Below are 57671 nucleotides of genomic sequence, written 5' to 3' on the forward strand. Positions count from 1 at the left end.
CCCCGGCCCCGGCCCCGCAGGCCGCCGCGCCCGCACCCGCGCCCGTACAGGCGGCGCCGCAGGCCCCGGCACCGGCGCCCGTGCAGCCGCAGCCGCCGGTGCGGCAGGCGCCCGCCCCGGTCCACACGCCGCAGGCGCCGCCCCCGGTCGCGCCCGAGGACGACGTGCCCGAGGAGGACGACCCGGACCTCGTGGACTCCGCGTTGTCCGGGCACGAGCTGATCGTGCGCGAGCTCGGCGCCACCGTCCTGGAGGAATACACGAACGAGTAGGGGCGTCCCGCTCAGTGGCCCGCACAAAGATCACGGGCGCCCGCGGGCTACCCTGGCTGGCGTGAAGGTCCTCGTCATCGGCGGCGGCGCCCGCGAACACGCCCTGTGCCGCTCCCTCTCCCTCGATCCCGACGTCACCGCTCTGCACTGCGCGCCCGGCAACGCCGGAATCGCCGAGGTCGCCGAGCTCCACCCCGTCGACCAGCTCGACGGCGCCGCCGTCGCCTCGCTCGCGACCGAGCTCGGCGCCGAGCTCGTCGTCGTCGGCCCGGAGGCCCCGCTCGTCGCGGGTGTCGCCGACGCCGTCCGCGCGGCCGGCATCCCGGTCTTCGGCCCCTCCCAGGAGGCCGCGCAGCTGGAGGGCTCCAAGGCCTTCGCCAAGGACGTCATGGCCGCGGCCGGCGTGCCGACCGCCCGCAGCTACGTCTGCACCACTCCCGAGGAGATCGACGAGGCGCTCGACGCCTTCGGCGCTCCGTACGTCGTCAAGGACGACGGTCTCGCGGCCGGCAAGGGCGTCGTGGTGACCGAGGACCTGGAGCAGGCCCGGGCGCACGCCCTCGCCTGCGACCGCGTCGTGATCGAGGAGTACCTGGACGGCCCCGAGGTCTCCCTCTTCGCCATCACCGACGGCGTCACCGTCCTCCCGCTGCAGCCCGCGCAGGACTTCAAGCGCGCGCTCGACGGCGACGAGGGCCCGAACACCGGCGGCATGGGCGCCTACTCGCCGCTGCCGTGGGCCGACCCCAAGCTGGTCGACGAGGTCATGGAGACCGTCCTGCTGCCGACGGTCGACGAGCTGCGCCGCCGGGGCACCCCGTTCTCCGGCCTGCTGTACGCGGGTCTCGCGCTCACCAGCCGCGGCGTCCGGGTCATCGAGTTCAACGCGCGCTTCGGCGACCCGGAGACCCAGGTCGTCCTGGCCCGCCTCAGGACCCCGCTGGGCGGCGTCCTCCTGAACGCCGCCAACGGCACCCTCGCCGACCAGGCCCCGCTCGCCTGGCGCGACGAGGCCGCCGTCACCGTGGTCGTCGCCTCCCACAACTACCCGGGCACCCCGCGCACCGGCGACCCGATCGAAGGCTTGGCCGAGGTCGCGGAGCAGGACGCGCCGCACGCGTACGTGCTCCACGCCGGTACGAAGCGGGACGGCGACACCGTCCTGAGCGCGGGCGGCCGGGTCCTCTCGGTCACCGCCACCGGAACGGACCTGGCCGAGGCCCGCGAGCGTGCCTACGCGGCGGTCGGCCGCATCCGTCTTGACGGCTCGCAGCACCGTACGGACATCGCACTGAAGGCCGCCGGGGCCTGAGCGCGGCGGAAAGAGGCGCGGCCGCGCAGTGAACCGCACGGCCGCGCCACCGTCATCACCTTTGCCCAAAGCCATTCCATCGGGTGACGACTCGCCCATCTGGATGACGCCCGCCGAAGCCCCAACTAGGGTGCGGCGAAAGCGTTCCGGCACTTGGCCCACCGACATTGCGATGTCAGTGGCGGGTGCCACAGTGGGGGAGTGAGCAACACCGCCACGGGCAGTCCCGACCAGGGCAGGAGGGGGTGATGTACGGCGTGACCGGTACGGGTTCAGCGGCCGGCGACGAGCTCGGCGCGCGCGCCGCGCGCGCCCGGGCCCTCGCGGTGCTCCGCGTGCGCGGCAGGGCGCTCGGCCTCGCGGTGCTTCCCGCCGCCGTCGCCGTCGTCCTGTACGCGGGCGGGATCACCGGCCACATGACCGGCCCCGGCTGGGACGCCGCCCGCTGGGTGGTGACCGTCCTCGCCGTGGTCGTGCTGCTCGTCGCGGCGGCCGTCGCGGCGGTCGTCGCCCGCTCCGAGCCGGCCGTGACGCCGACGGTCGAGCTCGCCGAGAGCGCGGCCCCCGACCTCTACCGGCTGGTGCGCGACCTCGCCGACCGGCTCGGCGTCCCCGCGCCCTCCGCGATAGCCCTGACGCCCGACTGCGACAGCTGGCTCGAGGACCGCTCCCACCCCACGCACCGCCGGCACGCCGCCGGCGAGGCGCCCGTCCTCGTCATCGGCTCGCCCTTCCTTTGGTGGATGCGGGTCGGCGAGCTGCGCGCGGTCCTCGCCCCGGTCGTCGCCGGCACGGGACCGGCGGCGCACCCCGACATAGCGGCCGCCCGCCGCTTCGTCCGCGGCCTCGACGCGGCCGTCGCCGTGCCCCGGCGCCCCGGCCTCGACCCGGTCCGCAGGCTCGGCGCGCTGGGCGTCGGCCGGCTGGCCGGGATCATGCTGAAGGGCTGCCGCGGCCATGCCGCCGAAATGGAGCGCGGCGTCGCCGCGGCCGGCTCCGAGCGTGCCCAGGCCGTGGACTACGGGGTGCGGATCGTCGCCCAGGAGCAGGTCGGTCTGGCGTACGCGGGCTGGGACCGGCTGCTCACCCGCGTGGCACTGCCCGCCTGGCGGATGGGCCGCTGGCCCGCGCGCCTCGACGCGGGCGTGGTCTCGGCGCTCACCGAGCTGTCCCGTCGCGACCGGCTCGCCGACGGCTTCGCCTCGCGGCTCGGCGAGCGGCCCGCCTGCGACCTCCTGGAGGAGCCGGGCGCGGTCGACGAGGCGGCCTCGCTGCTCGCCGCCCGGCTCTTCCACGGCGCTCCGGCCGGGCCGAGCCCGGACTGGGCCCCGGTGGAGTGGAGCGAGTACGCGGAGGAGGTCGTCGACCGCAAGTGGCGCGCCGACGCGGCCCGCCTCCACCAGGTCCTGGACCGGCTGGGCCTGAGCACCCCGCCGAGCCCGGCACCGTCGGGCGCGGCCGCCGACGCCCCGACCCTTGCCCGGATCATGGCCCACCTCACGACGGGCCCCACAGACACGAACACGAGCGCGGACACGAGCGCGGACGGGAGCGAGGGCGAGAGGGAAGGCGGGGGCGAGAGGGAAGGCGGGGGCGAGAGGGAGAGCGAGGGCGAGGGCGCGTCCGCGCCCTGGACGACCCGGCCGTCGGCGGAAGCCGCCACGGAAGCGCCGACGGAAGCCGCCTCCGAGGCACCGACGCAAGCCGCCCCCGACGCACCGGCGCAAGCCGCCACGGAAGCACCGACGAAGGTCGCCTCTGAGGCACCGACCGAAGCCGCCGACGCCCTCGCCGCCGCGCTCACCGCGCAGACGGCGCGCGAGGAAGGGCTGCGACCGGCCGCGCCGGCCGCCGAGGGGCCCGACGGGCCGCTGCCGCTGTTCCCGCTCCAGCCGCCCCGTACCGGGCGCGACCTGCTCGCCGACCACGTCGCCGCGATGGTCTGCTGCGCCGCCGTGGACTCGGCGGACGCGGCTCCGGGCCTCGACTGGCTGGACGGCCCGGCCCTGTTCGTACGGGGCGAGCGGAGCACCGATCTCGCCCCCGCCGTGCTGTGCCTGGTCGAGGACGGCGATCCGCGGCCGCTGCGCGCCTGGCTGACGAGGACCGGGGTCCGCCCGGAGAAGCCGGTCCGCCTGGTGTGACGGCGTGCCCCGGGCCCGTCCCGGTGTGCCGCCGCCGGGCTCTCCACCCGGAGGGCCGTCTTCCACTCTCGTCAATTCACGACGAACGGTGACGGAGTGGGTGCGTTATGTGATGTGCTGGAGACCGGCACTGACAGAGGCACCATCAGCAGGCAGACACCAGAGGCACAGCCGAACACCCGGGGGAGTCGAGGGAGGGCGCGACATGGGGGCGGAGCAGATCAGGCGGTGGGAGTCGGGCGCGCTCGCCCACGCCGTCTCGGATCCCTTCGGCCAGGGCCCGCTGCCCTGGCTGCGCGGCTCCGAGAACTATTTCGACGACACCGGCCAGATGGTGCCGTGGTACGCCGACGAGACCCTGGCCCGCGGCGGTGGCGGCGGCCCCCGCACCGCTGACGACGTGCGCGGCCAGATCAAGGGCTTCGCGTCCGACGGGGCGGTGGCGCCCGGTGAGGCGATCGACTTCCACATCACCGTGGACCCGCCGCAGCAGTTCTCGGTCGACGTCTACCGCATCGGGCACTACGGCGGGGACGGCGCCGCCAAGATCACCACGAGTCCGCGGCTGTCCGGGATCGTCCAGCCGGCGCCGCTGGCCGTCGACCGGACCGTCTCCTGCCACCACTGGTGGCAGTCCTGGCGGCTGCAGATCCCCACGTACTGGTCGATCGGGGCGTACGTCGCCGTGCTCACCACGGCCGGCGGCTACCGCTCCCACATCCCCTTCACCGTGCGCGACAGCCATCCGGCGGACCTGCTGCTCGTCCTGCCGGACGTGACCTGGCAGGCGTACAACCTCTATCCGGAGGACGGCCGCACCGGCGCCAGCCTCTACCACGCGTGGGACGAGGAGGGCCGGCTGCTCGGCGAGGAGGAGGCGGCCGTCACCGTCTCCTTCGACCGCCCGTACGCGGGCGCGGGCCTGCCGCTGCACGTCGGGCACGCCTACGACTTCATCCGCTGGGCCGAGCGCTACGGCTACGACCTGGCGTACGCGGAGACCCGTGACCTGCACGCGGGCCGGGTGGATCCCAGCCGCTACCGCGGTCTGGTCTTCCCCGGCCACGACGAGTACTGGTCGGTCCCCATGCGCCGGACCGCCGAGCTCGCCCGCGACCAGGGCACCTCGCTGGTCTTCCTGTCGGCCAACACCATGTACTGGCAGGTGGACCTGGCGCCCTCGCCGTCCGGCGCCCCGGACCGGCTCCTGACCTGCCGCAAGCGCCGTGGCCCGGGCCGCCCGGCGCTCTGGCGCGAGGTCGACCGGCCCGAGCAGCAGCTGCTGGGCATCCAGTACGCGGGCCGGGTGCCCGAACCGCACCCGCTGGTCGTACGGAACGCGGACCACTGGCTCTGGGAGGCCACCGGCGCGGGCGAGGGCGACGAGATCCCGGGCCTGGTCGCGGGCGAGGCCGACCGCTACTTCCCGCGCACCGCGCTGCCCGAGCACCAGGGCCGCATCCTGCTCGCCCACTCGCCCTACCGGGACAGCGAGGGCGTGCGGCGGCACCAGGAGACGAGCCTCTACCGGGCTCCGTCCGGCGCCTGGGTCTTCGCCTCCGGCACCTTCGCCTGGTCGCCGGCGCTCGACCGGCCGGGCCATGTCGACGCCCGTGTCCAGCGCGCCACCGCGAACCTCCTCGACCGCATCTGCAAGAGGGACTGAGCGAGGGCCCGGCCGGAGGTCCGGCGGAGAGCCGGGAGGCGGACTGAGCGGGGCGTCACAGGGCCCGGCGGCCGGATGCCGGCCCGGGTGAGGGAGAATCGGACACGCTCCTGGATCAACCTACGCGGAGGAACCGTGTCCGGATTCGTAGAAAAGCCCGAACCCGTCCAGGTCCCGGGCCTCACCCATCTCCACACGGGCAAGGTCCGCGACCTGTACCGCAACGAGGCGGGCGACCTCGTCATGGTGGCGAGCGACCGCATGTCCGCGTACGACTGGGTGCTGCCCACCGAGATCCCCGACAAGGGCCGGGTGCTCACCCAGCTCTCGCTCTGGTGGTTCGACCGGCTCGCCGACCTGGCCCCGAACCACGTCCTGTCGACCGAACTCCCGGTCGGCGCGCCCGCCGACTGGGCTGGCCGCACGCTGATCTGCAAGTCCCTGAACATGGTCCCGGTCGAGTGCGTGGCCCGCGGCTACCTCACCGGTTCCGGCCTGGTCGAGTACGAGGAGTCCCGCACCGTCTGCGGTCTCGCGCTGCCCGAGGGCCTGACCGACGGCTCCGAGCTGCCCGCGCCGATCTTCACCCCGGCGACGAAAGCCGCCGTCGGCGACCACGACGAGAACGTCGCGTACGAGGAGGTGGCCCGCCAGGTCGGCGCGGAGACGGCCGCCATGCTGCGCCAGACGACCCTCGCCGTCTACAGCCGGGCCCGGGACATCGCCCGCGAGCGCGGGATCATCCTGGCCGACACCAAGTTCGAGTTCGGCTTCGAGTCCACCCCGGAGGGCGAGCACCTGGTCCTCGCCGACGAGGTCCTCACCCCGGACTCCTCCCGCTTCTGGCCGGCCGACCAGTGGCAGCCGGGCCGCGCCCAGCCCTCGTACGACAAGCAGTTCGTGCGCGACTGGCTGACCTCGCCGGCGTCCGGCTGGGACCGCAAGAGCGAGCAGCCGCCGCCGGCGCTGCCGCAGGAGGTCGTGGAGCGGACCCGCGCCAAGTACGTGGAGGCGTACGAGCTGCTCACCGGCAACCGCTGGTCCTGAGGGAACGAGAAAGCCCCCGGTCGGATCGACCGGGGGCTTCTTCATGGAGCGGACGACGAGATTCGAACTCGCGACCCTCACCTTGGCAAGGTGATGCTCTACCAACTGAGCCACGTCCGCCTGCGCCGTAGCGCGCTGCTAACTATACACAGGATTGCGGGGGCGAATCACACGGTTTCCCGGCCCTCGCCCTGTGGCTGTCGCCACATCGGTCGACAGGGAACGACGAAGGCCCCGGTTCCTGAGAACCGGGGCCTTCGCTCCCTGAGCGGACGACGAGATTCGAACTCGCGACCCTCACCTTGGCAAGGTGATGCTCTACCAACTGAGCCACGTCCGCATGCCTCCGACCGGCTTTCACCGGGCGGTGCGAGCACCACTCTACCTGATCCACCGGAGTGGTCCGACATCGTGATGCAGAGCGGGTGACAGGGATCGCACACTGCGCCTTCCCCCTGGAAGGGGGCTGTTCTGCTACTGAACTACACCCGCACGCTGCGTGGGACTCGGCTTTGCGGCCTCGCCCCTCGGCGTGATCCAGACTCTAGCGGATCATGGGGGGTGCATGGCAAATCGGCTCAGCCGGCGGCGCGGAAGGCCTCGTAGACCCGCTTGGGGATGCGGCCGCGGGCCGGCACGTCGAGCTTGTTGGACTGGGCCCAGGCGCGTACGGCGGCCGGGTCGGGCTCGAGGGTGGTGTGCTTGTAGCCGCCGTCGACCGGCTTGCCGCCCTTTCTGTGACCTGCCGCACTCACCTTGCGGCCCGCGGCCAGGTACGGGGCGAGGACCTTGCGCAGTTTCTTTGCGTTGGCGGGATTCAGGTCGATCTCGTACATCTTCCCGTCCAGGCCGAACGCGACCGTTTCCGCCGCTTCTCCGCCGTCGATGTCGTCGAAGAGGGTGACCACTACTCGCTGAGCCACGGATATCGGTCCTTTCCTGCGGATCGCCGTGTCGTCGGAGGGGTTGGCACCGCCCTGACGTGCAGCGATGCCGATACGACGGCCACCCGGGGGCAATATTGCGTTCCTCTGTATTCCTTTGTACAGCGGTGGGTGTCGCATTGTGAAGCCCAGGCAATTGTTTCCGCGTGTCACGGTCGGCGGGCGGTGGCGGGCAGTATTCCGCTTGAATTAACCGGCGTGGTGTTTCGGGGCGCTTTGTAGGATCCTTCAGACTTCTACTCGCGTAGATTTTGGAGGCAGGTACGCTGAGGGAACCGCCCACGCAACACACCACCGGGAGTGCCAGTGGCACGCGTCGTAGTCGACGTCATGCTCAAGCCGGAGATCCTCGACCCGCAGGGACAGGCGGTGCAGCGTGCACTGCCCCGCCTCGGGTTCGACGGGATCGCCGACGTCCGCCAGGGGAAGCGCTTCGAGCTGGAGGTGGAGGGGCCGGTCGACGAGGCCGCCCTCGCCCGCATCCATGAGATGGCCGAAACCTTCCTTGCCAACACCGTGATCGAAGACTTCATCGTGAAGGTGGAGTCGTGACCGCACGCATCGGCGTCGTCACGTTCCCCGGAACGCTCGACGACCGGGACGCGCTGCGTGCCGCCCGCCTCGCGGGGGCCGAGCCCGTCTCGCTGTGGCACCGCGACAAGGACCTCAAGCAGGTCGACGCGGTGGTCCTCGCGGGCGGCTTCTCCTACGGCGACTACCTGCGGGCCGGAGCCATCTCCCGCTTCTCGCCGGTGATGGAGACGATCATCGAGCAGGCGAAGGCGGGCATGCCCGTCCTCGGCATCTGCAACGGCTTCCAGATCCTCACCGAAGCCCACCTGCTGCCGGGCGCCATGCTGCGCAACAACCACCTCCACTTCATCTGCCGCGACCAGAAGCTGCGGGTGGAGAACGCGGAGACCGCCTGGACCTCGGACTACCACCAGGGTCAGGAGATCGAGGTCCCGCTCAAGAACATGGACGGCCGGTACGTCGCCGACGAGCGCACGCTCGACGAGCTGGAGGCCGAGGGGCGGGTGGCCTTCCGCTACCTGGACATGAACCCCAACGGCTCGCTGCGCGACATCGCGGGCATCACCAACGCCGCGGGCAACGTCGTGGGCCTCATGCCGCACCCCGAGCACGCCGTCGAGCCGCTGATCGGCACCGGCAAGACGGACGGACTCGGTTTCTTCACCTCGATCCTCAAGAAGCTGGTCAACGCCTGATGAGCCTCGACACCGTCAAGCACGCGAGCGAGACGCCGGACAGCGAGCAGCCCTGGAAGGAGCTCGGCCTCAAGGAGGACGAGTACGCGCGCATCCGCGAGATCCTCGGCCGCCGTCCCACCGGCGCCGAGCTCGCCATGTACTCCGTCATGTGGTCCGAGCACTGCTCCTACAAGAGCAGCAAGGTCCACCTGAAGCAGTTCGGCGAGAAGGCCCCCGAGAACGACGCCATGCTCGTCGGCATCGGCGAGAACGCGGGCGTCGTCGACGTCGGCCAGGGCTACGCGGTCACCTTCAAGGTCGAGTCGCACAACCACCCGAGCTACATCGAGCCCTACCAGGGCGCGGCCACCGGCGTCGGCGGCATCGTCCGCGACATCCTCGCCATGGGTGCCCGCCCGGTCGCCGTGGTCGACCCGCTGCGCTTCGGTGCCGCCGACCACCCCGACACCAAGCGCGTGCTGCCCGGTGTCGTCGCCGGCATCGGCGGCTACGGCAACTGCCTGGGCTTGCCCAACATCGGCGGCGAGGTCGTCTTCGACTCCTGCTACCAGGGCAACCCGCTGGTCAACGCCGGCTGCATCGGCGTCATGAAGCACGAGGACATCCACCTCGCCAAGGCCTCCGGCCCCGGCAACAAGGTCATCCTCTACGGCGCCCGCACCGGCGGCGACGGCATCGGCGGCGTCTCGGTCCTCGCGTCCGAGACCTTCGACGACACCAAGCCCACCAAGCGCCCCGCCGTCCAGGTCGGCGACCCGTTCCAGGAGAAGCTCCTCATCGAGTGCACCCTGGAGATCTTCAAGGAGAAGCTGGTCGCGGGCATCCAGGACCTCGGCGGCGCCGGCCTGTCCTGCGCCACCTCCGAGCTGGCCTCGGCCGGCTCCGGCGGCATGCGGGTCGAGCTCGACACCGTGCCGCTGCGCGACGCGACGCTCTCGCCGGAGGAGATCCTCATGAGCGAGTCGCAGGAGCGCATGTGCGCGATCGTCGAGCCGCAGCACGTCGACCGCTTCATGGAGATCTGCGAGAAGTGGGACGTCACCGCCACCGTCATCGGTGAGGTCACGGACGGCGACCACCTCGAGATCTACTGGCACGGCGAGCTGATCGTGGACGTGCCCCCGGGCACCGTCGCCCACGAGGGCCCGACCTACCACCGGCCGTACGAGCGCCCGGTGTGGCAGGACGCCCTCCAGGCCGACGACGCCGGCAAGCTGGCCCGCCCGCAGGACGGCGCCGAGCTGAAGGACCAGGTCCTCAAGCTGGTCGGCTCCCCGAACCAGGCCTCCAAGGCGTGGATCACCGACCAGTACGACCGCTTCGTGCAGGGCAACACCGTGCTCGCCCAGCCCGAGGACGCCGGCATGGTCCGGATCGACGAGGAGTCGAACCTGGGCGTGGCCATGGCGACCGACGGCAACGGCCGGTACGCCAAGCTCGACCCGTACACCGGTGCGCAGCTCGCGCTGGCGGAGGCGTACCGCAACGTCGCCGCCTCCGGCGCCAAGCCGCTGGCGGTCTCGGACTGCCTGAACTTCGGTTCGCCCGAGGACCCGGCGGTCATGTGGCAGTTCGCCGAGGCCACCCGTGGTCTCGCGGACGGCTGCCTCGCGCTCGGCACCCCGGTCACCGGCGGCAACGTGTCGCTGTACAACCAGACCGGTGACGTGGCCATCCACCCGACGCCCGTCGTGGCCGTCCTCGGTGTGATCGACGACGTCAACCGCCGCACCCCGATCGCCTTCGCGGAGGAGGGCCAGCTCCTCTACCTGCTCGGCGACACCAAGGAGGAGTTCGGCGGCTCGGCCTGGTCCGAGGTGATCCACCAGCACCTCGGCGGCATGCCGCCGGCCGTGGACCTCGACCGGGAGAAGCTGCTCGGCGAGATCCTGATCGCGGCCTCGCGCGACGGCATGATCGACGCGGCCCACGACCTGTCCGACGGCGGACTCGTCCAGGCGGTCGTCGAGTCCTGCCTGCGCGGCGGCAACGGCGCGCGCCTGGTCGTCCCGGAGGGCCTGGACGCGTTCACCTTCCTCTTCAGCGAGTCGGCCGGCCGGGCGGTCGTGTCCGTCCCGCGCAGCGAGGAGCTCCGCTTCACCGACATGTGCGGTGCGCGGGGTCTGCCGGCGACCCGGATCGGTGTCGTCGACGGGGACGCGGTCGAGGTGCAGGGCGAGTTCAGCGCCTCCCTGGAGGAGCTGCGCGCCGTGCACGAGGCGACGATCCCGGGCCTGCTGGCCTGACGTCCTGCCGTACGGATACCGCCGTACGGAGACGAGCCCCCGCCCTTCCCGGGCGGGGGCTCCGTCGCGTGCGGCGTCAGTCGGCCGAGCCCCAGAAGGCGTCGGACTCGACGATGTCCGCGACGCACTCGTCGATGTCGGAGACCTTGTCGCCGATGATCGTGAAGAAGAGGCCGCCCTCCATCTCGATGCCCCGGTCACCCCGGTCGCCGTGCCACTTGTGGACGGACATGACGTGGCCCCTGCCGTCCGGGTAGACGCCCTTCAGCTCGACGCGGAAGGTGCCGTCCGTCAGCTCCATGAGCTTGCCGTAGTGGGCGAGGACGTTGTCCCTGCCCTTGAAGTGCCCGGACATCTGGCTCTCGCCGGGCGAGTGATGGGTGCAGTCGCCGGTCAGGAGGGAGGCGAGCGTCTCCATGTCACCGGTGCTGAACGCTTCGTAGCCCCGGCGCACCAGAGCCGCGTCGGGGTGCTCGTGATGGGTCATGGCCCCGCCACTGCCTTTCGTGAGCGGACGTCCCCCTCCCTCAAGTCTCGGGGCTAGCCTCTGCCCATGCCACCTGCCAAGAAGCGCGCCCGAAACTACGACTCCGCCAAGATCCGCGCCGCCGTGTCCGCCCAGTTCCGGCACGTCGCCGACGCCGTGACCGGGCTGGCGCCCGACCAGCTGGACCGTCCGACGGGTCTGGGGGCGTGGACGGTGGCCGACCTCGCCGCGCACGTCGCGTGGATCGCGGACTCGCTGGCCGGCTCGCTCGACCGCCCGCCGGCCGCCAAGGGCGAACTCCTGCCGCACCAGTGGCCCTTCACCACCGTCGCGCTGTCCGGGAGGATCGCCGACGCGGCCCGCGAGACGCTCACCGGAGCGCCGCTGCCCGAGCTGTACGAGCGGGCCGGAAGCCGGCTCGCGGAGGCGCTCGCCGCGCACGACGACGACCGGGTGCTCGACCTGTGGATCGGGCCCATGCGGCTCGGTGACTTCCTGGTCACCCGCACCGTCGAACTCGTCGTCCACACCGACGACCTGAACCGGGCCGCGGGCCTCGACGTTCCCCTCGACCGGCAGGCGCTCGCCGCCTGCACGCGGCTGCTCGCGGACGCCCTCGCCGCGAAGGCCCCCGGCGGGGCGGTGGAGATGCGGGTGCCGCCGTTCGCCGTGGTGCAGTGCGTCGAGGGCCCGCGGCACACCCGCGGCACCCCGCCCAACGTGGTCGAGACGGACCCGCTGACGTGGATCCGGCTCGCGACCGGGCGTACCGACTGGGCGACGGAGCTGGACGCGGCGCGGGTCAGCGCCAGCGGGGAGCGGGCCGACCTGTCCGCACTGCTGCCGCTGATGGCCTGACGGGCCACGGGCAGGGGCGACGGCCTGGGGCCACGGCCGGTGGGCGGCGCGACCCGGCGGAACCGTCTCGCCGGGCGGCCCGTCCCATCGGCATGCTGCAGAAGCCGCGCGTACTCGCCGCCGCCGCCGTCACCGCTCTGGTCGCCCTGCTCGCCGCGTGCGGCGCGGAGGGCGGCACCGGCCCAGGAGCCGGTGCCGACACGGACACCCCCGACCTGCCCCTGGCCGGCAGTCACTGGACGATCGCCGCGGTCACGGTCGACGGCACCCGGTCCGTCGCGCCGCCCGGCGCGCGCCTGGAGATCGAGGAGAACGGCCGCGCCCGGGGCCACAGCGGCTGCAACAGTTTCGGCGCCGCCGTCGCCGTGAACGGCGACACGCTGACCGTCTCCACGCACGAGGTCACCCTGATCGGCTGTCCCGCCGACCGCGACCGCTTCGAGCGGGCGCTGCTGAAGACCTTCACCGGCAGGCTGACCGGACGGCTCCAGGAGAAGGGCCTCACGCTGGCCTCGTCCGACGGCCGCAGGACCATGGAGCTGGTCGCCGAGTCGGGTTCCCCGCTGGTCGGCACGACCTGGACGGTGGACGCGCTGCTCAGCGGGGACACGTCCGGTTCGCTGCCGGCGGGCTCGGAGGGCAAGGCGAAGCTGACCTTCGGCAAGGACGGCAGGCTCACCGGCCGCCTGGGCTGCAACCGGGTCTCCGCTCCCGCGAAGATCACGGAGAAGACGATCACCCTCGGGGCGATCGCGACGACCCGGATGATCTGCACGGGCCCGGAGATGGACCTGGAGACCAAGCTGTACGACGCCCTCGACGGCCCCCTCACCTACCGTCTTGACCACCGCACCCTGACCGTCACGGACGTGGACGGCCAGGGCTTCACGGCCCGCGCGGAAACGGTCGAGGGCTAGGCCGCCTCTTCCGGATCAGGGCCGGGCAGCGGCCGACTCTGCCCGGAAAGGCCGGGCAGCTCCAGCCCGGGCAGGCGCTAGCCGCCGTAGGGGAGGAGTCCGGCGTCCGTGCGTTCCCAGGAGGCCTTCAGCTCGGCGAGCCGCGCCTGCTCGTACGGGGCCCGGTCGGCCTGCTCACGGGCGTCCTCAGCGAGGTTGAACAGCTGGTCGCGGCCGCTCTTGCCCCGGTAGTACTTCCAGTCGCCGCGGCGCAGCGCCCGCTCGCCCCGCACCCGCCAGAACAGGTCGCGCTCGGGCACGTCCTCGCCGCGCAGGAGGTGTCCGGCCAGGCTGGTGCCGTCGAGCGGGTAGGCGGGGTGGGGGCGGGCGCCGCCCAGTTCGAGGAGGGTGGCGGTCCAGTCGGGCGAGAAGACGGGCAGGTCGCTGACCTGGCCGCCGTCGATCCGGGCGGGCCAGCGCAGTATGGACGGGACGCGGATGCCGCCCTCCTGGAGGGAGCCCTTGTTGCCGGCGAGCGGCCAGTTGTAGGAGAAGCGTTCGCCGCCGTTGTCGCTGCCGAAGAAGACGAGGGTGTCGCGCTCGCGGCCCGCCCGCTTCAGCGCGGCGAGGACCGTCCCGACGGAGCGGTCGAGGTCCTCGACCATCTCCTTGTACTTCTCTACGGAGCCGCCGTCCTGGTGCCACAGGGCGGAGCGGTCGCCGGCCTTGATCCGACGGACGATCTCGGCGCTCGCCTCCTCGTCGCCGTCGGCGATCCACGGCCAGTGGGGGGTGGTGAAGTTCAGGTTGAGGAGGAAGGGCCGGTCGTGGTCGCGGCTCACGTACTCGCTCGCCCGCTCGGTGAGGATGCGCGTGTAGTAGCGGAGGTCCTTGTACGCGGCGTCGCCCTCGTAGAGGTCGTACTCGCCGCCGAGGCCGAGCTTGGAGTAGTACTCCAGGGCGCCGCCGAAGTTGCCGAAGAACTCGTCCCAGCCGGAGGCGGTGGGGGAGTAGTCGGGCAGGTAGCCGCAGTGCCACTTGCCGATGAGGGCGGTGCTGTAGCCGGCGTCGCGCAGCCGGGAGGCGAGCGTGGGGTGGGTGGGCTCCAGGCCGACGGACTTGTCGGCGATGGGTTCGGCGAGTCCGCCCTTGGTGCGGCCCGGGTAGCGGCCGGTGTAGAGGCTGAACCGGGTGGGGGAGCAGGTGGCGGAGCCGGAGTAGGCGTTCGTGAAGCGGAGTCCCTGGCGCGCGAGCCGGTCGAGGTGCGGGGTGCGGATGTGCGGGGAGCCGTAGGAGGAGAGATCGGCCCAGCCGAGGTCGTCGCCGAGGATGAAGAGGATGTGGGGCCGCTTGGAGTGGCGTCCGGGCGCGGCGCGGAACGGCCGCTCCTCGACAGAGGCGGAGGGAGAGGCAGAGCCGGCGGCAGCGGGAGAGGGAGCGGCGGAAGCGGTGGGTGCCGAGGCGCCGAGGGCGACTCCTGCGGCGGCGCCGACGGCGGCACCGCCGAGGGCACGCCGGGACAGGGGCGTGGACATACGGGTCTCCTGGTGGGAATGCAGCGTGGGACGCCGGAAGAAGCCGGCGTGTGATGCCTGCGCGAGGGCGGCGGGAACGGCCCGGGGCCGAAGGAGCCGGGGGCCGGGCGGGAAGAAGGTTCAGGCGCGGCGACAGATCGCGCTCGCGACACGGGCCAGGTCCACGTGCCGGCGCGCCACAAGGGTGACCGAGAGGTCGACGTCGCTGACGGGCTGCATGATCGGCAAGCCTGGCGGAGGGCAACGGGAGGTGTCAACGACCGTTCCGCACCGTGGACTCCGTCACATCCCGACCGTTCGCCCCGCACCGTACGAGCGTCCGCTCGGTACGGCTCCGATCTTGGCTACCGCCCGGTAACCCTTGTGGCCCTTGCTTTGTGGGCTCCGACAAGGATTCAAGGATCAGTTTGTGGGATCCTACGGGCGGACGGAAGGGCCTATCACGCCCCGTCCGCGAATTCGGACCGATGGTCGATCTCGCCTACACTCGGTGGCGTGCCACGCGGAGACGGTCGACTCAATCACGATCTGCTCCCCGGTGAGAAAGGCCCCCAGGACGCTTGTGGCGTCTTCGGTGTCTGGGCTCCGGGTGAAGAGGTCGCAAAGCTCTCGTACTTCGGGCTCTACGCCCTCCAGCATCGGGGCCAGGAATCCGCGGGAATCGCGGTAAGCAACGGCTCCCAGATCCTCGTCTTCAAGGACATGGGCCTCGTGTCCCAGGTCTTCGACGAGACTTCTCTCGGTTCCCTCCAGGGTCATATCGCGGTCGGTCACGCCCGCTACTCGACCACCGGAGCCTCCGTGTGGGAGAACGCGCAGCCGACGTTCCGGGCGACCGCCCACGGCTCCATCGCGCTCGGCCACAACGGCAACCTGGTGAACACGGCGCAGCTGGCCGAGATGGTCGCCGACCTCCCCAAGAAGGAGGGCCGCACCAACCGGGTCGCCGCCACCAACGACACCGACCTGGTCACCGCGCTGCTCGCGGGCCAGGTGGCCGAGGACGGCACGCCGCTCACCATCGAGCAGGCCGCCACGAAGATCCTCCCCGACGTCAAGGGCGCCTTCTCCCTCGTCTTCATGGACGAGCACACCCTCTACGCGGCCCGTGACCCGCAGGGCATCCGCCCGCTGGTGCTCGGCCGTCTCGAGCGCGGCTGGGTCGTCGCCTCCGAGAGCGCCGCCCTCGACATCTGCGGTGCGACCTTCGTCCGCGAGGTCGAGCCGGGCGAGCTGATCGCCATCGACGAGAACGGCATCCGCACCTCGCGATTCGCGGAAGCGAAGCCCAAGGGCTGTGTCTTCGAGTACGTGTACCTGGCCCGCCCCGACACCGACATCGCCGGCCGGAACGTGTACCTCTCCCGCGTGGAGATGGGCCGCCGGCTCGCCAAGGAGGCCCCCGTCGAGGCCGACCTGGTGATAGCGACGCCGGAGTCCGGCACCCCGGCGGCGATCGGCTACGCGGAGGCCTCCGGCATCCCGTTCGGCGCCGGCCTGGTCAAGAACGCCTACGTCGGCCGGACCTTCATCCAGCCCTCGCAGACCATCCGCCAGCTGGGCATCCGGCTGAAGCTGAACCCCCTCAGGGAAGTCATCAAGGGCAAGCGCCTGGTGGTCGTCGACGACTCGATCGTCCGCGGCAACACCCAGCGCGCGCTGGTCCGGATGCTCCGCGAGGCCGGCGCCGCCGAGGTCCACATCCGGATCTCCTCGCCGCCGGTGAAGTGGCCCTGCTTCTTCGGCATCGACTTCGCCACCCGCGCGGAGCTGATCGCCAATGGCATGTCGGTCGAGGAGATCGGCAGGTCGCTCGGTGCCGACTCGCTCTCGTACATCTCGCTCGACGGGATGATCGAGGCGACCACCATCCAGAAGCCCAACCTGTGCCGCGCCTGCTTCGACGGCGAGTACCCGATGGAGCTTCCGGACCCGGAGCTGCTGGGCAAGCAGCTCCTGGAGACCGAGCTGGCCGCCGGTCCCGCCGCCACCGCGGCCGCCGACGCCCTGCGCCGCCCGTAAGACCCCCGTCGCTCGCGCCGCGACCCGCGGCGCGAGCGGTACGAGCAGCACGACGACACGAAAGCTCTGAAGCCATGTCTCAGCACCCCCCTGCCGAGGGCGGCGCCAGCTACGCCTCCGCGGGCGTCGACATCGAAGCGGGCGACCGCGCCGTCGAGCTCATGAAGGAGTGGGTGAAGAAGACCCGGCGCCCCGAGGTCCTCGGCGGCCTCGGCGGCTTCGCCGGCCTCTTCGACGCCTCCGCCCTCAAGCGCTACGAGCGTCCGCTGCTCGCCTCGGCCACCGACGGCGTCGGCACGAAGGTCGACATCGCCCGCCAGATGGGCGTGTACGACACCATCGGCCACGACCTGGTCGCCATGGTCATGGACGACATCGTCGTCTGCGGTGCCGAGCCGCTCTTCATGACCGACTACATCTGCGTCGGCAAGGTCCACCCCGAGCGGGTCGCCGCCATCGTCAAGGGCATCGCCGAGGGCTGCGTCCTGGCCGGCTGCGCCCTGGTCGGCGGCGAGACCGCCGAGCACCCCGGCCTGCTCGGCCCGGACGACTTCGACGTCGCCGGCGCGGGCACCGGTGTCGTGGAGCACGACCGCCTGCTCGGCGCGGATCGCATCCGTACGGGTGACGCCGTCATCGCCATGGCGTCCTCGGGTCTTCACTCCAACGGGTACTCGCTCGTCCGCCACGTGGTGTTCGACCGGGCCGGCATGACCCTCGACCAGCAGGTCGAGGAGTTCGGCCGGACCCTGGGCGAGGAGCTCCTGGAGCCCACCAAGATCTACTCGCTGGACTGCCTGGCGCTCACCCGGACGACCGAGGTGCACGCCTTCAGCCACATCACGGGCGGCGGCCTCGCCGCCAACCTGGCCCGGGTGATCCCGGACGGTCTGCACGCCGTCGTGGACCGCTCGACCTGGGCGCCCGGCGCCGTCTTCGACCTCGTCGGCAAGGCCGGCCGGGTCGAGCGCCTGGAGCTGGAGAAGACGCTGAACATGGGCGTCGGCATGATGGCCGTGGTCCCCGCCGACTCCGTGGACGCGGCCCTCACCACCCTGGCCGACCGCGGCGTCGAGTCCTGGGTCGCCGGTGAGATCACCGAGCGCGGCGACAAGGAGACCGGCGCGGAGCTGGTCGGCGACTACGCGAGCTAGGAAGCCGCAGAACCTACGAAGGAGCGCCTCTCGGAGGGGCGCTCCTTCGGCGTTTCCGCCAAGGGACCGCTACGACCGCCCCTCCGCACCCGGACAGCGCAGAAACCCGGTCCGGGTACCCCGGACCGGGTTTCGACGTTCAGAAGGTCAAGCGCGACGCTGGGAGGACGCCGGACCGGACTCGTCGTCCTCGTCCTCGTCGTCCGTGTTGTAGAGATCCGCGTACTGCGCGTACGGGTCGTCTTCCTCGTCGTCGTCCTCGAACGGCTCGCCATTCGGCGGCTGGCTCGAAGTCGATGCGCCCAGCTCGCTGGCCAGACGCGACAGGTCAGTCCCGCCGCTGCTGTACTTCAGCTGGCGGGCGACCTTGGTCTGCTTGGCCTTTGCCCGGCCGCGCCCCATGGCTCGACCCCCTCGGTGACGGGGCTCTCTGGCCCCAGAGTCTTGACACGCGTTCATGATCCGGAACGGACTCTCTGAGAGAGACCGGTCCGTAGGGCTTCAACGGTACCTGTTTCCGTCGGTCTACGGTACGCCGTGCGCATCACATACCCCGGTACAGAACCATGGAGGTGCCCTGTCCTCGCTGGTCAATCGCGATTTTAACCTCTTCTTGAGGTCCGACCCGCCGATCGGCGTGAGCGAAGTCTCGCGAATCGCTCGCCGAGCGGCGGACCGTCCCTGTCAAGCTCAGGCCCCGCGCGCTTCCGCCATGCGCTGCTCGGCGATCCGGTCGGCCGCGGCGGCCGGCGGAATGCCGTCGGACTTCGCACGTGCGAAGATCTCCAGGGTGGTGTCGAAGATCTTCGTGGCCTTGGCCTTGCAGCGGTCGAAGTCGAAGCCGTGGAGCTCGTCGGCGACCTGGATCACGCCACCGGCGTTGACCACGTAGTCGGGCGCGTAGAGGATGCCGCGCTCCACGAGGTCCTTCTCGATGCCGGGGTGGGCCAGCTGGTTGTTGGCCGCGCCGCAGACGATGGCCGCGGTGAGGAACGGCACGGTCTCCTCGCTCAGTGCGCCGCCCAGGGCGCACGGGGCGTAGACGTCCAGGCCCTCGGTGCGGATCAGGGCGTCGGTGTCGGCGGCGACGGTGACCTGCGGGAACTTCTCGGTGATCCGGCGCACCGACTCCTCGCGGACGTCGGTGATCACGACCTCGGCGCCGTCGGCGACCAGGTGCTCGACCAGGTAGTGGCCGACCTTGCCGACGCCCGCGACGCCGACCTTGCGGCCGCGCAGCGTGGGGTCGCCCCACAGGTGCTGCGCGGAGGCGCGCATGCCCTGGAAGACGCCGAAGGCGGTGAGGACGGAGGAGTCGCCGGCGCCGCCGTTCTCGGGCGAGCGGCCGGTGGTCCACCGGTTGGTCCGGGCGACGACGTCCATGTCGGCGACGTAGGTGCCGACGTCGCACGCGGTGACGTAGCGGCCGCCGAGGGAGGCGACGAAGCGTCCGTAGGCGAGGAGCAGTTCCTCGGTCTTGATCTTCTCGGGGTCGCCGATGATGACGGCCTTGCCGCCGCCGTGGTCCAGGCCGGCCATGGCGTTCTTGTACGACATGCCGCGGGAGAGGTTCAGCGCGTCGGCGATCGCCTCGGCCTCGGTGGCGTACGGGTAGAAACGGGTGCCGCCGAGGGCCGGGCCCAGGGCGGTGTTGTGGAGAGCGATGACGGCCTTGAGGCCGGTGGCGCGGTCCTGGCACAGCACGATCTGCTCGTGGCCGCCCTGCTCCGAGTGGAACAGGGTGTGCAGTACATCAGGAACGCCGGTCACATCGGTCACGGTGGTGACTCCCAAAACGAAGCGGCGGAAGGTCCCCCCTGCGGGTGGGGGTGGGACCAGGTCGGGAGCAGGGTAAGTCCTACCTGGCCGTAGCAGGGAAGCAGTGCCGAGGATCACCCCCTCGCGGAGTACGGGCGTGGAAGGATTTGCGACATGTCGGTCCCCTCCTCGGTGCTCGTCCCCTATGCCGCCTATCTGCGGGTGTACGAGCCGCTGGCCGCGTTCCCGGAGCCGGAGCGGGGCCACTGGGCCCGCTACGCGCGCCGCGCGGACATCCCGGGCGCGCAGGACGAACTGCGGCGCTCCCTGGCCGACCTGGTGCCGGTGCCGCCGGTACCGGTGCCCGTGCACGAGAGCGCCGACGCGTTCGTGGCGACGGTCGACGGGGAGGTCCTGGTCTGTCCCTGGCGGACCCGGCTGCGCGCCTGGCTGGCGATGGAGGAGCTGGTGGGCGGGACGCTGCCGGCGCCGGTCCTGGACGCGATGGTGCCGCCGGTGGTGCGGGACCAGGCCGTGGCGGACCACGAGCGGTGGCGGGAGCGGAATCCGGACGCGCGGCCGTGGATCCGCGGCGCGGTGTGGCGGGTGCCGCTGAGCTGGTTCACGGTGTTCTCGGACGAGGAGCGGGAGTACGCGCCGGGGGACCGGGCGGCGGGGGACGCGCCGGTGCTGCGCTACCGGACGCCGATGGCGCAGGCGCGGCGGCGGCTGGCGCGGGCCCTGAAGACGCTAAGGGGCGCCATCGCGGAGGGGCCGATGACGGAGAGCCTGGTCGGGGTGGGGCGCTGGCTCGAGGACTTCCATCCGCGGGCGCTGGTGGAGCTGGACTACGGCGGTCTGGTGCACGCGGTCGGCGCGGAGACGCTGGCGGCGGACCGGTCGGCGGCGGACGTGGCCGAGGGGATCGCCGCGCTGCGGGACGGCGACGGGGCGGGCGCGGAGGAGGCCTACGGGCGGCTCGCGGAGCGGTGGCGGGCGATCCGCAACCTGCAGTTCGCCAACTGACCATCGACAGGACATGTCCACCTGATGTAAATGATCTTCATCGATGGACACCAGTTCGGGTCTTTGGTGTGCTCTCGTGGGGCCATTGGGGCGTGTGGTGCAGGACGTAGGTCCCGATCCGGGCCTTTGGCTCAAGCGTGACGGACAGCACTTAACGCACCCTTGCGCCCATCGCCCACCCTCGTGCCAAAATAGGACAAGGAGTCCGGGGAGGGTTCCTTCCGTCCAAGTAAGGACGGAAAGCTCGACATTGCACTCTATGGGGGGTCTGAGGACTCCTGATCGCTCTGTGACTGATCGTCACAGTGGCGTGACTGTCCGTTATGGCATGGTCCATCGACTTCCGCCGCTGATGAACACCTGCGAGGGCAATTCCATCGGTTTGGCCGACGTGGCTGGACGGATGGTGTAGTTGTAGTGCCGAGGACAAGCCGTTCGTCCTATAACCGACTCGACCCGCTTCTGCCATTTCGGGCAAGGCGGGTCAAGGTGCAGAATTTAGAGGAAAGAACCGAGAAGGTTCGGTTCTCCCGAGGAGGCCGCTCATGACCGCTCGCACCCCTGATGCCGAGCCGCTGCTGACCCCTGCCGAGGTTGCCACGATGTTCCGCGTGGACCCGAAGACGGTGACCCGTTGGGCCAAGGCCGGCAAACTCACGTCCATCCGCACCCTGGGTGGACACCGCCGGTACCGCGAGGCCGAGGTCCGCGCCCTGCTGGCGGGCATTCCGCAGCAGCGCAGCGAGGCCTGAGGCGCCCGCGACACACGCGACACCCCGTAACACCGGGCACTTTCCGGGTCCCCCAACCCGGTCCGCCCCACCCCAAAGCTCTGCCGACGCGTGACCTGCCCCAACAGGTTCCCCGTCTTCGATCGCGCTGGACTCCGCCGGGTCCAGCGCGATCTTTTTGTGCCTCCCCGCTCCCGCGAAGCACCCGCCATGCGCCCGTCGCGCGCCCACCGCGCACCCGCCACGCCTCCGCCGCGTACCCGCGTAGACCTGGTGCAATTGCACATATTAAATCGGGGCCATGTAGGAAGGGTGTAAGTGAGACAGTTTCTGAAACTGATTCAGTGACACCCGTCACATCGCGCGACTCTTGCCACCGAACAGCCTTCCACTTCCGGAGAGTTCACCAACCCGGCGTTGGTCACCCGTTGGTGGGACCTTGGTCCCTCGTCGGAGGGAACGCAAGAAGGCCCGCACCGAACGGTGCGGGCCTTCTTCGCCGGCGATCCTGACGGGACTTGAACCCGCGACCTCCACCTTGACAGGGTGGCGAGCTAACCAACTGCTCCACAGGACCTTCGCAGCCTCTGTTGCGTGGCTGCGAGGAAAACTGTACAGCAGGTCAGCGGTCTGGTCGAACCGGGGTCCGCTACCGGGCCGGCTGCGGCACCGCCGCGTCGATCGCCTTCACGATCCGCTTGTCCGAGACCGGGTACGCCGTGCCCAGCGCGTGCGCGAAGTAGCTGACGCGCAGCTCCTCCACCATCCACCGGATGTCCGTGACCGAGGACGGCACCGGGCGGCCCTTCGGGAGCTGTTCGAGCAGCCACGCGTACTCGTCCAGCATCTCGTGGACCTTCTCCATCCGGGTGGTGTCCCGCTGCACGCCCGTCGGCATCTGCTGCAGCCGCCGGTCCACCGCCACCAGGTAGCGCATCAGGTCCGGCAGCCGCTTCAGACCGGTACGGGTGACGAAGCCGGCCGGCACCAGCCAGGACAGCTGCTCCCGCACGTCCTGGAGGTTCGGCAGCAGCGCCGGGCTGCTCGTCGCCTTCAGGCGCCGCTCGCAGGCCTGCCAGGCCGCCAGGACCTGCTGGACCTGGCTCACCGTCCGTACGGTCAGCTCCACGAGGTCGGCGCGCACCTTGTCGTACAGCCTGCGGAACGACTCCTCGTCCCACGCCGGGCCGCCGTGGTCCGCGATCAGCTTGTCGGCCGCGGCCGTCGCGCAGTCCTCGAACAGGGCCTGGACGGAGCCGTGCGGGTTCGCCGACAGGGCGAGCTTCTGCTGGTTGGTGAGCCGGTCCGAGGCGAACTTCGCCGGGTTCACCGGGACGCCCAGCATGATCAGCTTCCGGGTGCCCCGCCACATCGCCTGCGCCTGCTCGGCCTCCGAGTCGAAGAGCCGCACGGCGACGCTGTCGCCCTCGTCCACCAGCGCCGGGTACGCCTTGACCGGCTGGCCGGCCCGCTTGGTCTCGAAGACCTTCGTGAGCGTGCCGATCGTCCAGTCCTTCAGCCCCGTGCGCTCCAGGGACGGCCCGGAGCCGTCCGGGCCCGCCGTGGCCGCCTTGGCGGCCTTGGAGAGGGCCTGGCGGGCCTTGGGGCGCAGACGGAGCCTGAGCGTCTCCAGGTCCTTGTCCTCGGCCAGCTTGCGGCGCCGCTCGTCGACGATCCGGAAGGTGATCTTGAGGTGCTCGGGCACCTTCGCCCAGTCGAAGTCCTCGGCCGTCAGCGGGACACCGACCATCCGCTGGAGCTCGCGGGCCAGCGCGGTGGTCAGCGGCTCCTGCACGGGCACGACCGAGTCCAGGAAGCGGCTCGCGAAGTTCGGCGCGGGCACGTAGTGGCGGCGGATCGGCTTGGGGAGCGACCGGATCAGCTCCGTGACGACCTCCTCGCGCAGACCCGGGATCTGCCAGTCGAAGCCCTCGTCGGTGACCTGGTTGAGCACCTGGAGCGGCACGTGGACGGTCACGCCGTCCGCGTCCGCGCCGGGCTCGAACTGGTACGTCACCCGGAACTTCAGCGCGCCCTGCCGCCACGAGTCCGGGTAGTCGGCCTTGGTGACCGCGCCCGCCTTCTCGTTGATCAGCATCTCGCGCTCGAAGTCGAGGAACTCCGGCTCCTCGCGCCGCTTGTGCTTCCACCACGAGTCGAAGTGGGCCCCCGACACGACGTGTTCGGGCACCCGCTTGTCGTAGAAGTCGAACAGCGTCTCGTCGTCCACGAGGATGTCGCGGCGCCGGGCGCGGTGCTCCAACTCCTCGACCTCGGTGAGGAGTTTGCGGTTGTCGGCGAAGAACTTGTGGTGGGTGCGCCAGTCGCCCTCGACGAGCGCGTTGCGGATGAACAGGTCGCGGGAGACCTCGGGGTCGATCCGCCCGTAGTTCACCTTGCGGTCGGCGACGATCGGCACGCCGTACAGCGTCACCTTCTCGAAGGCCATCACGGCCGCCTGGTCCTTCTCCCAGTGCGGCTCGCTGTACGTCTTCTTCACCAGGTGCTGCGCCAGCGGCTCGATCCACTCGGGCTCGATCCGCGCGTTGACCCGCGCCCACAGCCGGGAGGTCTCCACCAGCTCGGCGGACATGACCATGCGCGGCGGCTTCCTGAAGAGCGCGGAGCCCGGGAAGATCGCGAACTTGGCGTTGCGGGCGCCCAGGTACTCGTTCCGGGTGCCCTCGCGCCGGCCGTCCTTCGCGCCGCCGTCCTTGGCGTCCTTCACGTCCTTGAGGCCGATGTGGGACAGCAGGCCGGACAGGAGGGAGACGTGGATCGACTGCTCCGGGGCGTCCTCTTCGTTGAGGTGTATCCCCATCTGCTTCGCGACCGTGCGCAGCTGCGCGTAGATGTCCTGCCACTCGCGGATCCGCAGGAAGTTCAGGTACTCCTGCTTGCACATCCGGCGGAAGGAGCTGGAACCGCGCTCCTTCTGCTGCTCGCGGACGTAGCGCCACAGGTTGAGGAAGGCGAGGAAGTCGCTCGTCTCGTCCTTGAAGCGGGCGTGCATCTGGTCGGCCTGTGCCTGCTTCTCGGCCGGCCGCTCGCGCGGGTCCTGGATGGACAGCGCCGCCGCGATGACCATGACCTCCCGCACGCAGCCGTTCTTGTCGGCCTCCAGGACCATGCGGGCCAGGCGCGGGTCGACGGGCAGCTGGGACAGCTTCCGGCCCTGCTCGGTGAGCCGCTTCTTCGGGTCCTTCTGGGCGGGGTCCAGCGCGCCCAGCTCCTGGAGGAGCTGCACGCCGTCCCGGATGTTGCGGTGGTCCGGCGGGTCGATGAACGGGAACTTCTCGATGTCGCCGAGACCGGCCGCGGTCATCTGGAGGATGACGGACGCCAGGTTGGTCCGGAGGATCTCCGCGTCCGTGAACTCGGGACGCGTGAGGAAGTCGTCCTCCGAGTACAGCCGGATGCAGATGCCGTCCGACGTACGGCCGCAGCGGCCCTTGCGCTGGTTGGCGCTCGCCTGGCTGATCGGTTCGATCGGCAGGCGCTGCACCTTGGTGCGGTGCGAGTAGCGCGAGATGCGGGCGGTGCCCGGGTCGATCACGTACTTGATGCCGGGGACGGTGAGGGAGGTCTCGGCGACGTTCGTGGCGAGGACGATCCGGCGGCCGGAGTGGGCCTGGAAGACCCGGTGCTGCTCGGCGTGCGACAGCCGCGCGTACAGCGGCAGGATCTCCGTGCTGCTCCATCCATCAGCGGCTCCGCCGCGGGGCTTCTTCTTCGTCAGCGCGTCCGCCGTGTCGCGGATCTCGCGCTCGCCGGAGAGGAAGACCAGGATGTCGCCCGGTCCCTCCTTCTGGAGCTCGTCGACCGCGTCGCAGATCGCGGTGATCTGGTCCCGGTCGGCCTCGTCGGAATCCTCCTCCAGGAGCGGCCGGTACCGGACCTCGACGGGATACGTACGCCCGCTGACCTCGACGATGGGCGCGTCGCCGAAGTGGCGGGAGAAGCGCTCCGGGTCGATGGTCGCCGAGGTGATCACGACCTTGAGGTCGGGGCGCTTCGGCAGCAGCTGGGCCAGGTAGCCGAGCAGGAAGTCGATGTTGAGGGACCGCTCGTGGGCCTCGTCGATGATGATCGTGTCGTACGCGCGAAGCTCGCGGTCCGTCTGGATCTCGGCGAGCAGGATGCCGTCCGTCATCAGCTTGACGAAGGTCTCGTCCTGGTTGACCTGGTCGGTGAACCGGACCTTCCAGCCGACCGCCTCGCCCAGGGGCGTCTTCAGCTCCTCGGCCACGCGCTCGGCGACCGTGCGGGCGGCGATCCGGCGCGGCTGGGTGTGCCCGATCATGCCCCGGACGCCCCGGCCCAGCTCCAGACAGATCTTGGGGATCTGCGTGGTCTTTCCGGAACCGGTCTCACCGGCGACGATCACGACCTGGTGGTCGCGTATCGCCTCGGCGATCTCGTCCTTCTTCTGGGAGACGGGCAGCTGCTCGGGGTACGTGACCGCGGGCACGCGTGCGGCGCGCGCGTCGACCCGCTCCTTGGCCTTTCCGGCCTCGGCTGCGATCTCGTCCAGGACGGCCTCGCGGGCCTCGGGCTTGCGGATGCGGCGGGCGCCTTCGAGACGGCGGCCGAGCCGGTGGGAGTCCCGCAGCGAGACCTCGGCCAGGACGGACTGGAGGGCGGCGAAGGAAGTAGACATACGGAATCCAGGATCGCACCTGCGGCCGAGAAGCGGCGAACCGATTTACGAGCGGTTCGAGGGGCGGGCGCGGTGCCGCTGCGTAGTATTTCGGGCACACCGACCGACACCGCCCCGAAAGGTTTCCGCATGGCCTCCGGCACCCCGCGCGCGACGGCGGCGCTCGCCGCGCTCGTGGGTCTCGTGCTGGGCCTGCTGGTCTGTGGGGCGGCCGCCGGCGCTCCCGCGGGTGCTTCTGCCGGCGCTCCCGCGGTGCGGGCGGTGCAGGCGGGGCACGAGGTGCGGGCGGGGGATGTGCCGCTCGCCGCGACGGCGCCCGCCGGGCCGGGCTGCGGCCAGGGCCACGGCGGAGAGGAGGGGGCCGCGACCCCCGCCGTACCGCCGCGCCCGCACGGCTTCGGCGAGCTGCTGCCCGCGCTGGCGGGGGAGCGCACGCCGTGCGGCGGCTGGGGCGCGGACCAGGACGTGGCAGACGCGGTGCCGGGCCCCGAGCCTCCGGAGCTCGTACCGCCGTCACCGGTGGAGCTCTCGGTCCTGAGGGTCTAGACGCGCGCCTGCTCCCGCCGCCCGCCCTCTTCTCCTCCGTCCTCAGGAGCGCTTCCGCATGCCCACGTCCAAGCCCACCTCCACGTCCAAGCCCGCGGCCAGTCCTAGGTCCAAGCCCGTCGTCATCGTCGCCGGTGTGGCCCTGGCGGCCACGCTGCTCGGCCTCGTCTCGTACGCGGCCACCAAGCCGTCCTCGCCCTCCGGGACCTCCGGGAACTCCGTGGCCGAGGTCTCTGTGGACCCGTCCGCCGGCGTCTATCCCGAGCTGGAGGCCTACGCCCGCCGCGACGCCTCCGACAAGCTGGCCCTCGGCCGGGCGGACGCGCCCGTGGTCCTGATCGAGTACGCCGACTTCAAGTGCGGCTACTGCGGCAAGTTCGCCCGGGACACCGAGCCCGAGCTGGTGAAGAAGTACGTGGACGCCGGCACCCTGCGCATCGAGTGGCGCAACTTCCCGATCTTCGGCGAGGAGTCGGAGGCGGCGGCCCGGGCCTCGTGGGCGGCCGGGCAGCAGGGCCGTTTCTGGGAGTTCCACAAGGCCGCGTACGCGCCGGGCGCCAAGGAGAAGGGCTTCGGCAAGGAACGCCTGGCCGCGCTCGCGAAGGAGGCGGGCGTCGCCGACCTCGCGCGCTTCGCGCGGGACGCGGACAGCGCGGCCGCCCGCGAGGCGGTGAGCAAGGACCAGGAGCAGGGCTACTCGCTCGGTGCGACGTCCACCCCGTCCTTCCTGGTCAACGGCCGGCCGATCGCGGGAGCCCAGCCGATGGAGGCCTTCACGGAGGCCATCGAGGCGGCGGCGAGGACGGCGAAGTCGAAGCCCTCGGAGCCCTCGGCCCCCTCGGCGTCGGAGACCGGCGGGGCCGGGCGGTGACCTCGGGCATCGGCTACTTCGCGGCCTTCCTCGGCGGGCTGCTCGCCCTGCTCAGCCCGTGCAGCGCCCTGCTGCTGCCCGCCTTCTTCGCGTACTCGATGGAGACGCGAGCGAAGCTGGTGGCCAGGACCGGGATCTTCTACGCGGGCCTGGCGACCACCCTCGTCCCGCTGGGCGCGGCCGGCTCCTTCGCCGGGCGGCTCTTCTACGGCCACCGGGACCTGCTGGTCGCCCTCGGCGGCTGGACGATCGTGGTCCTCGGCGTGCTGCAGATCCTCGGTCTCGGCTTCGCGTCCCGCCGGATGAGCGAGGCCAGTGGCCGGATCCGGCCTACGACCGCGCTCTCCGTCTACGCCCTGGGCCTGGTCTACGGCCTGGCCGGCTTCTGCGCGGGCCCCATCCTCGGCAGCGTCCTCACGGTGGCCGCGCTCAGCGGCAGCCCGGCCTACGGGGGCCTGCTCCTCGCGGTGTACGCGCTCGGCATGGCCGTGCCGCTGTTCGTCCTCGCGTTGCTCTGGGAGCGTTACGAGCTGGGGCGCAGGCGCTGGCTGCGCGGCCGCCCGGTCCGCGTCGGGCGCTTCGAGGCCCACTCGACCTCGCTGCTCTCGGGCTTCTTCTTCGTCCTCCTCGGCACTCTCTTCCTGGTCTTCGACGGCACGACGGCCCTGCCGGGCCTGCTGTCGGTCGACGACTCCTTCGCGGTGGAGGAGCGGGTGGCCGCCCTGGGACGGTCCGTCCCGGACTGGGCGCTGCTCGTGGCCGTCGTCGCGGCGGTGGGCGCGGTCCTCGCGTGGCGCGCCCGGCGGGGCGGCCGGGCCGGGGACCGGGAGGAGGAGGTCTAGGGGCTGCGCTCTCCCCCGTACGGAGAACCCGCACGGGGGAGCCGTACGGGGGATCCGTACGGGAGGAGACCAGGGGGCCGGGGAAGGAACGAAGAAGGCCCCGTTCTTTCGAACGGGGCCTTCTCTTTGTGGCTGGGGCCGGGGTCGAACCGGCGACCTATCGCTTTTCAGGCGATCGCTCGTACCAACTGAGCTACCCAGCCACGAGGTCGTTTCCGACCTCAGCGATCCTGACGGGACTTGAACCCGCGACCTCCACCTTGACAGGGTGGCGAGCTAACCAACTGCTCCACAGGACCATGCAGCGTGCGAGAACTAGTCTCGCACACGGTTGTGCGTGCCCCCAACGGGATTCGAACCCGTGCTACCGCCTTGAAAGGGCGGCGTCCTGGGCCACTAGACGATGAGGGCTAAGGGCCCACCTGGGCGCTTCTCAGCGCGTCGGGGACGTGAGAAGCATATGGGATGGCAGGCGGTATCGCCAAAACGGTTTCCTGCGGAGGGAGAATGGGCGGCGTGCTGGAGATGACGCGCGAGGAGTTCGAGGAGCTCGTCGCCGAAGCCCTGGACCGCATCCCGCCGGAACTGACCCGGCTGATGGACAACGTCGCCGTGTTCGTCGAGGACGAGCCGACCGCCGACGACCCCGAGCTGCTGGGCCTCTACGAGGGGACGCCGCTGACCGACCGGGGCGAGTGGTACGCCGGGGTGCTCCCGGACCGGATCACCGTCTACCGGGGGCCGACGCTGCGGATGTGCGAGTCGCGCGAGGACGTGGTCGCGGAGACCGAGATCACCGTGGTCCACGAGATCGCCCACCACTTCGGCATCGACGACGAACGGCTGCACGCCCTCGGATACGGCTGAGCACTGTCGGCAGCGGTTGGGCGGGACGGTCACGCGGCGGCCGCGCGACGGCCAGGCCACGACCACGCGGCGGCATCGCGACAGCCAGGCCCCGGCCACGCGGCGGCCAGGCGGCGGCATTGCGGGCGTGTCTCTTGTGGCGTCAGGGGAGTTGGGCAGGGCAACGCGTTCGAACCGGGTCCGCGTCCGTTTCCTGTTCCTGCCTGTCGTGTCCTGGAGGTGCCTCCGTGCGCCATTTGCCCACCCCCGTGAGATGGGCCGCCACCGCGTTGGCGGTCGCCGCCTGCGCGGGCCTGAGCGGCTGTATGAGTGTGAGCGACGACGGGGCGAAGCCGGCGCCCAGCAGCTCGGCGGGCAAGCGCGGCGCGGCGGCCGGTGCCGGCGATGACGGCGGGCTCACCGGCGGGCACGGCGGGAGCGGCTACGACCGCACGGGCCGCAGCGGGCCCGACCCCGACGGCGAGGGCACCGAGACGCCCGTGCCGAGCGGCTCGCCGTCCGTCTCGGCCAAGCCGTCCGGCGCGGCCGGTCCCGGGGGCCCCGGCGGCTCGCCGAAGCCGCAGGAGCCGCCGGGCGGCGAGCCCGGCGACGGGAGCGGCACGGACGGCGGTTCCGGAGCGCCGGGTGGCGAGACCACGCCACCGGTGGACCCGACGCCCTCGCCGAGCCAGGAGCCGAGCCCCACGCAGGAGCCGACGCCCGAACCGACGGTCTCGGAGACGCCCACGACGACGCCCGGCGCGGACACCCACATGGGGGCCATGCGGGCCGCCGACGGGCCCGGCGGGCGGGCCGAGCCGGACGCATCACCGCAGGCCGGGCCGATGTGACGCGGCGCGGTTTGCCTTGGGCGGGGGAGAGTGCGTATGGTGGTAGATCGTTTGATCCCATTTGCCCGGCGCCAAGACCGAAGAGCGCCGTGACTGGCGCGTACTCTCCCTTGCCGTGGCTGACCGCATTGAGGCGGTCATAGTGCGAACACGGAGTTGACGGGCGCGTGCCGAGACTCCGGAAGGTTTCGCATTTCGCATGTCCATTTTCAGTTCTGATCACGCCGTCCTGCCCGAGAACGACGAGATCCTCGACGTCGTCGAGGTCGTCGAGGCGGACGTCGTGACGACCAGCGTCGAGCCCTTCGAGGCCGACGCGTCGTCCGCCGACGAGACGTCCGCCGACGAGGCCCCCGAGACCCCCGAGCTCACCTTCGGTGACCTGGGCCTCCCCGAGGGCGTCGTGCGCAAGCTCGCCCAGAACGGCGTGACCACGCCCTTCCCGATCCAGGCCGCGACCATCCCGGACGCCCTGGCCGGCAAGGACATCCTCGGCCGTGGCCGTACCGGCTCCGGCAAGACCCTCTCCTTCGGCCTCCCGCTGCTCGCCACCCTGGCCGGCGGCGAGACCGAGAAGAAGAAGCCCCGCGGCGTCATCCTCACCCCGACCCGTGAGCTCGCGATGCAGGTCGCGGACGCCCTCCAGCCGTACGGCGACGTGCTCGGCCTCCGTATGAAGGTCGTCTGCGGCGGTACGTCCATGGGCAACCAGATCTACGCCCTGGAGCGCGGCGTCGACATCCTCGTCGCCACCCCGGGCCGACTGCGCGACATCATCAACCGCGGCGCCTGCTCCCTGGAGCAGGTCCAGGTCGCCGTCCTCGACGAGGCCGACCAGATGGCCGACCTGGGCTTCCTGCCCGAGGTCACCGAGCTCCTCGACCAGGTCCCGACGGGCGGCCAGCGCCTGCTCTTCTCGGCCACCCTCGAGGACGAGATCGACACCCTGGTCAAGCGCTACCTGGTGAACCCGATCACGCACGAGGTCGACCCGTCCGCCGGTGCCGTCACGACGATGACCCACCACGTCCTGGTCGTGAAGCCCAAGGACAAGGCCCCGGTCACCGCCGCGATCGCCGCCCGCAAGGGCCGCACCATCATCTTCGTCCGCACCCAGCTGGGCGCCGACCGCGTCGCCGAGCAGCTGCGCGACGCCGGCGTGAAGGCCGACGCGCTGCACGGCGGCATGACCCAGGGCGCCCGTACGCGCACCCTGGCCGACTTCAAGGACGGTTACGTCAACGTCCTCGTCGCCACCGACGTCGCCGCCCGCGGCATCCACGTCGACGGCATCGACCTGGTCCTCAACGTGGACCCGGCCGGCGACCACAAGGACTACCTGCACCGCTCGGGCCGTACCGCCCGCGCCGGCCGCTCCGGTGTCGTGGTCTCCCTGGCCCTGCCGCACCAGCGCCGCCAGATCTTCCGCCTGATGGAGGACGCGGGCGTGGACGCCTCGCGCCACATCGTCGGCGGCGCCGGCGCCTTCGACCCCGAGGTCGCCGAGATCACCGGTGCCCGTTCGCTGACCGAGGTCCAGGCCGACTCCGCGAACAACGCCGCCAAGCAGGCCGAGCGCGAGGTCGCCGACCTGACCAAGCAGCTGGAGCGCCTGCAGCGCCGCGCCGTCGAGCTCCGCGAGGAGGCCGACCGCCTGGTCGCCCGCGCCGCCCGCGAGCGCGGTGAGGACCCGGAGGCCGCCGTCGCCGAGGTGACCGAGGCCGCCGAGGCCGAGCTCGCCGCGGCCGCTGCCGCCGCCGAGGCGGAGCGGGCCCGCGAGGAGCGCCGCGCCGCCGAGCGTCGCGAGGAGCGCCGGGACGACCGTCCGTTCAACCGCGACCGTCGTGACGACCGCGGTGACCGTGGTGACCGTGGCGGCTTCCGCCGGGACGACCGCCGCGACAACGACCGTCCGTCGTTCCGCCGTGACGACCGCGGTGGCGAGCGTGGTGGCTTCGAGCGCCGTGACGACCGCGGTGACCGCGGCGACCGTGGCGGCTTCCGCCGGGACAACGACCGTCCGTCGTTCCGTCGCGACGACCGCCGTGACGACCGCGGTGGCTTCGAGCGCCGTGACGACCGTGGCGACCGTGGTGGCGACCGTGGTGGCTTCCGCCGGGACAACGACCGTCCGTTCAACCGTGACCGTCGTGACGACCGCGGTGGCTTCGAGCGCCGTGACGACCGCGGCGACCGCGGTGGCGACCGTGGTGGCGACCGTGGTGGCTTCCGCCGGGACAACAACCGTCCCTCGGGCGGCTTCCGCCGCGACAACGACCGTGGCGGCTTCCGCCGCGACGACCGCCCCTCCGGCGGCCACCGTGGCAGCGACCGTCCGTTCAACCGCGACCGTCGTGACGACCGTCCGTCGGGCGGCTTCCGCCGCGACGACCACCGCCCGTCGGGCGGCGGCTTCCGCCGTGACGACCACCGCCCGTCCGGTGGCGGCTTCCGCCGCGACGACAAGCCGCGCTGGAAGCGCAACGGCTGACATCCGCTCTGCTGAAGCCCCGCTTCGGCAACGGCAGTTCGAACGCCCGCATCCCCTGCACAGGGGGTGCGGGCGTTCCGCTGTATCGTCAGCCTTTTGCGTGTTTCATGGGGGGTTCAAGAGAAATTGAGGCGCCATCAGCTTGCCCGGACGAGTGCCGTCGCCGTCATCACGGCGCTCGGCCTCACCACCGGGCTCATATCGGCCACCACGACGGCCGCGTTCGCGGACGAGCCGCCGGCGCCGGCGGGACTGACCATCCCGGCCGAGCTCGCCGGTGACCCGAACGCCGCCGTGCTCCAGCAGGCGGGCACGACCGGCTTCCTGACCGGCACCATGCAGGCCGGCTTCCACTGGACCTCGTACGCCGACGGCACGACGAAGCCAGTTCCGCTGCCGGCCGGCTACAGGACCGTGTACGGCACGGGCGGCGACATCGTGAACTTCGTCGGCGACGGGCGCACGGTGCTCCAGCGGGACATGCGGGACGGCACCGAGCGGACGATCGCGGTGCCCGAGGGCGAGACCCTCTACAACACCTTCGCCGACGTCGTCATCACGGAGAAGACCGACTTCAGCGGCAGGACGACCGCCCTGTACCTCCAGTCCTGGCGGGACGGCCGGCTCACCACCCACACCTTCCCGACCGCCGGCACGAGCGAGGTGGGCATCGCCGGCTGGGACCGGGACGCGATCTACCTGTCGAAGACCTACGGCTCGTACACGGACGACTGGCGGCGCACCGACGTCTACCGCGTCGACCGCGACGGGAACGCCACCCTGACGAAGCTCGCGGACGTCGGCGTCGAGGCGGGCGCCGAGCACGTCGCCCAGTGGCACCCCGACGGCAGGCTCACGGTCTGGAAGAAGTCGGACCTCTCGAAGCCCGTCCACACCCTGTCCGTCGCGGGCGAGGGCCCCGGCAGGCTGCTCGGCACCGTGGGCGACCAGGTCCTGATCGCCCGCCCGCTGCCCGGTTCCGGCAGCCCCACGTACGCGTCGCTCCGCTGGCGCGTCGTCGCCGTGCCGTTCACCGGCGGCGAGGAGAAGACCGTCCTGGAGCGGGCCACCGCCATGCCGGACTTCCTGTCCGACGGCACCATGCTGATCGGCCGCGCCGACACCGGCGAGGGCACCGGTCAGGGCATGTACGCGATCAAGCCCGGCACCGAGCCCGGCACCGAGGCCGGCACCGGCACCCTCGCCGTCGACAAGATCGCCGACGCCCCGGCGGTACCGACCGCGACCACCCGTCTCGCCCTCGCCCAGGGCCGGTTGAGCACCATCGGCCGGCTGCCGACGCTCGACGGCCCCGAGGCACGGCTGCGGACCCAGGACCTCACCGTGACCGGCACCCCGGCGGCCGGGGCCCGCAAGGACCGGGGCGCCGACGCGAAGCAGTTCCCCGGCGGCTGCACCCCGGCGGCCGACTGCCCGGTGCCGGCCGCCACCGGTGACGGCCGGCTGGTCTACCGCAAGAAGGACGGCGCGGGACTCGCGGTCGTCGACGCCGATGGGCTGCTGCCGGGCCGTACGGTCACGGACCTGAAGGTACGGAACGACGCCGGCGCGCCTCTCGCGGTCTCCGGCCGGTACGCCGCCGCCCGGACCGACGACGGCCGGACCCGGGTCTTCGACCTGGACACCGGTGCCAACGTCCGTACGGGCGCGGTGAACGAGCCGTTCGCGCTCTCCGGCGGCACCCTGTGGACCGCCGCGTCCACCGCTTCCACCGGCCCGTCCACCGTCGCGAGGGCGGTGGACGTCCGCACCGGCCGCTCGCTCGGCACCGCCGAGGTCGCCGACTGCGCCGTCGACTCGCTGCAGGCGGCGGGCACGTCGCTGTACTGGCACTGCGGGAACGGGAAGTCGGGCGTGTACGACACGGCCGCCAAGTCGTCCGTGCCGCTGCCCGACCACACCTCCGCCCTCCTCGCCGACGGCTACGTCGCCTGGCTGAAGGACGGCGAGCTCCGCACCACCGACCTGCGGGGAACGGCCGGCACCCGGGTGATCGGCACGCCGCGCGGCACCGCTCCGGGCAGGGACTGGACCGTGGACCGGTTCGGCGGCCGGGTCGCGTACGTGGACGCCGACGAGGCCGTCCACGTCGTGCCGACCGGCGGCGAGGGCTCCCCGCTCACGTCGCCCGACGCCGACACACCGGCCGCCGTGGACGCGCGCGAGGGCGCGTGGAAGCCGCGCTGGTGGCTGTCGGAGCCGGTCGCGTCCTGGCGGCTGACGCTGGTCCACCGGGCCACCGGCACCGTCGCCCGCACCCTGTCCGGTGGGGAGACCCGCGGGCTGATCGGCGCGGCCTGGGACGGCCGTGACGAGAGCGGCCGGCCCGCCGTCAGCGGCGCGTACACCTGGCAGCTCTCGGCGAAGCCCGCCGACGGCTCCGGGGCCGACCTGCGGCTGCGCGGCGACGTCCTGCTGGGCGGCGGCGCGCTCGCGGAGCACGGCACGTACAAGCCGGTCACGCCGGCCCGCCTCATGGACACGCGTTCCGGCCTGGGCGTCCGCAAGGGCAAGCTGGGCGCGGGCGACACCGTCAGCCTCGCCGTTCCCCAACCGGGGGCGTCGGCGGTGGTTCTGAACGTGACGGCGACGTCCCCGACGGCCGCGAGCTTCGTGTCGGTCTACCCGTACGGCACGCAGCGCACGGCGGCGTCGAACCTCAACTTCACCGCCGGCCAGACGGTCCCCAACCTGGTGGTCGTCCCGGTGAAGGACGGCAAGGTCACCTTCTACAACCGCTCCGGTTCGGTCGACCTCATCGCCGACATGGCGGGCTACTACACCGCGGACGGCACCGGCACCACCTACGCCGCCGTCACACCGGCCCGCCTCATGGACACCCGCTCCGGCCTCGGCGTCCGCAAGGGCAAGCTCGGCCCGGCCGCCACCGTGAGCCTCCCGGTCACCGCCCCGGGTGCGTCGGCGGTGGTCCTGAACGTGACGGCGACGTCCCCGACGGCCGGAAGCTTCGTGTCGGTCTACCCGTACGGCACCCAGCGCACGGCGGCGTCGAACCTCAACTTCACCGCCGGCCAGACGGTCCCGAACCTGGTGGTCGTCCCGGTGAAGGACGGCAAGATCACCTTCTACAACCACGCCGGCTCGGTCGACCTCATCGCCGACGTGGCGGGCTACTTCACGACGGGAGCCTCGGGCGCCGAGTACCAGCCGGTCACCCCGACCCGTCTGATGGACACCCGCGCCGGCCTCGGCGTCCCCCAGGCCGCCCTCGCCGCCGACGCGACCGTGGACCTCACCGTCGACCGCCCCGGCGCGTCGGCGGTGGTCCTGAACGTGACGGCGACGTCCCCGACGGCCGCGAGTTTCGTGTCGGTCTACCCGTACGGCACCCAGCGCACGGCGGCGTCGAACCTCAACTTCACGGCGGGCCAGACGGTCCCGAACCTGGTGGTCGTCCCCGTGAAGGACGGCAAGGTCACCTTCTACAACCGCTCCGGCTCCGTCCACCTCATCGCGGACATCGCCGGCTACTACCTGAACTGACCACCCCGGCCCCGGCACGCCCACGGTGCGCCGGGGCCGATACCCGATCGGTTTCACAGAGCTGTCGGGCTATGCTGCACGGGTGTGCTTGTGCCACGGGCCGTTAGCTCAATTGGCAGAGCAGCGGACTTTTAATCCGTTGGTTGTGGGTTCGAGTCCCACACGGCCTACCGAACGGCCCCAGGTCAGAGGACATCTGACCTGGGGCCGACCCCTTTCCACCGAGGACCTCGTAGTCGTGGGAAAGCGGACTCGCCGACCTTGCACATGCCGTGGAGGCCGAACCGGCACGCAGCGCGCACGCCCGGCGCGGGCATTGCCGGGCCCGGCTCTCGCTCTAACTAGCGCCGAGCGCCGCCGAGATGCCCTCCAGGATCCCCATGAACTCCTCGGCCGGGATCTCGACCACAAAGACCGCACCGGCGTCTTCAGGGTGGTTGACCAGGTGTTCTTCACGCCAGAACTCCAGCGTGATCACCAGGTGGTCCTCTTCGCGGAACAGGTAGGCCATGACGTTGTCGGTAGTGGGCCCCCAGTCCAGGGCCCGGAACCTGCTGCGCAGCTGGTAGTCGACCTCGGACTCGTCGTCGTCCCTCGCGTGCTGCCTGAGACGCCGGTGTGTGGCCTCGGCGGACAAGCCGGCGAACGGCAAGGAAGAACCTTCGCCGGCCCGCAGCCAGGCGGCGGCGTCCCTCACGTCGCGGCGGAACTGGGGGACGTACGCAACGTTGTCGTCGCAGGTCAGCCACTTTCCAGCCGCCCAGAGGTCGACCCGGCGCAGTGGGCCCGGCTCACCGACCTCTGCGGCGAACCTGGCCTTGTTTCCCAGAACCACGTTCATGCTGGCAACCGTCGCAGGTTCAGCCCTTCATGAACAACTGAGCCAGCCCCGGCCATCGCTCCGGGGGAGTGGCCGACGGCCCTTGGGGGCTAGCTCCTCGCGACTGCGTTTGTGACGAGGCGGCAGCCGTTCCAGTCCTTGCCGGCGCTGACGGACATCGTCTGGGACAGGCCGGCAGTTGTGCAGGCATCGGCGATGCTGCTGGACTCGACGTGGCCGTCCACTCCGGCCTTCGGGGTCAGCAGGAGGATCGCCCCGCCCTGACGCGTGTACGAGATGGCGTCGACCAACGCACCGACGAGGTCACCGTCGCCTTCGCGGAACCACAGGACGACGGCGTCGGGGATGTCGTCGTAGCTCTCGTCGACCAGCTCCGTGCCGATGGCCTTCTTGATCGCCTCCCGGAGCTCCTGGTCGACGGAGGCGTCCCGCCCGATCTCCTGGACGACCATGCCGTCCTTGAACTCCAGACGGACAGCCACGTTCGTCTCGGTCTGATCCGCTGTCATGGCGACCTCCCTGCTCTGCGAAGCGAGCACTCCTTAGCACTCGCGCCTGTATCCAAGCAGATACACACGGTGACGACCCCGCAGGGCGAGATGGGTGTCTGCCCGGCCGCCTCCTGACCCCGGACTGCCCCTCGGCGCTGTATGCGCCCCTGTCCGACGGCCCGGCACACGACTGAGCAGACCCGGGCACCCCTCCTTGCCCTCAGCGCACCCCCAGCGCCGACAGGCGCTCCGGGTCCGCCACGATGTCGATCTGGACGATGCGGGTGTCGACGATCGTGAAGGCCATCAGGCCCACCGGGGCGCCGTTGACCAGGGAGACGAGGCCGGCGGCGCCGTTGACGGTGACCTTGCGGGCGTCGTGGCGGAACTTGGCGAAGGTGAGGGCCTGGGCGGTGACCGCCTCGGCGCCGCGGATCAGCTTGGAGGCGGCCGCGGCGAGGTCGCCGCCGTCGACGCGGAGGACGACGTCGGGGTCGAGGACGGTGAGGAGGCCCTCGAAGTCGCCCGCCTGGGAGGCGGCGAGGAAGGCGTCGACGACCTGGCGCTGGCGGGTGGCGTCGGGTGCGGGGGCCGGGGCCGCGCCCTGGACGCGGCGGCGGGCGCGGCTGGCGAGCTGGCGGGTGGCGGCCGGCGTGCGGTCGACGATGGGGGCGATCTCGTCGAAGGAGACGGAGAACATGTCGTGGAGGACGAAGGCGAGCCGTTCGGCCGGGGCCAGGGTCTCCAGGACGACGAGCAGGGCCAGGCCCACGGAGTCCGCGAGCAGGGCCTCCTGCTCGGGGTCGGCGGTGCCCTCGTCCCGTACGACCGGGTCGGGGACGTAGTACTCCAGCGGGTCCTCGCGCCGGGAGGTGCGGGAGCGGAGCATGTCGAGGCAGACGCGGCCGACGACGGTGGTGAGCCAGCCGCTGAGGTTGCGCACGTCGCTGACGTCGGAGCGGTTCAGCTTGAACCAGGCTTCCTGGACGGCGTCCTCCGCCTCGCTCAGCGAGCCGAGCATCCGGTACGCCACCGCCCGCAGGTGGCCTCGGTCGGCCTGGAAACGTTCCGCCAGGAGGTCCTTGTCCATCGGTCCTTCTCTCCCCTTCGCGCCCGGTCCTACGACGTCCCACGGACATGACGGACGGGGGAGCGGGAACGTGACACGTCCCGGTGCGTGAGATTCCCGCCGCACGTCCCCGAACGCGCGGGAATCCCCGGCCGTTCCCCCCGACAAGCCGTGGATCACCACTTCAGGATGATGATCATCGTCCTTAGATTGATCACCATGACGACGACAGCGAACCCGGTCAACCCCGTTCTCCGTACGCCCCCGGCCTCCCCGGCCGCTGCCGCGGCCTACTTCTCCGCCAGCCTCGCCTTCCACGCCGACGTCTCCGACGTGGCGTCCGCCCTCGCCGACGCCCGCGCCACCGGCGGCGACCCGGGCTTCGTCGTGATCGACTCCCGGTCGACCGCCTCCTGGGACCAGGGCCACGTGCCCGGCGCCGTGCACCTGCCGACCGCGCTCATCCCCGAGCAGGCCGAGCAGCTCCTCGACAAGAGCGTCCCGGTCGTGACGTACTGCTGGGGCCCCGGCTGCAACGGCGCCACGCGCGCCGCGCTGGCCCTCGCCGAACGGGGCTTCCAGGTGAAGGAGATGCTGGGCGGCTTCGAGTATTGGGTGCGGGAGGGCTTCGCGTACGAGACGTGGGAGGGGTCCGCCAAGAAGGACGCGGACCCGCTGACGGCGGCGGTCGACGACGAGGACTGCGGCTGCTGAGGAAACCGATTTCGGTTTCGGGCGCCCATGCCGTAAGGTCGTGTTTACCGACGCGGGGTGGAGCAGCTCGGTAGCTCGCTGGGCTCATAACCCAGAGGTCGCAGGTTCAAATCCTGTCCCCGCTACTCAGTAGCACGAAGGCCCGGATCCGGAAACGGATCCGGGCCTTCGTCGTCTTCCGGTCCCGCCGAGTCCCGGCCTTTCCGCCCGGCCCGTCCCCCCTTTCCGCCCCGGCCTTTCCGTCCCCTCCTTCCGCCCCGGCCTTCCCGCCCGGCCCTCACGCTTGACCTTTACGTAACGTCAAGATCTAGCGTTCTCGGCATGGAGTGGTCGATCCAGGAGATCGCCAGGAAAGCCGGCACCACCAGCCGCACGCTGCGCCACTACGGCGAGCTCGGGCTGCTGGAGCCGAGCCGGATCGGCGCGAACGGTTACCGGTATTACGACCAGGCGGCGCTCGTGCGGCTGCAGCGGATCCTGCTGCTGCGCGAGCTGGGGCTCTCCCTCGCCGCCATCGCCGAGGTCCTCGAAGGCCAGCGGGACCCCTCGGCCGCCCTGCGCACGCATCTGGCCCTCCTGGAGCAGGAGCGCGAGCGCATCGGGCGGCAGATCGAGGCCGTGCGGACCACTCTCCACAAGACCGAGAGAGGAGAACAGCTCATGGCCGAGGAAGTCTTCGACGGCTTCGACCACACGCGGTACGAGGCCGAGGTGACCGAGCGCTGGGGCCGCGAGGCGTACGAGAAGGGCGACCGCTGGTGGCGTTCGCTCAGCGACGCCGAGAAGAAGGCCTTCCAGGAACAGCAGGCCGGCATCGCCCGTGACTACGGCGCGGCCGCCGCGCGCGGGCTCGCGCCCGACAGCGACGAGGTGCAGGCGATCACGCGACGCCACTACGAGTGGCTGTCGATCACGACGACGCCCGGCAAGGAGTACTTCGTCGGGCTCGGGCGGATGTACGTCGACGACCCGCGCTTCACCAAGAACTACGACAAGCACGGCGACGGCACGGCCGTGCTCGTCCGGGACGCCATGGCGGTCTTCGCCGAGCGGAACCTGTAGGGAGACAGCAGCCGGCCGGTACGGCGGTACGCCGCACATAAAGGATGGCCGAAAGCGCGCATGTCCCTTTGCGCGGCCCGTGGGTCGCCCGTAACCTCGCGCACACCATGAGTGACCGAGCTGTGACGGTGCGCGCAGCAGGACGGCGGGCGCCCGCCGTCCTGCTGCTGGTCGCGCTCGTCGCCCTGCTCGCCGGCGTCTGCCACGGCGCGCATCACGCGCTGCCGCTCGCCTCAGGGCCCGCCGGGTCCGCGGGCGTCAGCGCCTCCGCGCCCGCCCTCCCGCACGGCTGCGAGCGACAGGGCGAGGGCTGGTCCTTCGACGCCCACCTGCCCGCGCAGTCCACCGGCAGCCAGCTCTCGGCGCCGCACGCCACGGGCGCCGTCCTCCTCGCGTACGACGAGGTGTTCCCCGAGGCCCCGCACGCGCGCTGCGTCCGCGGCAGGGCCGGGCCCGGGCCCGAGCCGGGCAGTCTGCTCACCGCCCTCGGAGTGAACCGGAACTGAGCCGGGTCGCGCACCACCACGACCACGGCTCCTTCCGCACGCCCGCGCACGCGCGGGACTTCACCCAAGGGACGCACACCCCCATGACGCACCCCGCCAACCTCCTCTCCGTCGCCGAACAGACCGTCGGCAACACGCCCGTGCTGTGGATGGACGACGGCTACTGGGCCAAGCTCGAGGGCTTCAACTTCGGCGGCATCAAGGACCGCGCCGCGCTCCACATGGTCGAGCAGGCCCGCCGCCGCGGTGAACTGCGGCCCGGCGCGCCGATCGTCGAGTCCACCTCCGGCACCCTCGGTCTCGGGCTCGCGCTCGCCGGGATCCTGCACGGCCACCCCGTCCACGTCGTCACCGACCCGGGTCTCGAACCGATCGTGGAGCGCATGCTGACCGCCCACGGCGCGCAGGTCCACGTCGTGCCGGAGCCCAGCCCGCAGGGCGGCTGGCAGCAGGCCCGGATGGACAGGGTCGCGGAACTCCTGCTGACCCTCCCGGGGGCCTGGTGGCCCAACCAGTACGGGAACCCCGACAACCCGGAGGCGTACGCCGGGCTCGCCGCCGAGCTCTCCGAGCAGCTCGACCGCGTCGACGTGCTGGTCTGCGCGGTCGGCACCGGCGGCCACTCGGCCGGGATCTCCCGCGCCCTGCGCGCGACCTCCAGCCCCGCTCTCGAACTCGTCGGCGTCGACTCGGTCGGCTCCACGGTCTTCGGGCTGCCGGCCGGCCCGCGGCTGATGCGCGGGCTCGGCTCCTCCATCCACCCGGGCAACGTCGACCACGGCGCCTTCGACGAGATCCACTGGGTGGGTCCCGCGGAGGCGGTACGGGCGGCCCGCCGGCTGGCCGCCCGGCAGTTCGCGACCGGCGGCTGGAGCGTCGGCGCGGTCGCGCTGGTCGCCGGCTGGCTGGCCCGCACCCGGCCGCGCGGCACCCGGATCGCGGCGGTCTTCCCCGACGGGCCGCACCGGTACTTCGACACCGTCTTCAACGACGAGTTCTGCGCGGCGCACGGCCTGCTCGACGGTCCCGTACGGGAGGAGCCCGCGGCCTACGCCGAGGGCGAGCCGGTCAGCGGCTGGACCCGGCGTCCCGGGGAGCGGACCCGATGAGCCGTCAGGCGACGGGGCCGGCGAGCTGCGCCTCGATGACCCCCAGGGGCGGCGTCTGGAAGCGGTCGCGGAGCTTCGAACCGGCCGTGCGGCTGCTGTTCCTCAACCAGCTCACCATCAACCTCGGCTTCTACATGCTGATGCCGTACCTGGCGGCCCATCTGGCCGACGGGCTCGGCATGGCCGCCTGGGCGGTCGGACTCGTCCTCGGCGCCCGGAACCTGTCGCAGCAGGGCATGTTCCTCGTCGGCGGCGCGCTCGCCGACCGGCTCGGCTTCAAGCCGCTGATCGTCGCGGGCTGCGCGCTGCGGACGGCCGGCTTCGGGGCGCTCGCCTTCGCGCAGTCGCTGCCGATGCTGATCGCCGCCTCGCTCGCGACGGGGCTCGCGGGCGCGCTGTTCAACCCGGCGGTGCGGGCGTATCTGGCGGCGGAGGCGGGAGAGGAGCGGCGCGTCGAGGCGTTCGCCCTGTTCAACACGTACTACCAGGCGGGCATTCTGCTCGGGCCGCTGATCGGGGTGGCCCTGACGGGGGTGTCGTTCCGGCTGACGTGCGTGGTGGCCGCGCTGCTGTTCGCCGCGCTGACCCTCGTACAGCTGAGGCATCTGCCCGTACGGCACGAGGACGGCGCGCCGGGCGGGCCGGGCGGGCAGGCGCGGGGGCAGTTCCGGACGGTGCTCGCCAACCGGGTCTTCTGGCTGTTCTCGCTGGCCATGACCGGTTCGTACGTGCTGTCCTTCCAGGTCTATCTGGCGCTGCCGCTCGCCGCGGGCGGCACGGCGGCGACGACCGCCCTGTTCGCGGTGTCGGCGCTGGTCGCGCTCGCCGGGCAGCTGAGGATCACCGCCTGGTGCAAGGCGCGGCTCAGCCGGGAGCGGTGTCTGGTGCTCGGGCTCGCCCTGATGGGGGCGGCGTTCCTGGTGCCGGCCGCCCTGGGGCGCTCGCTGCCCGCGCTGCTGCTGTGCGCGGCGGTCCTGGCGGTCGCGAACGCGGTGCTCTACCCGTTCGAGATGGACACGGTCGTCGCCCTGTCCGAGGGCCGCTGGGTCGCCACCCACTACGGGCTGTACAACACGGTCTGCGGGGTCGGCATCACCCTGGGGAACCTGGGGACGGGCGCGCTGCTCGACGTGACGGGCTGGTCGGCGGCGCCCTGGCTGGTGCTGTGCGCGGTCGGCCTCGGCTGCGCGGCGGCCATGGCGGCCCTGGCGCGGGGCGGGCGGCTCGCCGTACGCCAACCGGCCGAGGAGGAGTCGCCGAGCCGTACGGCCTGACGGCACCCTGAGGTGGGCGCGGTACGGTCCGCCGCCGCGGTCGGACGGACGGGCCGGCCGACCGACCGGGCAGGAGAGCACAGGTGCGGCGAGCAGCGGCGGCCGGCGGGGCGGACGGTGAGGGCCCGGGCGGCGGCGCGAGCCCGTACCGCGGTGCCCGGCGCTTCCTGCGGGCCCTGCCTCCGCTGCTGATCCTGGGTGGCGTGGTGTACGACGTGGCCACGCCGCCCACCTACTCGGCGGCGCCGCTGTACTCGGCGGCGCCGCTGATCGCGGCCCCGTTCTTCTCCACGCTGACGACGCTGCTCACGGGGCTCGCCGCGGTCCTCGCGAGCATCGGACTGCACTTCTACAACGGGACGGCGGACACGATCCCGGCGTTGACGGAGGTGCTGACGGTCGTCACGGTCTCGGCGCTCGCCGTGCTGATCAACCGGGTGGCGCGGCGCAGCGGGCAACGGCTCGCGTCCGCGAGGGTGATCGCCGAGACGGCGCAGAAGGCGGTGCTGCCCACGCCGCCCGAGCGGATCGGCGGGCTGCAGATCGCGGCCCGGTACGAGGCGGCGCAGGCGGACGCGTTCATCGGCGGCGACCTGTTCGCGGTGCAGGACACCCCGCACGGGGTGCGGCTCGTGGTGGGCGACGTGCGGGGCAAGGGCCTCGACGCGGTGGAGGCGGTGGCGGTGATCATCGGCGCCTTCCGGGAGGCGGCCGAGCAGGAGTCGACGCTGGAGGGCGTGGCGGCGCGCCTGGAGAGGGCGCTGGCGCGGGAGGGCGCGCGGCGCGCGGGCCTGGACGCGTTCGAGGGCTTCACGACGGCGGTGCTCGCCGAGATCCCGGGCGGCGACCGGGTGGTGCGGGTGGTCAACCGGGGCCATCCCGAGCCGTTGCTGCTGCACGCCGACGGTGGTGTGGAGCCGCTGCGGCCGAGCGAGGCCGCGCTGCCGCTGGGCATGGGGGATCTGGGCGGGGGACCGGACCGGGCGGACGTGACGCCGTATCCGCAGGGCGCGACGCTGCTGTTCCACACGGACGGCCTGTCGGAGGCGCGGGACGCGGCAGGGGTGTTCTACGACCCTGCCGAGCGGCTGGCGGGGCGGATCTTCCCGGGGCCGGACGAGCTGCTCGACGCGCTGGTGGCGGACGTGCGCCGGCACACGGACGGGGGCACGACGGACGACATGGCGCTGCTGGCGGTGAGCCGCCGGGCGGCGGGGCAGCCGGAGCGGCGGCGGACGATGCCGGTGGTACCGCCGGACGGGGCGGGCCGCAGCGGCCGGAGGCCGTCTCGCCGCGACCTCCGGGCGGGCGGTGACCGGCCGTAGTCGGTGGGTGTCCCTCCGATAACAATTGACGTAACGTCAGATCGGGGGTTTGCTGCTGACGTGTTTCTGAGTGGGGGTCAAATCGGGCGATGCCCTCTCAATTCAGCTAATGATCAAGAGGAACGGCTTGGAATCGGGCGGCCGTGTCTATTAACGTTCGATAACGCAGCGCGGTCGTCCCAGCCGTCGCAAGAGACGGCACCGTGCGCGCGCGCCGAATCCCGCAAGGGAACCGGGGAACCACCACTTGGGGTGAATCGGGCCCCACCGCACTCGTCCGACTCGTGTGACCCGTGCGGCACGGCCCGTAGGAGACCTTCCTGCTCCGAACCCGTCAGCTAACCCGGTAGGCGAGAAGGAAGGAAAGGAGAGCGCCTCCGTGGCGTCCAACACCCCGGCTCCGCAAGCCCCCTTCACCTCCTACGACGCCCCCGGCGCGGCGGGCGCCCTGGACGGGGCCGCGGAGGAGTGGAACCCCACCGAGGACTCCCTGCGGGACCGGACCCGCTCCGGCGGACGCCACCGCGTCGTCAAGCAGCGCTCCAACTTCGCCCGTTCCTCCACCGTGCTCGGTGTCGGCGTCATCGCCGCCGTCGGCGCCGGCGGCCTGGCCACCGCCCAGCAGAAGCCCCCGGTCTCGATAGCGCTTCCGGACCTGAACCTGCCCGACGCCTCCGAACTGCCGGGCGTCGGCGACCTGATCGGCTCGGACGCCGAGGACAAGGGCGCCGCGGACACCGCCGGCAACAACGCCCAGCCGCTCACCGCGCTCACCTACACCACCGCCGCCGACCAGGGCGCCGGCGCGGACGCGCGGACCGAGACCAAGACGTCGACCGACGCCGGCGAGGCGCTGCGCGCCCGCATCCTTCAGCAGGCCGAGCAGCAGCAGGCCGCCGCCGACGCCGCCGCCAAGGAAGCGGCGGAGAAGGCCGCGGCCGAGAAGGCGGCGGCGGAGGCCGAGGCCAAGGCCGACGCGGCGGAGAAGGCGGCCGCCGAGGCCAAGCGGAAGGCCGAGGAGGAGGCCGCGGCCAAGGCCGAGGCCGAGCGCCTCGCCCAGCTCGCCGCCAGCTACGCGCTGCCGACCTCCTCGTACACGATCACCTCGACCTACGGCCAGGCCGGCTCGATGTGGTCCTCCGGCTACCACACCGGCCTGGACTTCGCCGCTCCCACCGGCACCCCGGTCAAGGCCGTCCACGGCGGCACCGTGCAGTCCGCCGGCTGGTCCGGCGCGTACGGCTACCGCATCGTCCTGCAGCTGGAGGACGGCACCGAGGTCTGGTACTGCCACCTCTCGTCGATGACCGTCGGCGCCGGCCAGTCCGTCGGCACCGGCGAGACCATCGGCCGCGTCGGCGCCACCGGCAACGTCACCGGCCCCCACCTCCACCTCGAGGTGCACACCCCGTCCGGCGACGGCATCGACCCGGCGGCGTGGCTGAACTCCAAGGGCCTGAGCGTCTGACGCGCGGGGTCGGATACCCGCGTGACCGCGTGACCGCGTGACCGCGTGGACCGTCTGGTCCCAGTGATCCTTCCGCATCGCCGGAATAGGCCCGGTGGTGCGGGAGGTTGACCGACCCATGACCTCTCTTCGCCAGCTGGGCACCTCCGACCTGCACGTCTTCCCGCTCGCCCTCGGCGGCAACGTCTTCGGCTGGAGCGCCGACGAGGCGCAGTCCTTCGCCGTCCTCGACGCCTACGCCGCCGCCGGCGGCAACTTCGTCGACACCGCGGACGTCTACTCGGCCTGGGCCGAGGGCAACGAGGGCGGCGAGTCCGAGACCGTCATCGGCCGCTGGCTCGCCTCCCGCGGCAACCGCTCCGACATCCTCGTCGCCACCAAGGTCGGTGCCCACCCGCAGTACAAGGGCCTGAGCGCCACCACCATCAAGGCCGCCGCCGAGGAGTCGCTGCGCCGCCTCGGCACCGACCACATCGACCTCTACTACACGCACTTCGACGACGAGTCGGTGCCGGTGGAGGAGATCGTCACCGCCCTCGACCAGCTGGTGAAGGACGGCAAGGTGCGGGCCGTCGCCGCCTCCAACATCTCCCCGGAGCGGCTGCGCGCCTCCCTCGACTTCGCCGAGGCCGAGGGCCTCGCCCGTTACGTCGCCCTGCAGCCCCAGTACAACCTGGTGTCCCGCGAGACCTACGAGGGTCCGCTCCTCGACACCGCCGCGCAGGCCGGGCTCGCGGCCGTGCCGTACTACGGGCTCGCCGCCGGCTTCCTGACCGGCAAGTACCGCCCCGGCGCCACCGTCTCCAGCGTCCGCGCCGCGGGCGCCGGCAAGCACCTGGAGACCGAGCGCGGCCGGAAGGTGCTCGCGGCGCTCGACGCGGTCGCCGCGGCGCACGACGCCGAGCCCGCCACCGTGGCCCTCGCCTGGCTGGCCTCCCGTCCGACGGTCGCCGCCCCGATCGCCTCGGCCCGCACGGTCGAGCAGCTTCCCGCGCTGGTCGCGGTGGCCGACCTGACCCTGACGGAGGCGGAACTCGCCACGCTCACGGAGGCCTCCGAGGCACCCGCCGCCTGATCCGGGCCTGCCCGGGGGCGGTCCAGGGCTCGCGCGTGGCGGTCCGGTCGGTGCGGGGTCGCTAGCCGCGGTACGGGTTGTAGCCGCCGTAGTCCAGGTACTGCGGCGGCACCCACACCCGGCCGGTCGCCCGGGCCGCGTACGTCAGCGCGGGCGAGGCCACCCGCCGGCGCTGCCACAGGTGGTGCAGCAGCTCCTGCTCGCGGACCGCGAAGTCCGGCGCGGCCTGCCCGCGCCGCGCGCGGTGGCGCAGGAACGCCAGGGTGGTCGCGAACGCCTCGTACTCGCCGACGGCCTGCGCGCCCGGCTTGCCGAAGGTCCGGGCCGCGTAGCCGCGGGCCATCGCGCGGGCCCGCATCGAGGAGAGCGCGAGCGGTTCGTCGTGCGCGAGCCAGCCGGCCGTCGCGTAGGCCGGGAGCTCGCCGGATATCGTGCGCAGCTCCTTCTGCCGGCTCCATATCGCGAGCCAGGTGAGCAGCCCGAAGACCGGCACCATGAACATCCCGTAGACGAGGACGAACGCCAGCGGGTGGAAGGTCGCCGAGCCGTTCCACAGCGCGTGCAGGCCCATGGCGAGGAGCAGGCCGGCGAACGGCAGCAGCCAGAGGCGGGTGCGGCGGAACCGGGCGGCGGCCGGGAGCAGCGCGGCGAAGCCGAGGCCGAGGCCGGTGAGCGAGGTGAACAGCGGGTGCGCGAACGGGGACATGATGACCCGGGCGAAGAAGGTGGCCACGGTGACCGAGCCGACGCCGCCGGCGCCGAACTCCTGGTCCTCGCCGAAGGCGTTGCCCAAATAGAGGATGTTCTCGGTGAAGGCGAAGCCGGTGGCCGTGAACCCCGCGTAGACCAGGCCGTCGACCGGGCCCGTGAAGTCTCTGCGGCGGAAGAGGAAGAGCAGCAGCAGCGCCGCTCCCTTGGCGGTCTCCTCCACGACGGGCGCGACGGCGGTGGCGCCGAGGGACTCGGCGGAGCCGGGGTCTGCGGTGGCGCTGCTGATCCACTCCACGGCGAAGGAGTTGGCGAGGATCGCCACCAGGGTGGAGGCGAACGCGCCCCAGGCGAGCGCGAACAGCAGGTTCTTCCACGGGGCCGGCTCGACCCGGTCGAGCCAGCGGAACGCGGCCATGAGCAGCGGCACCGGCAGCACGGCGAGGCCGAGGCCCACGAGGAAGCCCTCGGTGCCGGTCTCCTCCCGCACCATCGCCAGGATCGCGAGCGCGCACAGCGCGAGCGCGGCGATCAGGGCGACGGCCCGGACCAGCCGGCTGCGCCAGAAGGCCTTGCGCGGCTTGTAACGCCACTTGGAGCGCTCCGGCACGGCACCGAAGTCCGGCTGGTCGCTCTCGAGCGCGGGCACGGGGGCGGGCGCGGGCACGGCCGCGTGGGCGGGGTCCGCCGCCTGCGCGGGAACGGCCGCCTGCGCGGGGTCCGCCGCCTGCGCGGGAACGACCGCCTGTGCGGGTGTGGGGCCGGGCTCGGTGGCAGGTCCGGCTCCGGCGATGGGATTCGACGACACGGAACGACCCTAACCAGCGTCACCGACAGCGGCGAGGGAGTTCCGGCAGCCTGTGGAAAACCCGACGGGAGGTCAGCGCCTGTGGAAAAGCAGGTCGTGGACCACGTGTCCCTTGTCCAGGCCCTGGCCCTCGAAGCGGGTCAGCGGCCGGAACGCGGGCCTGGGCGCGTAACCGCCGTCGGCCTGGCTGTTCTCGAAGTCGGGGTGCGCGTTCAGCACCTCCAGCATCTGCTCCGCGTACGGCTCCCAGTCCGTGGCGCAGTGCAGCAGGCCGCCCTTCTTCAGCCGGGGCGCGAGCAGGCTCAGGAACTCGGGCTGGATCAGCCGCCGCTTGTGGTGGCGCTTCTTGGGCCAGGGGTCGGGGAAGAAGACCCGGCAGCCGGCGAGGGACTCCGGCGGCAGCATCTCGCGCAGCAGGATGATCGCGTCGCCGTTGGCGACCCGGACGTTGGTGAGTCCGTTGCGGTCGGCGAGCCCGAGCAGGTTGCCCTGGCCGGGCGTGTGGACGTCCACGGCGAGGATGCCGGTGCCGGGGTCGGCGGCGGCCATCTGCGCGGTGGCCTCGCCCATGCCGAAGCCGATCTCCATGACGACCGGCAGCCCGTCGAACATCTCGTCCAGGTCGAGCACCCGCTTGCCGTCGATGTCGAGCCCCCAGTCGGGCCACCGCTTCAGCATGGCCTCGGCCTGCCCGGCGGTGACGCGGCTGCGGCGGGGCTGGAAGCTGCGGATCCGCCGCTCGAAGTGGGCGCCTGCCGGATCCGGCGAGGGCCCCTCGCCCGGCGCGAACATCCGGCTGCCGCGCCGCGCGACGGGACGGTCGTCCGCGGCGACGTCGCCGACGGGGCTGCCGGGGGCGCCGGGACCGCCGAGGCCGTCGAGGTCATCGGGGCCGTCGGGGACGGAGTGCGGGGTGTTCTCAGGCTGCTCAGACACAATGCCCCGATTCTACGGCGCGGGGCACGGCGACGGGCGGGCCGCGGAGGCGGGCCGCAGCCGCGAGGGGGCGGGGCTGCGGCGGGGCTGCGCTACAGCAGTGCCAGGGCCCGGCCCGCGACCTCGCGGCCGATCGGCAGTGAGGCCGTGGCCGCCGGGGAGGGCGCGTTCAGGACGTGGACCGTCCGCACCGACTCGCGGATCAGGAAGTCGTCGACCAGCGTGCCGTCCCTGAGCACCGCCTGCGCCCGCACGCCCGGTGCCGCACGCCGCAGGTCGCGCTCCTCGACGAGCGGCAGCATGCGCCGTACGGCCTCGGTGAAGGCGCGCTTGGACAAGGAGCGGTGCAGCTCGCCCGCGCCGTACCGCCAGTGGGCGCGCGCGATGGCCCAGCTGCCGGGCCACGCGAGGGTGCCGGCGAGCTCGCGGGGACGCACGACCGACCAGCCGTAGCCCTCGCGGGCGAGCGCCGGGACCGCGTTCGGCCCGACGTGGACGCCGCCGTCGATGCCGCGGGTGAGGTGGACGCCGAGGAACGGGAAGGCCGGGTCGGGCACCGGATAGACCAGGCCGCGCACCAGGGAGGGGTCGGCCAGCTCGTAGTACTCGCCGCGGAAGGGGACGATCCGCATCTCCGGGTCGTCGCCCGCGAGCCGGGCGATCCGGTCGCAGTGCAGTCCGGCGCAGTTCACCAGGACCCGGCCGCGCACCACGCGCCCGGTGGCCGTGCGCACGGCCACGCCCCAGGGCCGCCGGTCGATCGTCGTGACCGCCGAGCCGTACAGGATCCGGGCTCCCGACGCCTCGGCGAGCTTCGCCGCCACCGCGCCGTAGTCGACGATGCCCGTCGTGCCCACGTGGATCGCGGCCAGCCCGCGCACCCGCGGCTCGTACTCGCTGATCTGCGCCGGGCCGAGCTCACGCACCGGGATCCCGTTCTCCCGGCCGCGCTGCACGAGCGCGTGCAGCCGGGGCAGCTCCTCGCGCCCGGTGGCGACGATCAGCTTGCCGGTGACCTCGTGGGGGATGCCGTACTCCGCGCAGAACTTGACCATCTCGGCCGCGCCCTCGACGGCGAAGCGGGCCTTGAGCGAGCCGGGCCGGTAGTAGATCCCGCTGTGGATCACGCCGCTGTTCCGCCCGGTCTGGTGGCGCGCCGGGGCGTGCTCCTTCTCCAGGACCGTGACCCGGGTGCCCGGCGCGGCGCGCGTGATCGCGTACGCGGTCGACAGACCGACGATTCCGCCGCCGATCACGAGCACGTCACAGTCGTAGCGGTCCGACACGGACACCAGCGCCACCTCCCACCCCTGATAGTGCACTGGCCCACTGACATCCCGGCTAAACCGACCGCACCGTGGGACGAGTGTCACGCCGTGTGTCACGCCGTCCCGTGCCGTGTCACGCCGGAGCCACGAGCAGCGGGCGGGCCCGCTCGCGCAGCTCCATGACCCGGGGCTCGTCCCCGTACGGCTCCAGGCGGTGCAGCAGGTCCCGCACGTACTCGGTGGTGCGGGCGGAGGAGATCCGTCCGGCGACCTCCACCGCGCGCGTGCCGGCGGCGCAGGCCGCGTCCAGGTTGCCGGACTCCAGCTCGGCCACCGCCGACACGACGAGCCGCAGCCCGTGGGAGCGGACGTACTCCTCCGTGGGCTGTGACAGCGCCTGCTCCGTGAAGCGGCGCACCTGGCGGGGCAGCTTCAGGTCGCGGTAGCACTCGGCGGCGTCGGCGCAGAACCGGTCGTACGAGTAGAAGCCGAGCCAGGACGGGTCCGGGTCGCCGTCGCGGGAGCGTTCGAGCCAGCCCTCGGCCGCCTTGAGCGCGGCGGCGGCCGCCGCCCCGTCGCTCGCCTTGGCGTGCGCCCGGGCCTCGACGAGCCGGAAGAAGGACATGGTGCGGGCGGTGGCGAGGCCCCGGTTGCGTTCGAGGGCGGCCTGGGCGAGGTCGACGCCCTCGTCGGCGAAGCCCCGGTAGGTCGCCTGGAGCGACATGGAGGCGAGGACGTAGCCGCCGAGGGGCACGTCGGCGGCGGCGCGGGCGAGCCGCAGCGCCTGGATGTAGTAGCGCTGGGCGGCCTCCTGCTGGCCGGTGTCGAAGGCCATCCAGCCGGCCAGGCGGGTCAGCTCGGCGGTCGCGCCGAACAGGGCGCGGCCGACCTCGTCGGAGTAGGAGCCGAGCAGCAGCGGCGCGGCGTCGACCCTTAAGCACTCGGGGACCATGGAGGAGCGCCAGTCGCCGCCGCCGTACTTGGAGTCCCAGCGGCGGGCGTCCTCGGCCGCCTCGCGCAGCTTGGCGACGTCGCTGTGCCCCACGCGCGCGTGCTCCACGGTCTCGGCGGCGGCACTCGGGATGCTCGCGCCATTTCCGGTGCCGGCGGTGCTCGCGGTGCCGGCCGTGTTCGCGGTGCTCGCGGTGCCGGCGGTGCTCGCGGTGCTGGCGGGACTTGCCGAGCCCGCGGCCGTGGAGCCCGTGCTGCTTCCGGCCGCCGCGGCTGCCGCACCCGCTGTGCCTCCCGCACCGACCGCTGCGGCCCCAGCGGCCCCAGCGGCCGCACCGGCTGTGTCCGCGCCGACCAGGTCCCCGGCGTCGGCCGCGCCTCCCGTGCGTCCCGCGCCGGCCGGGCGCGGGGTCCGCCGCTCGACCGACGGGTCGGCGGGCGTGATCAGCCAGCGTGAGGCGGGGGTCGCGTAGGCGCTGACGGAGAAGGAGCCGGCCAGCGACTGCCATATGCCGCCGCCGCCCCGCCGTCCGGCGAGATCCAGCCGGTACAGGTCGGTCGCGGAGCGGACCGCCTCTCCGACGTCGCGCGGGAAGGCGAGCCCCACTTCGGGCGCCGGGTCGGCGTCGGCGAGCCCGATCTCGTGCAGCGGTACGGGCCGGCCGAGCTTCTGGCCGATCGCGGCGGCGATCAGATGCGGGGCGGCGCCCTGCGGCACCATGCCCTTGGACACCCACCGGGCCACCGACGTCTTGTCGTAACGAAGCGTCAGTCCCCGTTGTGCACCGAGGTCGTTGACGCGCCGGGCGAGCCCGGCATTGCTGATTCCCGCGAGGGCGAGAACCGTGCCGAGCTTTTCGTTCGGCCCGCGTTGCTCCCTGGACATGACGCCACCCCTCGACACGACACCCAGACGGCCGCCGCACGCCGGGCACAACGCCGGGCATAGGCGTGCGGCATTCGTAAGCACAGCGTAGTTCGCCGGATCCTGACCGTTAAGGGGTGGTGTTCCGTATGGCGAGATTGTTGTGGGATGGAATGAGTGGCGCCCCGCTGTCCGTCCGTCGTGCTCCTGGTGTGTGGCCGTGCGCCCGCCCGTGCGCTCTCGTCCGTGCCCAGGGGGGACGCTTCCATGAGTGCTGCGTGGGTCGGCCCACTTGGCCGAGGACCGATGTCCCGGACCGGGTGGGCTGGGGGACACCGTCGCCCCATTCCCCGCGGGCGGCGGACGGCTCCGGGAGGCGAACGCCTCCCGGACTGCCGAGGAAACCCCGTACCGCCGGGCAGTTGAGAATGGCCGAAAGACAGCGGTTCGGCGCGGCTTCTCAACTGGCTCATGCCAGGGGCGCATTCGCGTTGTCGCGAAGCCTCCCGTGACACCCCCTGTGCGCCGTTGTCATGGCAGCATGTCCTCCACTCGACCTTTGTGGAGGCGGCGATGCGGTGGCTGGTGGGCTGGAGCAGTGTCGCCGCGCGCTTCGGCCCCTCGCACGCGGTGCCGCCCGGTTCGGCCGGCGCCGTCGGCGACCCCGCCGAGGGGCGCACGGTGCATCCGGTGGGCGCGCAACTCCTGTGGGGCGACCCGGATCCCCTGTGGGCGGTCGGTGACTGGCGGCCCGACGAGGTGCGCCTGGTCGACGTCGACGCGCAGACCCGGCTCGCCGTGCTCGGCTGCTGCGCCGCGAGCGACGAGGAACTGCGGCGCGGTCTGCTCACCGCGCGCGGGGGCGCACTGCGGCACCTCACGGCGTGGGCGGGCAGCTACACCGCCGTCGTGAAGGTCGGCCGCCGCATCACCGTCACCGGCGATCTCGCCGGAGCCAGACCCGTGTTCCACACCCCGTGGGCCGGCGGCACGGCCTACGGCACCGCCGCCCTGCCGCTCGCCGACCTCACCGAGGCGCAGCTCGACATCGGGCACCTGGCGGCCCTGCTCGCCTGCCCCGAGACCCCCGAGGCGCTGCGGGACTCCACGCCGTACGAGGGCGTGCGCCGGGTGCCGCCCGGGCACGCGCTGATCCTGCGCGAGGGCTCACGCGAGATCGCCGGCTACGAACCGGTGGCCTCGCTCGCCGTCGCCGCGCCCGAGGCGGATCCGCGCCAGGCCGTGGAGGCCGTCCGGGACGCGCTGGTCGAGGCCGTACGGGCCCGGCTCACCGCGCCCCGGCACGCGCCCGAGGTGCCGCTGCCCGATCCGGGGCCCGTGCCCGGCATGGGGCCCGCCGACCGGCGTGCGGCCCGTGGCGTCGCCCCCGCGCCCGGGATCGGTGCCGACCTGTCCGGCGGCAGCGCCTCCGGCACCCTCGCGCTGCTCGCGGCCGGACTGCCCGGCGTTCCGGGAACGATCCTCGGCCACGGCACGGGGGCCGGCGAGCGGCTGCTCGCCGTCACCTTCAACGACCTGACGGGGCCGGGCAGCCAGGAGGAACTGGCCCGGGCCCGCGAGATCGCCGCGAACCCGCGGCTGCACCACGTGGTCGTCGCGGCCGGCGAGGAGGCACTGCCGTACGCGGAGCTCGAAGGGCCGCTGACGGACGAACCCGGCCCCTCTCTGGTGACGGCCGAGCGGCACCGCAGGCGGCTCGGCGGCGGCAGCGCCGACCACTTCACCGGCTTCGGCGCCCGGCAGGTCCTTGACGCCCATCCGGCGCGCCTCGCCGACCTGCTGATGGACCGCCGGCGCCGCTCCCTGGTGCGCCCGGTGACCGCGCTCGCGAAGGCGACCGGCCCCTCGGCCGGGGCCCTCCTCGTCCCCCTCCAGGTGTACCGGGCGGCGCGACGGCTGGCCCGTACGCCGTACCGAACCGGCCTGGAGGCGGCCGCCGTCCGCGTCCTGGAGGCCAACCGGGCGCCCGCGGGGGCCTACGGGCCCCTGGAGGCCTCGCTCGCCGCACTCGCCTGGTCCCGGCCGGGGCCCGCGGCACGCTGGCTCACGGGGGAGGCGCTGGCCGAAGTATCGGTTCGCCTGAACCGGGCGGCGACCCTGCCGACCTCCGTCCAGCGGCCGGGCGAGGCACGCGCGCGTGCCGCCCTCGCCCGTGCGGCCGCCGACCACCGGGTCCTGGAGCAGGCCGCGGAGATCCGCAGCCAGCGCCTGCACGCCCCGTTCCTGGACAACCAGGTCGTACGGGCCTGCCGCGACCTGCCCGAATCGCTGCGGGTCCAGCCCGACGCCCGCGCGAACGTCCTGCGCACCGTCCTCGCGGGCTCCGGCATCCACGACCTGCCGGCGGGCTGGGGCGCACCGCACCCGGCGGTGCCGGCCGCCGCCACGCGCGCGGGGCTGCGTACCGCACTTCCCGAGCTCATGGCCCTGTTCGACGCGCCGCTCCTCGCCGACGCGGGCCTGATCGAGGCCCGCGTGGTCCGCCGCGCCCTGCGCGCCGCCGCCGACGGCGACCGCGTCCCCCTCGACGGCCTCGCCGACCTGGTCTCCACCGAACTCTGGCTGCGCCGCCTCCTCGCCCGCCGCGGCTCCTGCTGGACGGGCACGGCCGCCCCGAGACACCGCGCGGTGCCGGGGCCGCTGGTCCCCTCGGCACGGTCACTGCCGGCGTGAGTCCACGGCGTCGCCCCCGCTTCGGGTGAACCCGGCCGGGAAACCGTCGGCACGCGCGCGCGAGAGTGGGATCCTCGCGCCGACGCACGTGACGGAGGTGTGCGATGACCGGGACCGGAGCCGACCACGACCGAGAAGCCCTGCTGGAGGGCTTCGAACAGCTCAGGGCCGCATCCCCCGACGGCTGGCGCGTGGAACTCCTCGAAGGGGACGTCTTGGTGACGCCGGTCGGCACCGGACGCCACGCGACGACTGTCTCGGAGCTCGTCGAGCAGCTCTGGGACGAGGACCGGCGACGGACCTCCTACACAGGCGTCGGACTGGCCCTGCCTGACCCGGCGGGCGAGGGTCGGGTGCTGCCCGATCTCGTCCTCGCGCCCAGGGGCGGCTTCCGCAACCAGATTGTCTGGCAGGTGCCTGACGCCGTCCTCCTGGTCGCCGAGGTCACGTCCGCCCTCACCGTCGGCCGCGACCGCGGCCAGAAGGTGCGCGGCTATGCCCGCGCCCGGATCCCCCTCTACGTCCTGATCGACCGCGAGGCGGCCGAGGTCGTCGTCCGCTCCGAACCCGTCGGCGACGACTACGCGCACAAGTCCATCCACAAGCTGGGGACGGTCGTCCCGCTTCCCGAGCCGCTCGGGCTCACCATCGACACCGCCCAGTTCTGACCGCGTCCGCGCCCCCCGCGCGCCCCTCTCCGGGGAAACCCCGACGGAAACCCCGAGGCGCCCGCCACCCCCAGCCGCGACAATGATCCGGTGCGGTACCTCATCCTCGGCACCACCGAGGCCCTCGACCCCCACGGCGCGCCCCTCCCCCTCGGCGGCGCCCGCCTGCGCGCGCTGCTGGCCGCCCTCGCGGTGCGCGGGGGACGGTCGGTGTCCGCCGGGGAGCTGGTGGACGACGTGTACGGGGACGAGCCCCCGGCCGATGCCCAGGCCGCGCTGCAGGCGCTCGTCGGCCGACTGCGCCGGGTCCTCGGCAAGGACGCCGTCGCCTCGACACCCGGCGGTTACCGGCTCGTCGCAGAGCCCGGCGACATCGACCTGTACGTCTTCGAGCGGTTCGTCCGCGACGCCGACGCCCGCCTCGACGCCGGCGACCCCGACACCGCCGCCGCACTCCTGCGCAGCGCCCTCGCGCTCTTCCGCGGGCCCGCGCTCGCCGACCTGCCCGAGCCCGCGGGCGTGCGCCCCGAGGCGCAGCGGCTCGCCGCGCTGCGCCGCCGGATCGAGGCCGACCTGCGGCGCGGTGCCACCGCCGGACTCGTCCCCGAGCTGACCGAGCTGACCGGCACGCACCCGTACGACGAGACCTTCCACGCCCAGCTGATCCGCGCCCTGCGCGCCGAGGGCCGCCCGGCCGACGCCCTCGCCGCGTACGAGAACGCCCGCCGCACCCTCGCCGACGCGCTCGGCACCGACCCCGGGCCCGAGCTCACCGCCCTGCACGCCGAACTGCTCGCCGGGGAGCGGCCCCGGGAGCCGAGGGCCGTTCCCGCGCCCGAGCCGGGGAACATCCGCCCCCGCCTCACCTCCTTCGTCGGCCGCGAGCCCGAACTGGCCGCCCTCCACACCGACCTCGACCGCTCCCGGCTCGTCACGCTCACCGGACCCGGTGGCTCGGGAAAGACCCGGCTCGCCGAGGAAGCGGCGCTCCGGGCCGCCGGCCCGGCCGCCTGGATCGCCGAACTCGCCCCGCTCGACGACCCCGACGCCGTACCCGGCGCCGTCCTCTCCGCCCTCCGCCTCCGCGAGACCAACCTGATCACCCGCGACGGAGTGCCCCTCCAGGACAACCCCACCGCCCACCTGGTCGAACACCTCGCGCGCCGCCCGCTCCTCCTCGTCCTCGACAACTGCGAGCACGTCATCGGCGCCGCGGCCGCACTCGCCGAGACCCTCCTCACCCACTGCCCCGGCCTGCGGATCCTCGCCACCAGCCGGGAGCCGCTCGGCGTGCCCGGCGAAGCCGTCCGGTCCGTCGAACCGCTCCCGCCGACGCCCGCCCACCGGCTCTTCGCCGAGCGCGCGCGGGCCGTGCGCCCCGCCTTCCGGCCCGAGGACGACCTGCCGGCCGTCGACGAGATCTGCCGCCGCCTCGACGGCCTGCCCCTCGCGATCGAGCTCGCCGCCGCCCGGCTGAGGCTGCTCACACCGCGCCAGATCGCCGACCGCCTCGACGACCGCTTCCTCCTCCTCACCTCGGGCTCCCGCACCGTCCTGCCCCGCCAGCAGACCCTGCGGGCCGTCGTCGACTGGTCCTGGGAGCTCCTGGAGCCCGAGGAGCGCGACCTGCTCCGGCAGGCCTCCGTCTTCGCCGGCGGCTGGGACCTCGCCGCCGCCGAGGCACTGAACCCGGCACCCGGCGCCCTCTCCACCGCCGACACGCTCGGCGCCCTCGTGGACAAGTCCCTGGTCGTCGCCACGCCGACCGACGACGGCGAGATGCGCTACCGCTTCCTGGAGACCATCCACGAGTACGCGGTGGAGCGCGCCGCCGAGACGCCCGAGCTCCTGGCCGCCGCCGAGGCCGCCCACACCGC

The 57671-nt window shown here is 72.5% G+C and carries 45 protein-coding genes, 9 tRNA genes, 1 pseudogene and 1 riboswitch (1 of these 56 running past the window's edge); of the genes and pseudogenes, 34 read left to right on the forward strand and 21 right to left on the reverse strand.

The window, feature by feature from the left end:
• From ACFWJO_RS29975 to ACFWJO_RS29995, 5 genes and pseudogenes are all read left to right on the forward strand, one after another.
• Positions 1–272 (forward strand): annotated as a pseudogene (locus ACFWJO_RS29975) (DNA polymerase III subunit gamma and tau); the annotation flags it as partial.
• Positions 273–333: 61 nt separating this feature from the next.
• A complete protein-coding gene (gene purD / locus ACFWJO_RS29980) occupies positions 334–1584 on the forward strand; it encodes a phosphoribosylamine--glycine ligase (protein WP_386870137.1) in 1251 nt (416 codons plus the stop codon).
• A gap of 248 nt (positions 1585–1832) precedes the next feature.
• Positions 1833–3728, forward strand: a complete 1896-nt coding sequence (locus ACFWJO_RS29985) for a hypothetical protein (protein ID WP_386870139.1) — start codon at positions 1833–1835, stop codon at positions 3726–3728.
• Positions 3729–3933: 205 nt separating this feature from the next.
• A complete protein-coding gene (locus ACFWJO_RS29990; RefSeq protein WP_386870141.1) occupies positions 3934–5394 on the forward strand; it encodes a N,N-dimethylformamidase beta subunit family domain-containing protein in 1461 nt (486 codons plus the stop codon).
• Between the two features lie 135 nt (positions 5395–5529).
• The gene (locus ACFWJO_RS29995; protein WP_386870143.1) at positions 5530–6441 is read left to right on the forward strand and encodes a phosphoribosylaminoimidazolesuccinocarboxamide synthase; all 912 of its coding nucleotides are present in this window, start codon (positions 5530–5532) and stop codon (positions 6439–6441) included.
• A gap of 44 nt (positions 6442–6485) precedes the next feature.
• On the opposite strand, the gene ACFWJO_RS30000 is transcribed toward ACFWJO_RS29995, so the two are convergent.
• From ACFWJO_RS30000 to ACFWJO_RS30015, 4 genes are all read right to left on the reverse strand, one after another.
• Positions 6486–6561, reverse strand: a tRNA-Gly gene (locus tag ACFWJO_RS30000).
• 147 nt (positions 6562–6708) lie between these two features.
• Positions 6709–6781: transfer RNA gene (locus ACFWJO_RS30005), tRNA-Gly, on the reverse strand.
• An 80-nt stretch (positions 6782–6861) separates the two neighbouring features.
• Positions 6862–6933, reverse strand: a tRNA-Gly gene (locus ACFWJO_RS30010).
• An 86-nt stretch (positions 6934–7019) separates the two neighbouring features.
• A complete protein-coding gene (locus tag ACFWJO_RS30015; protein ID WP_386870145.1) occupies positions 7020–7364 on the reverse strand; it encodes an Lsr2 family protein in 345 nt (114 codons plus the stop codon).
• A gap of 327 nt (positions 7365–7691) precedes the next feature.
• Between ACFWJO_RS30015 and purS the strand changes: the two genes are divergently transcribed.
• Genes purS through purL form a run of 3 tightly spaced genes read left to right on the forward strand, consistent with a single transcriptional unit; the run spans position 7692 to position 10863 of the window.
• Entirely contained in the window at positions 7692–7937 is a 246-nt protein-coding gene (gene purS, locus ACFWJO_RS30020; protein WP_009996980.1) for a phosphoribosylformylglycinamidine synthase subunit PurS, read from the forward strand.
• A complete protein-coding gene (gene purQ / locus ACFWJO_RS30025; RefSeq protein ID WP_386870147.1) occupies positions 7934–8614 on the forward strand; it encodes a phosphoribosylformylglycinamidine synthase subunit PurQ in 681 nt (226 codons plus the stop codon). The genes purS and purQ overlap by 4 nt, the downstream gene beginning before the upstream one ends.
• Positions 8614–10863, forward strand: coding sequence for a phosphoribosylformylglycinamidine synthase subunit PurL (gene purL / locus ACFWJO_RS30030; RefSeq protein WP_386870149.1), 2250 nt, complete (start codon positions 8614–8616; stop codon positions 10861–10863). The genes purQ and purL overlap by 1 nt, the downstream gene beginning before the upstream one ends.
• 76 nt (positions 10864–10939) lie before the next feature.
• On the opposite strand, the gene ACFWJO_RS30035 is transcribed toward purL, so the two are convergent.
• Positions 10940–11350: a nuclear transport factor 2 family protein gene (locus ACFWJO_RS30035; RefSeq protein WP_386870151.1), complete on the reverse strand. Its 411-nt coding sequence runs from the start codon at positions 11348–11350 to the stop codon at positions 10940–10942.
• A gap of 66 nt (positions 11351–11416) precedes the next feature.
• Between ACFWJO_RS30035 and ACFWJO_RS30040 the strand changes: the two genes are divergently transcribed.
• A complete protein-coding gene (locus ACFWJO_RS30040; RefSeq protein ID WP_386870153.1) occupies positions 11417–12208 on the forward strand; it encodes a sterol carrier family protein in 792 nt (263 codons plus the stop codon).
• 92 nt (positions 12209–12300) lie between these two features.
• A complete protein-coding gene (locus ACFWJO_RS30045) occupies positions 12301–13125 on the forward strand; it encodes an META domain-containing protein (protein ID WP_386870155.1) in 825 nt (274 codons plus the stop codon).
• Positions 13126–13202: 77 nt separating this feature from the next.
• On the opposite strand, the gene ACFWJO_RS30050 is transcribed toward ACFWJO_RS30045, so the two are convergent.
• Positions 13203–14639: a sulfatase gene (locus tag ACFWJO_RS30050; RefSeq protein WP_386870157.1), complete on the reverse strand. Its 1437-nt coding sequence runs from the start codon at positions 14637–14639 to the stop codon at positions 13203–13205.
• Positions 14640–14759: 120 nt separating this feature from the next.
• Positions 14760–14858 carry a putative leader peptide gene (locus ACFWJO_RS30055; protein ID WP_385692786.1) on the reverse strand — a complete coding sequence of 33 codons (99 nt, stop codon included), beginning with the start codon at positions 14856–14858 and terminating at the stop codon, positions 14760–14762.
• A gap of 276 nt (positions 14859–15134) precedes the next feature.
• On the opposite strand from ACFWJO_RS30055, the gene purF reads away from it, so the two are divergent.
• Both purF and purM read left to right on the forward strand, forming a co-directional pair.
• Positions 15135–16661: an amidophosphoribosyltransferase gene (gene purF / locus ACFWJO_RS30060; protein WP_385692787.1), complete on the forward strand. Its 1527-nt coding sequence runs from the start codon at positions 15135–15137 to the stop codon at positions 16659–16661.
• A 74-nt stretch (positions 16662–16735) separates the two neighbouring features.
• Complete coding sequence (gene purM, locus ACFWJO_RS30065; protein WP_386870159.1) at positions 16736–17815, forward strand: phosphoribosylformylglycinamidine cyclo-ligase; 1080 nt, start codon at positions 16736–16738, stop codon at positions 17813–17815.
• Between the two features lie 147 nt (positions 17816–17962).
• Here the strand turns inward: purM and ACFWJO_RS30070 are convergent, their stop codons facing one another.
• Positions 17963–18217 carry a DUF3073 domain-containing protein gene (locus ACFWJO_RS30070; protein WP_384407362.1) on the reverse strand — a complete coding sequence of 85 codons (255 nt, stop codon included), beginning with the start codon at positions 18215–18217 and terminating at the stop codon, positions 17963–17965.
• A 288-nt stretch (positions 18218–18505) separates the two neighbouring features.
• Complete coding sequence (locus ACFWJO_RS30075; RefSeq protein WP_384407360.1) at positions 18506–19594, reverse strand: Leu/Phe/Val dehydrogenase; 1089 nt, start codon at positions 19592–19594, stop codon at positions 18506–18508.
• Positions 19595–19747: 153 nt separating this feature from the next.
• Between ACFWJO_RS30075 and ACFWJO_RS30080 the strand changes: the two genes are divergently transcribed.
• A complete protein-coding gene (locus tag ACFWJO_RS30080; protein ID WP_386870162.1) occupies positions 19748–20599 on the forward strand; it encodes a hypothetical protein in 852 nt (283 codons plus the stop codon).
• Positions 20600–21144: 545 nt separating this feature from the next.
• Positions 21145–21351: a developmental transcriptional regulator BldC gene (gene bldC, locus ACFWJO_RS30085; protein WP_003949541.1), complete on the forward strand. Its 207-nt coding sequence runs from the start codon at positions 21145–21147 to the stop codon at positions 21349–21351.
• 482 nt (positions 21352–21833) lie between these two features.
• Here the strand turns inward: bldC and ACFWJO_RS30090 are convergent.
• Positions 21834–21907 (reverse strand) — tRNA-Asp (locus ACFWJO_RS30090).
• A gap of 72 nt (positions 21908–21979) precedes the next feature.
• Positions 21980–25990: an ATP-dependent RNA helicase HrpA gene (gene hrpA, locus ACFWJO_RS30095; RefSeq protein WP_386870164.1), complete on the reverse strand. Its 4011-nt coding sequence runs from the start codon at positions 25988–25990 to the stop codon at positions 21980–21982.
• Positions 25991–26119: 129 nt separating this feature from the next.
• Here hrpA and ACFWJO_RS30100 point away from each other — a divergent pair, with 129 nt between their 5' ends.
• Genes ACFWJO_RS30100 through ACFWJO_RS30110 form a run of 3 tightly spaced genes read left to right on the forward strand, consistent with a single transcriptional unit; the run spans position 26120 to position 28249 of the window.
• Positions 26120–26536 carry a hypothetical protein gene (locus ACFWJO_RS30100; RefSeq protein WP_386870166.1) on the forward strand — a complete coding sequence of 139 codons (417 nt, stop codon included), beginning with the start codon at positions 26120–26122 and terminating at the stop codon, positions 26534–26536.
• A gap of 58 nt (positions 26537–26594) precedes the next feature.
• Positions 26595–27407, forward strand: coding sequence for a DsbA family protein (locus tag ACFWJO_RS30105; RefSeq protein ID WP_386870168.1), 813 nt, complete (start codon positions 26595–26597; stop codon positions 27405–27407).
• Positions 27404–28249, forward strand: coding sequence for a cytochrome c biogenesis CcdA family protein (locus tag ACFWJO_RS30110; protein WP_386870170.1), 846 nt, complete (start codon positions 27404–27406; stop codon positions 28247–28249). The genes ACFWJO_RS30105 and ACFWJO_RS30110 overlap by 4 nt, the downstream gene beginning before the upstream one ends.
• A 129-nt stretch (positions 28250–28378) precedes the next feature.
• Here ACFWJO_RS30110 and ACFWJO_RS30115 read toward each other — a convergent pair.
• The 3 genes from ACFWJO_RS30115 to ACFWJO_RS30125 form a co-directional block, all read right to left on the reverse strand.
• Positions 28379–28452, reverse strand: a tRNA-Phe gene (locus tag ACFWJO_RS30115).
• Between the two features lie 22 nt (positions 28453–28474).
• A tRNA-Asp gene (locus tag ACFWJO_RS30120) sits at positions 28475–28548 on the reverse strand.
• A 39-nt stretch (positions 28549–28587) separates the two neighbouring features.
• Positions 28588–28660 (reverse strand) — tRNA-Glu (locus ACFWJO_RS30125).
• 105 nt (positions 28661–28765) lie between these two features.
• On the opposite strand from ACFWJO_RS30125, the gene ACFWJO_RS30130 reads away from it, so the two are divergent.
• The 5 genes from ACFWJO_RS30130 (at position 28766) to ACFWJO_RS30150 (ending at position 36132) form a co-directional block, all read left to right on the forward strand.
• Positions 28766–29116, forward strand: coding sequence for a metallopeptidase family protein (locus ACFWJO_RS30130; RefSeq protein WP_386870172.1), 351 nt, complete (start codon positions 28766–28768; stop codon positions 29114–29116).
• Positions 29117–29421: 305 nt separating this feature from the next.
• Positions 29422–29946, forward strand: coding sequence for a hypothetical protein (locus ACFWJO_RS30135; RefSeq protein ID WP_386870174.1), 525 nt, complete (start codon positions 29422–29424; stop codon positions 29944–29946).
• Between the two features lie 199 nt (positions 29947–30145).
• Entirely contained in the window at positions 30146–32437 is a 2292-nt protein-coding gene (locus ACFWJO_RS30140) for a DEAD/DEAH box helicase (RefSeq protein ID WP_386870176.1), read from the forward strand.
• Between the two features lie 126 nt (positions 32438–32563).
• Complete coding sequence (locus ACFWJO_RS30145) at positions 32564–35962, forward strand: hypothetical protein (protein WP_386870178.1); 3399 nt, start codon at positions 32564–32566, stop codon at positions 35960–35962.
• A 97-nt stretch (positions 35963–36059) separates the two neighbouring features.
• A tRNA-Lys gene (locus tag ACFWJO_RS30150) sits at positions 36060–36132 on the forward strand.
• A gap of 167 nt (positions 36133–36299) precedes the next feature.
• On the opposite strand, the gene ACFWJO_RS30155 is transcribed toward ACFWJO_RS30150, so the two are convergent.
• The 3 genes from ACFWJO_RS30155 to sigJ all read right to left on the reverse strand — a co-directional run bounded on the left by ACFWJO_RS30155 (position 36300) and on the right by sigJ (position 38384).
• Positions 36300–36803 (reverse strand): hypothetical protein, encoded by a 504-nt coding sequence (locus ACFWJO_RS30155; RefSeq protein ID WP_386870180.1) that lies wholly within the window; start codon positions 36801–36803, stop codon positions 36300–36302.
• 89 nt (positions 36804–36892) lie between these two features.
• Positions 36893–37312: a DUF3052 domain-containing protein gene (locus tag ACFWJO_RS30160; RefSeq protein WP_386870182.1), complete on the reverse strand. Its 420-nt coding sequence runs from the start codon at positions 37310–37312 to the stop codon at positions 36893–36895.
• A gap of 202 nt (positions 37313–37514) precedes the next feature.
• Complete coding sequence (sigJ, locus tag ACFWJO_RS30165) at positions 37515–38384, reverse strand: RNA polymerase sigma factor SigJ (protein ID WP_386870184.1); 870 nt, start codon at positions 38382–38384, stop codon at positions 37515–37517.
• Between the two features lie 198 nt (positions 38385–38582).
• On the opposite strand from sigJ, the gene ACFWJO_RS30170 reads away from it, so the two are divergent.
• From ACFWJO_RS30170 to ACFWJO_RS30210, 9 genes are all read left to right on the forward strand, one after another.
• Positions 38583–39077, forward strand: coding sequence for a rhodanese-like domain-containing protein (locus ACFWJO_RS30170; protein ID WP_386870186.1), 495 nt, complete (start codon positions 38583–38585; stop codon positions 39075–39077).
• A gap of 51 nt (positions 39078–39128) precedes the next feature.
• Positions 39129–39202, forward strand: a tRNA-Met gene (locus ACFWJO_RS30175).
• Between the two features lie 196 nt (positions 39203–39398).
• Complete coding sequence (locus ACFWJO_RS30180) at positions 39399–40139, forward strand: MerR family transcriptional regulator (RefSeq protein WP_386870187.1); 741 nt, start codon at positions 39399–39401, stop codon at positions 40137–40139.
• A 107-nt stretch (positions 40140–40246) separates the two neighbouring features.
• On the forward strand, positions 40247–40645 hold the full coding sequence (locus ACFWJO_RS30185; protein WP_386870188.1) for a hypothetical protein: 399 nt from the start codon (positions 40247–40249) through the stop codon (positions 40643–40645).
• Positions 40646–40728: 83 nt separating this feature from the next.
• The gene (locus ACFWJO_RS30190) at positions 40729–41754 is read left to right on the forward strand and encodes a PLP-dependent cysteine synthase family protein (RefSeq protein WP_386870190.1); all 1026 of its coding nucleotides are present in this window, start codon (positions 40729–40731) and stop codon (positions 41752–41754) included.
• Positions 41751–43028, forward strand: coding sequence for an MFS transporter (locus ACFWJO_RS30195; protein WP_386870192.1), 1278 nt, complete (start codon positions 41751–41753; stop codon positions 43026–43028). The genes ACFWJO_RS30190 and ACFWJO_RS30195 overlap by 4 nt, the downstream gene beginning before the upstream one ends.
• An 83-nt stretch (positions 43029–43111) precedes the next feature.
• Positions 43112–44353, forward strand: coding sequence for a PP2C family protein-serine/threonine phosphatase (locus ACFWJO_RS30200; RefSeq protein WP_386870194.1), 1242 nt, complete (start codon positions 43112–43114; stop codon positions 44351–44353).
• A 202-nt stretch (positions 44354–44555) separates the two neighbouring features.
• Positions 44556–44721, forward strand: a riboswitch (cyclic di-AMP (ydaO/yuaA leader).
• Positions 44722–44732: 11 nt separating this feature from the next.
• Entirely contained in the window at positions 44733–45821 is a 1089-nt protein-coding gene (locus tag ACFWJO_RS30205; RefSeq protein WP_386870196.1) for a M23 family metallopeptidase, read from the forward strand.
• A 118-nt stretch (positions 45822–45939) separates the two neighbouring features.
• Positions 45940–46896, forward strand: a complete 957-nt coding sequence (locus ACFWJO_RS30210) for an aldo/keto reductase (protein ID WP_386870198.1) — start codon at positions 45940–45942, stop codon at positions 46894–46896.
• A gap of 61 nt (positions 46897–46957) precedes the next feature.
• Here ACFWJO_RS30210 and ACFWJO_RS30215 read toward each other — a convergent pair whose 3' ends face one another.
• The 4 genes from ACFWJO_RS30215 to ACFWJO_RS30230 all read right to left on the reverse strand — a co-directional run bounded on the left by ACFWJO_RS30215 (position 46958) and on the right by ACFWJO_RS30230 (position 52453).
• Positions 46958–48271 (reverse strand): PrsW family intramembrane metalloprotease, encoded by a 1314-nt coding sequence (locus ACFWJO_RS30215; RefSeq protein ID WP_386870220.1) that lies wholly within the window; start codon positions 48269–48271, stop codon positions 46958–46960.
• Positions 48272–48484: 213 nt separating this feature from the next.
• Positions 48485–49348 carry a tRNA (guanosine(46)-N7)-methyltransferase TrmB gene (trmB, locus tag ACFWJO_RS30220; RefSeq protein WP_386870200.1) on the reverse strand — a complete coding sequence of 288 codons (864 nt, stop codon included), beginning with the start codon at positions 49346–49348 and terminating at the stop codon, positions 48485–48487.
• A 92-nt stretch (positions 49349–49440) separates the two neighbouring features.
• Complete coding sequence (gene lhgO, locus ACFWJO_RS30225) at positions 49441–50640, reverse strand: L-2-hydroxyglutarate oxidase (protein WP_386870202.1); 1200 nt, start codon at positions 50638–50640, stop codon at positions 49441–49443.
• Between the two features lie 109 nt (positions 50641–50749).
• A complete protein-coding gene (locus tag ACFWJO_RS30230) occupies positions 50750–52453 on the reverse strand; it encodes a sporulation protein (RefSeq protein ID WP_386870204.1) in 1704 nt (567 codons plus the stop codon).
• Between the two features lie 552 nt (positions 52454–53005).
• Between ACFWJO_RS30230 and ACFWJO_RS30235 the strand changes: the two genes are divergently transcribed.
• The 3 genes from ACFWJO_RS30235 to ACFWJO_RS30245 form a co-directional block, all read left to right on the forward strand.
• Positions 53006–55126, forward strand: a complete 2121-nt coding sequence (locus tag ACFWJO_RS30235; protein ID WP_386870206.1) for an asparagine synthase-related protein — start codon at positions 53006–53008, stop codon at positions 55124–55126.
• Positions 55127–55230: 104 nt separating this feature from the next.
• Positions 55231–55794: a Uma2 family endonuclease gene (locus ACFWJO_RS30240; RefSeq protein WP_386870208.1), complete on the forward strand. Its 564-nt coding sequence runs from the start codon at positions 55231–55233 to the stop codon at positions 55792–55794.
• Between the two features lie 90 nt (positions 55795–55884).
• On the forward strand, positions 55885–57671 hold the 5' portion of the coding sequence (locus tag ACFWJO_RS30245) for an ATP-binding protein (RefSeq protein WP_386870210.1). 1405 nt of this gene lie beyond the right edge of the window; 1787 of the gene's 3192 nt are visible here — the first part of the coding sequence; it begins with the start codon at positions 55885–55887; its stop codon lies beyond the right edge, outside the window.

The sequence above is a fragment of the Streptomyces sp. NPDC127092 genome (assembly GCF_042722475.1).
GTDB lineage: Bacteria > Actinomycetota > Actinomycetes > Streptomycetales > Streptomycetaceae > Streptomyces.

What these genes read in the sequence shown, in the direction of transcription:
- ACFWJO_RS29985 (WP_386870139.1), top strand. Translation starts at nt 1,833, where the DNA reads ATGTACGGCGTGACCGGTACGGGTTCAGCGGCCGGCGACGAGCTCGGC.
- ACFWJO_RS29990 (WP_386870141.1), top strand. Translation starts at nt 3,934, where the DNA reads ATGGGGGCGGAGCAGATCAGGCGGTGGGAGTCGGGCGCGCTCGCCCAC.
- purL (WP_386870149.1), top strand. Translation starts at nt 8,614, where the DNA reads ATGAGCCTCGACACCGTCAAGCACGCGAGCGAGACGCCGGACAGCGAG.
- ACFWJO_RS30035 (WP_386870151.1), bottom strand. Translation starts at nt 11,350, where the DNA reads ATGACCCATCACGAGCACCCCGACGCGGCTCTGGTGCGCCGGGGCTAC.
- ACFWJO_RS30040 (WP_386870153.1), top strand. Translation starts at nt 11,417, where the DNA reads ATGCCACCTGCCAAGAAGCGCGCCCGAAACTACGACTCCGCCAAGATC.
- ACFWJO_RS30045 (WP_386870155.1), top strand. Translation starts at nt 12,301, where the DNA reads ATGCTGCAGAAGCCGCGCGTACTCGCCGCCGCCGCCGTCACCGCTCTG.
- ACFWJO_RS30050 (WP_386870157.1), bottom strand. Translation starts at nt 14,639, where the DNA reads ATGTCCACGCCCCTGTCCCGGCGTGCCCTCGGCGGTGCCGCCGTCGGC.
- ACFWJO_RS30055 (WP_385692786.1), bottom strand. Translation starts at nt 14,858, where the DNA reads ATGCAGCCCGTCAGCGACGTCGACCTCTCGGTCACCCTTGTGGCGCGC.
- purM (WP_386870159.1), top strand. Translation starts at nt 16,736, where the DNA reads ATGTCTCAGCACCCCCCTGCCGAGGGCGGCGCCAGCTACGCCTCCGCG.
- ACFWJO_RS30070 (WP_384407362.1), bottom strand. Translation starts at nt 18,217, where the DNA reads ATGGGGCGCGGCCGGGCAAAGGCCAAGCAGACCAAGGTCGCCCGCCAG.
- ACFWJO_RS30080 (WP_386870162.1), top strand. Translation starts at nt 19,748, where the DNA reads ATGTCGGTCCCCTCCTCGGTGCTCGTCCCCTATGCCGCCTATCTGCGG.
- bldC (WP_003949541.1), top strand. Translation starts at nt 21,145, where the DNA reads ATGACCGCTCGCACCCCTGATGCCGAGCCGCTGCTGACCCCTGCCGAG.
- hrpA (WP_386870164.1), bottom strand. Translation starts at nt 25,990, where the DNA reads ATGTCTACTTCCTTCGCCGCCCTCCAGTCCGTCCTGGCCGAGGTCTCG.
- ACFWJO_RS30100 (WP_386870166.1), top strand. Translation starts at nt 26,120, where the DNA reads ATGGCCTCCGGCACCCCGCGCGCGACGGCGGCGCTCGCCGCGCTCGTG.
- ACFWJO_RS30105 (WP_386870168.1), top strand. Translation starts at nt 26,595, where the DNA reads ATGCCCACGTCCAAGCCCACCTCCACGTCCAAGCCCGCGGCCAGTCCT.
- ACFWJO_RS30135 (WP_386870174.1), top strand. Translation starts at nt 29,422, where the DNA reads ATGAGTGTGAGCGACGACGGGGCGAAGCCGGCGCCCAGCAGCTCGGCG.
- ACFWJO_RS30140 (WP_386870176.1), top strand. Translation starts at nt 30,146, where the DNA reads ATGTCCATTTTCAGTTCTGATCACGCCGTCCTGCCCGAGAACGACGAG.
- ACFWJO_RS30155 (WP_386870180.1), bottom strand. Translation starts at nt 36,803, where the DNA reads ATGAACGTGGTTCTGGGAAACAAGGCCAGGTTCGCCGCAGAGGTCGGT.
- ACFWJO_RS30160 (WP_386870182.1), bottom strand. Translation starts at nt 37,312, where the DNA reads ATGACAGCGGATCAGACCGAGACGAACGTGGCTGTCCGTCTGGAGTTC.
- sigJ (WP_386870184.1), bottom strand. Translation starts at nt 38,384, where the DNA reads ATGGACAAGGACCTCCTGGCGGAACGTTTCCAGGCCGACCGAGGCCAC.
- ACFWJO_RS30170 (WP_386870186.1), top strand. Translation starts at nt 38,583, where the DNA reads ATGACGACGACAGCGAACCCGGTCAACCCCGTTCTCCGTACGCCCCCG.
- ACFWJO_RS30180 (WP_386870187.1), top strand. Translation starts at nt 39,399, where the DNA reads ATGGAGTGGTCGATCCAGGAGATCGCCAGGAAAGCCGGCACCACCAGC.
- ACFWJO_RS30185 (WP_386870188.1), top strand. Translation starts at nt 40,247, where the DNA reads ATGAGTGACCGAGCTGTGACGGTGCGCGCAGCAGGACGGCGGGCGCCC.
- ACFWJO_RS30190 (WP_386870190.1), top strand. Translation starts at nt 40,729, where the DNA reads ATGACGCACCCCGCCAACCTCCTCTCCGTCGCCGAACAGACCGTCGGC.
- ACFWJO_RS30195 (WP_386870192.1), top strand. Translation starts at nt 41,751, where the DNA reads ATGAGCCGTCAGGCGACGGGGCCGGCGAGCTGCGCCTCGATGACCCCC.
- ACFWJO_RS30210 (WP_386870198.1), top strand. Translation starts at nt 45,940, where the DNA reads ATGACCTCTCTTCGCCAGCTGGGCACCTCCGACCTGCACGTCTTCCCG.
- ACFWJO_RS30230 (WP_386870204.1), bottom strand. Translation starts at nt 52,453, where the DNA reads ATGTCCAGGGAGCAACGCGGGCCGAACGAAAAGCTCGGCACGGTTCTC.
- ACFWJO_RS30235 (WP_386870206.1), top strand. Translation starts at nt 53,006, where the DNA reads ATGCGGTGGCTGGTGGGCTGGAGCAGTGTCGCCGCGCGCTTCGGCCCC.
- ACFWJO_RS30240 (WP_386870208.1), top strand. Translation starts at nt 55,231, where the DNA reads ATGACCGGGACCGGAGCCGACCACGACCGAGAAGCCCTGCTGGAGGGC.